This is a genomic window from Pseudomonas sp. RW409 (assembly GCF_003184125.1).
GTDB lineage: Bacteria > Pseudomonadota > Gammaproteobacteria > Pseudomonadales > Pseudomonadaceae > Aquipseudomonas > Aquipseudomonas chlororaphis_I.
In genome coordinates this window covers 1179197-1236867 of sequence record NZ_QHHP01000042.1, presented here as the reverse complement: position 1 = coordinate 1236867, position 57671 = coordinate 1179197, and the positions used below count along the sequence as shown (strand labels likewise).

48 protein-coding genes (1 of these 48 cut by a window edge) are annotated in these 57671 nt (G+C 63.6%); 18 read left to right on the top strand and 30 right to left on the bottom strand.

Annotation, left to right across the window (positions count from 1 at the left end; translation table 11 throughout):
- Together DK261_RS32735 and fba are read left to right on the top strand one after the other, a co-directional pair.
- Window positions 1-176, top strand: the 3' portion of a protein-coding gene (locus DK261_RS32735) for an MliC family protein (protein ID WP_007922315.1). It extends 154 nt beyond the left edge of the window; only the last 176 of its 330 coding nucleotides appear in the window; its start codon lies off the left edge, out of view; it ends in the stop codon at window positions 174-176.
- Window positions 177-431: 255 nt separating this feature from the next.
- Window positions 432-1496 carry a class II fructose-bisphosphate aldolase gene (gene fba / locus DK261_RS32730; RefSeq protein ID WP_003229012.1) on the top strand — a complete coding sequence of 355 codons (1065 nt, stop codon included), beginning with the start codon at window positions 432-434 and terminating at the stop codon, window positions 1494-1496.
- A gap of 166 nt (window positions 1497-1662) precedes the next feature.
- On the opposite strand, the gene DK261_RS32725 is transcribed toward fba, so the two are convergent.
- The gene (locus DK261_RS32725) at window positions 1663-2334 is read right to left on the bottom strand and encodes a polysaccharide lyase family 7 protein (protein WP_009051268.1); all 672 of its coding nucleotides are present in this window, start codon (window positions 2332-2334) and stop codon (window positions 1663-1665) included.
- A 319-nt stretch (window positions 2335-2653) separates the two neighbouring features.
- Here DK261_RS32725 and DK261_RS32720 point away from each other — a divergent pair, with 319 nt between their 5' ends.
- The 3 genes from DK261_RS32720 to DK261_RS32710 are packed head-to-tail and all read left to right on the top strand — an operon-like array spanning window position 2654 to window position 5649.
- Window positions 2654-4777, top strand: coding sequence for a bifunctional diguanylate cyclase/phosphodiesterase (locus DK261_RS32720; RefSeq protein ID WP_016704233.1), 2124 nt, complete (start codon window positions 2654-2656; stop codon window positions 4775-4777).
- Between the two features lie 42 nt (window positions 4778-4819).
- Entirely contained in the window at window positions 4820-5332 is a 513-nt protein-coding gene (locus tag DK261_RS32715; RefSeq protein WP_063433270.1) for a M48 family metallopeptidase, read from the top strand.
- 20 nt (window positions 5333-5352) lie between these two features.
- Window positions 5353-5649: a helix-turn-helix domain-containing protein gene (locus tag DK261_RS32710; RefSeq protein WP_016704231.1), complete on the top strand. Its 297-nt coding sequence runs from the start codon at window positions 5353-5355 to the stop codon at window positions 5647-5649.
- Between the two features lie 66 nt (window positions 5650-5715).
- Here DK261_RS32710 and DK261_RS32705 read toward each other — a convergent pair whose 3' ends face one another.
- Window positions 5716-6168 (bottom strand): GNAT family N-acetyltransferase, encoded by a 453-nt coding sequence (locus DK261_RS32705; protein ID WP_016704230.1) that lies wholly within the window; start codon window positions 6166-6168, stop codon window positions 5716-5718.
- 273 nt (window positions 6169-6441) lie between these two features.
- Between DK261_RS32705 and DK261_RS32700 the strand changes: the two genes are divergently transcribed.
- Window positions 6442-7179 carry an ABC transporter substrate-binding protein gene (locus DK261_RS32700; RefSeq protein WP_016704229.1) on the top strand — a complete coding sequence of 246 codons (738 nt, stop codon included), beginning with the start codon at window positions 6442-6444 and terminating at the stop codon, window positions 7177-7179.
- Between the two features lie 107 nt (window positions 7180-7286).
- Here DK261_RS32700 and yccS read toward each other — a convergent pair whose 3' ends face one another.
- The 9 genes from yccS to betI all read right to left on the bottom strand — a co-directional run bounded on the left by yccS (window position 7287) and on the right by betI (window position 21526).
- Window positions 7287-9479, bottom strand: coding sequence for a YccS family putative transporter (gene yccS / locus DK261_RS32695; protein WP_016704228.1), 2193 nt, complete (start codon window positions 9477-9479; stop codon window positions 7287-7289).
- 242 nt (window positions 9480-9721) lie between these two features.
- On the bottom strand, window positions 9722-10900 hold the full coding sequence (locus DK261_RS32690) for an NAD(P)/FAD-dependent oxidoreductase (protein WP_110177502.1): 1179 nt from the start codon (window positions 10898-10900) through the stop codon (window positions 9722-9724).
- 144 nt (window positions 10901-11044) lie between these two features.
- Window positions 11045-12382, bottom strand: coding sequence for an ATP-dependent RNA helicase DbpA (dbpA, locus tag DK261_RS32685; RefSeq protein ID WP_231999354.1), 1338 nt, complete (start codon window positions 12380-12382; stop codon window positions 11045-11047).
- A gap of 280 nt (window positions 12383-12662) precedes the next feature.
- The gene (gene mdtD, locus DK261_RS32680; RefSeq protein WP_110177500.1) at window positions 12663-14090 is read right to left on the bottom strand and encodes a multidrug transporter subunit MdtD; all 1428 of its coding nucleotides are present in this window, start codon (window positions 14088-14090) and stop codon (window positions 12663-12665) included.
- 209 nt (window positions 14091-14299) lie between these two features.
- The gene (locus DK261_RS32675; protein WP_103331615.1) at window positions 14300-15637 is read right to left on the bottom strand and encodes a TldD/PmbA family protein; all 1338 of its coding nucleotides are present in this window, start codon (window positions 15635-15637) and stop codon (window positions 14300-14302) included.
- The gene (locus DK261_RS32670) at window positions 15637-17079 is read right to left on the bottom strand and encodes a TldD/PmbA family protein (RefSeq protein WP_016704224.1); all 1443 of its coding nucleotides are present in this window, start codon (window positions 17077-17079) and stop codon (window positions 15637-15639) included. The genes DK261_RS32675 and DK261_RS32670 overlap by 1 nt, the downstream gene beginning before the upstream one ends.
- A 396-nt stretch (window positions 17080-17475) precedes the next feature.
- Window positions 17476-19179: a choline dehydrogenase gene (gene betA, locus DK261_RS32660; RefSeq protein ID WP_016704223.1), complete on the bottom strand. Its 1704-nt coding sequence runs from the start codon at window positions 19177-19179 to the stop codon at window positions 17476-17478.
- A 167-nt stretch (window positions 19180-19346) separates the two neighbouring features.
- Window positions 19347-20819 (bottom strand): betaine-aldehyde dehydrogenase, encoded by a 1473-nt coding sequence (betB, locus tag DK261_RS32655; RefSeq protein ID WP_007925976.1) that lies wholly within the window; start codon window positions 20817-20819, stop codon window positions 19347-19349.
- 113 nt (window positions 20820-20932) lie between these two features.
- Entirely contained in the window at window positions 20933-21526 is a 594-nt protein-coding gene (betI, locus tag DK261_RS32650; RefSeq protein WP_009051253.1) for a transcriptional regulator BetI, read from the bottom strand.
- Between the two features lie 424 nt (window positions 21527-21950).
- On the opposite strand from betI, the gene betT reads away from it, so the two are divergent.
- Window positions 21951-23948 (top strand): choline BCCT transporter BetT, encoded by a 1998-nt coding sequence (gene betT, locus DK261_RS32645; RefSeq protein ID WP_009051252.1) that lies wholly within the window; start codon window positions 21951-21953, stop codon window positions 23946-23948.
- A 288-nt stretch (window positions 23949-24236) separates the two neighbouring features.
- On the opposite strand, the gene choV is transcribed toward betT, so the two are convergent.
- From choV to DK261_RS32630, 3 genes are all read right to left on the bottom strand, one after another.
- Window positions 24237-25415: a choline ABC transporter ATP-binding protein gene (gene choV, locus DK261_RS32640; protein ID WP_110177498.1), complete on the bottom strand. Its 1179-nt coding sequence runs from the start codon at window positions 25413-25415 to the stop codon at window positions 24237-24239.
- Complete coding sequence (gene choW / locus DK261_RS32635; RefSeq protein ID WP_007925985.1) at window positions 25412-26257, bottom strand: choline ABC transporter permease subunit; 846 nt, start codon at window positions 26255-26257, stop codon at window positions 25412-25414. The genes choV and choW overlap by 4 nt, the downstream gene beginning before the upstream one ends.
- 70 nt (window positions 26258-26327) lie before the next feature.
- Window positions 26328-27284 (bottom strand): choline ABC transporter substrate-binding protein, encoded by a 957-nt coding sequence (locus tag DK261_RS32630; RefSeq protein ID WP_009051250.1) that lies wholly within the window; start codon window positions 27282-27284, stop codon window positions 26328-26330.
- A 426-nt stretch (window positions 27285-27710) separates the two neighbouring features.
- Here DK261_RS32630 and DK261_RS32625 point away from each other — a divergent pair, with 426 nt between their 5' ends.
- Both DK261_RS32625 and DK261_RS32620 read left to right on the top strand, forming a co-directional pair.
- A complete protein-coding gene (locus DK261_RS32625) occupies window positions 27711-29087 on the top strand; it encodes an L-serine ammonia-lyase (RefSeq protein ID WP_009051249.1) in 1377 nt (458 codons plus the stop codon).
- Window positions 29088-29658: 571 nt separating this feature from the next.
- Window positions 29659-30753, top strand: a complete 1095-nt coding sequence (locus tag DK261_RS32620) for a GlxA family transcriptional regulator (RefSeq protein WP_009045963.1) — start codon at window positions 29659-29661, stop codon at window positions 30751-30753.
- Here the strand turns inward: DK261_RS32620 and aac(6') are convergent, their stop codons facing one another.
- From aac(6') to choX, 7 genes are all read right to left on the bottom strand, one after another.
- Window positions 30754-31200: an aminoglycoside 6'-N-acetyltransferase gene (gene aac(6') / locus DK261_RS32615; protein ID WP_110177496.1), complete on the bottom strand. Its 447-nt coding sequence runs from the start codon at window positions 31198-31200 to the stop codon at window positions 30754-30756.
- A 62-nt stretch (window positions 31201-31262) separates the two neighbouring features.
- Window positions 31263-31523 carry a hypothetical protein gene (locus tag DK261_RS32610; RefSeq protein WP_007925996.1) on the bottom strand — a complete coding sequence of 87 codons (261 nt, stop codon included), beginning with the start codon at window positions 31521-31523 and terminating at the stop codon, window positions 31263-31265.
- A 359-nt stretch (window positions 31524-31882) separates the two neighbouring features.
- Window positions 31883-33046, bottom strand: a complete 1164-nt coding sequence (locus DK261_RS32605) for a gamma-butyrobetaine dioxygenase (RefSeq protein ID WP_110177494.1) — start codon at window positions 33044-33046, stop codon at window positions 31883-31885.
- A 165-nt stretch (window positions 33047-33211) separates the two neighbouring features.
- Entirely contained in the window at window positions 33212-33688 is a 477-nt protein-coding gene (locus DK261_RS32600) for a thioesterase family protein (protein ID WP_103331619.1), read from the bottom strand.
- A gap of 144 nt (window positions 33689-33832) precedes the next feature.
- Window positions 33833-34798, bottom strand: coding sequence for an L-carnitine dehydrogenase (locus DK261_RS32595; protein ID WP_110177492.1), 966 nt, complete (start codon window positions 34796-34798; stop codon window positions 33833-33835).
- Window positions 34799-34996: 198 nt separating this feature from the next.
- Window positions 34997-35884 (bottom strand): 3-keto-5-aminohexanoate cleavage protein, encoded by an 888-nt coding sequence (locus tag DK261_RS32590; protein ID WP_009051243.1) that lies wholly within the window; start codon window positions 35882-35884, stop codon window positions 34997-34999.
- Between the two features lie 73 nt (window positions 35885-35957).
- A complete protein-coding gene (gene choX, locus DK261_RS32585; RefSeq protein WP_101283795.1) occupies window positions 35958-36902 on the bottom strand; it encodes a choline ABC transporter substrate-binding protein in 945 nt (314 codons plus the stop codon).
- 193 nt (window positions 36903-37095) lie between these two features.
- Here choX and DK261_RS32580 point away from each other — a divergent pair, with 193 nt between their 5' ends.
- A complete protein-coding gene (locus DK261_RS32580; RefSeq protein ID WP_016704212.1) occupies window positions 37096-38043 on the top strand; it encodes a GlxA family transcriptional regulator in 948 nt (315 codons plus the stop codon).
- A 98-nt stretch (window positions 38044-38141) separates the two neighbouring features.
- Here DK261_RS32580 and DK261_RS32575 read toward each other — a convergent pair whose 3' ends face one another.
- The 4 genes from DK261_RS32575 to DK261_RS32560 form a co-directional block, all read right to left on the bottom strand.
- Window positions 38142-38558: a DUF3010 family protein gene (locus DK261_RS32575; protein ID WP_038636180.1), complete on the bottom strand. Its 417-nt coding sequence runs from the start codon at window positions 38556-38558 to the stop codon at window positions 38142-38144.
- A 33-nt stretch (window positions 38559-38591) separates the two neighbouring features.
- Entirely contained in the window at window positions 38592-38960 is a 369-nt protein-coding gene (locus DK261_RS32570) for a helix-turn-helix domain-containing protein (protein WP_110177490.1), read from the bottom strand.
- Entirely contained in the window at window positions 38899-39153 is a 255-nt protein-coding gene (locus DK261_RS32565; protein WP_009051238.1) for a type II toxin-antitoxin system RelE/ParE family toxin, read from the bottom strand. The genes DK261_RS32570 and DK261_RS32565 overlap by 62 nt, the downstream gene beginning before the upstream one ends.
- A gap of 230 nt (window positions 39154-39383) precedes the next feature.
- Window positions 39384-39785 (bottom strand): lysozyme inhibitor LprI family protein, encoded by a 402-nt coding sequence (locus DK261_RS32560; RefSeq protein ID WP_009051237.1) that lies wholly within the window; start codon window positions 39783-39785, stop codon window positions 39384-39386.
- A gap of 227 nt (window positions 39786-40012) precedes the next feature.
- Here DK261_RS32560 and DK261_RS32550 point away from each other — a divergent pair, with 227 nt between their 5' ends.
- From DK261_RS32550 to DK261_RS32525, 6 genes are all read left to right on the top strand, one after another.
- Window positions 40013-40990, top strand: a complete 978-nt coding sequence (locus DK261_RS32550) for a dipeptidase (protein WP_007926352.1) — start codon at window positions 40013-40015, stop codon at window positions 40988-40990.
- 162 nt (window positions 40991-41152) lie between these two features.
- The gene (locus DK261_RS32545; RefSeq protein WP_003228980.1) at window positions 41153-41683 is read left to right on the top strand and encodes a DUF5943 domain-containing protein; all 531 of its coding nucleotides are present in this window, start codon (window positions 41153-41155) and stop codon (window positions 41681-41683) included.
- Window positions 41684-41698: 15 nt separating this feature from the next.
- Entirely contained in the window at window positions 41699-43759 is a 2061-nt protein-coding gene (dgcA, locus tag DK261_RS32540; protein WP_038575195.1) for a dimethylglycine demethylation protein DgcA, read from the top strand.
- Between the two features lie 163 nt (window positions 43760-43922).
- Complete coding sequence (gene dgcB / locus DK261_RS32535; protein ID WP_016704210.1) at window positions 43923-45872, top strand: dimethylglycine demethylation protein DgcB; 1950 nt, start codon at window positions 43923-43925, stop codon at window positions 45870-45872.
- Window positions 45872-47092 carry an electron transfer flavoprotein subunit alpha/FixB family protein gene (locus DK261_RS32530; RefSeq protein WP_009051234.1) on the top strand — a complete coding sequence of 407 codons (1221 nt, stop codon included), beginning with the start codon at window positions 45872-45874 and terminating at the stop codon, window positions 47090-47092. Before dgcB ends, DK261_RS32530 begins: the two co-directional genes overlap by 1 nt.
- Before the next feature lie 15 nt (window positions 47093-47107).
- On the top strand, window positions 47108-47878 hold the full coding sequence (locus DK261_RS32525) for an electron transfer flavoprotein subunit beta (RefSeq protein ID WP_009051233.1): 771 nt from the start codon (window positions 47108-47110) through the stop codon (window positions 47876-47878).
- Between the two features lie 841 nt (window positions 47879-48719).
- Here the strand turns inward: DK261_RS32525 and gbcA are convergent.
- Window positions 48720-50015 carry a glycine-betaine demethylase subunit GbcA gene (gbcA, locus tag DK261_RS32520; RefSeq protein WP_009051232.1) on the bottom strand — a complete coding sequence of 432 codons (1296 nt, stop codon included), beginning with the start codon at window positions 50013-50015 and terminating at the stop codon, window positions 48720-48722.
- Window positions 50016-50298: 283 nt separating this feature from the next.
- On the opposite strand from gbcA, the gene gbcB reads away from it, so the two are divergent.
- Window positions 50299-51399, top strand: a complete 1101-nt coding sequence (gene gbcB, locus DK261_RS32510; protein ID WP_009051230.1) for a glycine-betaine demethylase subunit GbcB — start codon at window positions 50299-50301, stop codon at window positions 51397-51399.
- A 999-nt stretch (window positions 51400-52398) separates the two neighbouring features.
- Here the strand turns inward: gbcB and DK261_RS32505 are convergent.
- From DK261_RS32505 to DK261_RS32490, 4 genes are all read right to left on the bottom strand, one after another.
- Window positions 52399-53223 carry an NAD(P)-dependent oxidoreductase gene (locus DK261_RS32505; RefSeq protein ID WP_028684188.1) on the bottom strand — a complete coding sequence of 275 codons (825 nt, stop codon included), beginning with the start codon at window positions 53221-53223 and terminating at the stop codon, window positions 52399-52401.
- Between the two features lie 137 nt (window positions 53224-53360).
- Window positions 53361-54185: a nitrilase-related carbon-nitrogen hydrolase gene (locus DK261_RS32500; RefSeq protein ID WP_110177487.1), complete on the bottom strand. Its 825-nt coding sequence runs from the start codon at window positions 54183-54185 to the stop codon at window positions 53361-53363.
- On the bottom strand, window positions 54182-55627 hold the full coding sequence (locus DK261_RS32495) for a cytosine permease (RefSeq protein ID WP_110177485.1): 1446 nt from the start codon (window positions 55625-55627) through the stop codon (window positions 54182-54184). The genes DK261_RS32500 and DK261_RS32495 overlap by 4 nt, the downstream gene beginning before the upstream one ends.
- Window positions 55628-55794: 167 nt before the next feature.
- Window positions 55795-56835, bottom strand: a complete 1041-nt coding sequence (locus tag DK261_RS32490) for a low specificity L-threonine aldolase (RefSeq protein ID WP_110177483.1) — start codon at window positions 56833-56835, stop codon at window positions 55795-55797.
- A gap of 224 nt (window positions 56836-57059) precedes the next feature.
- On the opposite strand from DK261_RS32490, the gene DK261_RS32485 reads away from it, so the two are divergent.
- Window positions 57060-57671 (top strand): TraX family protein (locus DK261_RS32485; RefSeq protein WP_110177545.1); only part of this gene is annotated, 612 nt, incomplete at its 3' end.

Genomic DNA, 57671 nt, shown 5'->3' with positions numbered 1-57671 from the left:
AAGTCGATGTGCGGCTGGGCGGGGCCGACCAGGTCTATCGCCTGAAGCTGGAGCCGAGCGGTTCCGGTTCGCTGTACAGCAACGACATGCTGGCGTTTCACGAAAAAGGTGACGAAGGCCTGGTTTACTGGGTCGCCACCAACGATTTGATCGGCCGCGGCTGTAAAGCGCCGTAGGCCGGGAGCCGATGCTGAACCTGTAGGAGCGAAGCTTGCTCGCGATAGCGATCCAACCGTCAACAGAGATGTTGAATGTGATGACCCTGATCGCGAGCAAGCTTCGCTCCTACAGAGAGAGGCGCGACTCTTGAGATTGATGCAGTAACGAATCGGCAGGCCGGGCTGACCCCCGATCTGCAATCACTTGAATAGCAGCCGCCGCTACGGCAGGCTTGCACGATTAACGACCCTCGACCGGGAGAGATACACACAATGGCACTCATCAGCATGCGCCAGATGCTGGACCACGCAGCCGAATTCGGCTACGGCGTTCCAGCCTTCAACGTCAACAACCTTGAACAGATGCGCGCCATCATGGAAGCAGCTGACAAGACTGACTCTCCGGTGATCGTCCAGGCTTCGGCCGGTGCCCGCAAATACGCCGGCGCGCCTTTCCTGCGCCACCTGATCCTGGCGGCGATCGAAGAATTCCCGCACATCCCGGTGTGCATGCACCAGGACCACGGCACCAGCCCTGACGTCTGCCAGCGTTCGATCCAGCTGGGCTTCTCCTCGGTCATGATGGACGGCTCCCTCGGTGAAGACGGCAAGACCCCGACCGACTACGAGTACAACGTGCGCGTGACCCAGCAGACCGTGGCCATGGCTCACGCCTGCGGCGTTTCGGTAGAAGGCGAGCTGGGCTGCCTGGGTTCCCTGGAAACCGGCATGGCCGGTGAAGAAGACGGCATCGGCGCCGAAGGCGTGCTGGACCACAGCCAGATGCTGACCGACCCGGAAGAAGCCGCGGACTTCGTCAAGAAGACCCAGGTCGACGCCCTGGCCATCGCCATCGGTACCAGCCACGGTGCCTACAAGTTCACCAAGCCGCCTACCGGCGACGTGCTGGCGATCGACCGCATCAAAGAGATCCACAAGCGCATCCCCAACACCCACCTGGTGATGCACGGTTCGTCTTCGGTTCCGCAAGAGTGGCTGGCGATCATCAACCAGTACGGCGGCGACATCAAGGAAACCTACGGCGTGCCGGTTGAAGAAATCGTCGAAGGCATCAAGTACGGCGTGCGCAAGGTCAACATCGACACCGACCTGCGCCTGGCGTCCACCGGTGCGATGCGTCGCCTGATGGCCACCAACCCGAGCGAGTTCGACCCGCGCAAGTTCTTCGGCGCCACCGTAACCGCCATGCGCGACGTGTGCATTGCCCGTTACGAAGCCTTCGGCACCGCCGGCAACGCTTCGAAGATCAAGCCGATCTCCCTGGAAGCGATGTTCCAGCGTTACCTCAAAGGTGAGCTGAACGCCAAGGTCAACTAAGCCTTAGCGTTTCACGAAAAAGCCCGCAGCGATGCGGGCTTTTTTGTGCCTGTGGCAAACACCTCATCGTGCAGGAGCGAGGCTTGCCCGCGATAGCGGTCTGCCAGGCGACATCCATGGCGAATGTCAGGCCCTCATCGCGGGCAAGCCTCGCTCCTACGGAAGATCAGGTTTCGTTGTGATCGATATCCAGCTTGTAGAAGGTCACCTTGCCGCCTTCGGTGGTGTAGCCGGTGTTGTCCTGCACATACACCCCGGCCTTGAAGTACAGCGGCTTGTCGCGCCAGGTGCTGCTGATCTGGGTGTCCCATTGGTAGCCCGCGGCGCTGACGCCCAGCGCGCCCCCGGGGCTGAGGTGGATCAGGTAGGAGAACTCGCGGTCCAGCGGCACGTTCTCGGCGACGATGATCACCCGGCTATCGGCATCGTCCGGATGCATGCGGACCTTGGCGACGATGTTGCCGCTCTGGGTGGTGGTCTTGTACTGGTACTCGACCTTCACCAGCGGCTTGGTGCTGTTGTAGGCGTGGATCTGGCCGATGACGATCTTGCCCGTGGACGGCACCTGGTTCACCGCCAGGGTGGCGTAGAGCAGGTTGTCGGCTTCCGGGTAGGTCCAGTTCTTCAGGGTGCCGTTGGCGTAGGTTTCACGCAGCTCGCTGCGCGGGTAGATGGCGTTGGCGGTGCGGGAGCCGGTGACGGGCGACCAGAAGAACAGGGTGCCGGTGTCGGAATGGAAATACTGGTCCTTGAAGCCATCCACCAGTTTGGGGGTGTCGATGGTCGCCGGTGGACTGCCTTCGGGAATGCTCAGATTCCAGGTTGCGAGGTCGATCATAGTCAAAGCTTCCCGATTTGGTGCCGGATGAAAAGCCGACAAAGGCTTTAGCCTGCGCTTTTGAAGGCGGTCTTTATAAGCGTAGAAGCTGCTTTTGTTAATGCCCGTCCGGCGGATAATTGGCGTCAACCATCTGTCGAAAAAATGCCTCCACCGCTTTCAGCGCCTATGGGGTTGACCGTTAGTCGGGAGCCTGGGGCTTTGGTTAGATGATGGCGCTGTGACAGCTTCTGCTTTGCGGGTTCCGGGTCTAGAGTGAAGGCTCAGTTTTTGTCCGGTCTTCTTCGCAGGCCGGCCCTACACAGACAAGAGAAGCAGCATGGAATGCGCGCAAACTCGGCCAGGTGAAGCCAGCTCGGTCTTACTGATTGTTGATGATTACCCCGAAAACCTGCTCAGCATGCGCGCACTCCTGCAGCGCCACGACTGGCAGGTCATGACCGCCGCCTCGGGCGTCGAGGCCCTGGGTCTGTTACTGGAACACGACATCGATCTGGTGTTGCTGGATGTGCAGATGCCGGAAATGGACGGTTTCGAAGTCGCCCGCCTGATGCGCGGCAGCCAGCGAACCCGCCTGACCCCGATCATTTTCCTGACCGCCAACGAGCAGTCCAAGGACGCCGTGATCAAGGGCTACGCCAGCGGTGCGGTGGATTACCTGTTCAAGCCGTTCGACCCGCAGATCCTCAAGCCCAAGGTCCAGGCGTTGCTGGAGCAGCAGCGCAACCGCCGTGCGCTGCAGCGCCTGAGCCACGACCTGGAGAACGCCCGGGCCTTCAACGCCTCGGTGCTGGAAAACGCCGCGGAAGGGATTCTGGTGGTGGATGAAGGCGGGATCGTCCGTTTCGCCAACCCGGCGATCTCGCGTTTGCTCGACGCTCCGGTGAGCGAGCTGGAGGGCTCGGCGCTGCTCGACTATCTGCAAAAACCCCATGTGCCGCAGTGGGCCGAATCCGAGCTGTATGCCTGCTATCGCAAGGGCGAGACCTACCGCCTGCACGACGCCACGCTGCGTACCCTGCCGGGCCAGCAGGTGTCGGTGGCGTTGTCCTGCGCGCCGTTGCCGAGCGAACAGAAGGCGATGGTGGTGACCCTGCTCGACATGTCGGAAGTCCGCCACCTGCACCAGCAACTGGAATACCAGGCGGTGACCGATCCGCTGACTGGCCTGCTCAACCGGCGCGGCTTCTACCAGACCGTGGAAAGCGTGTTGCTGCGCAGCGAGCGCTCGGACAAGTCGCTGGTGCTGCTGTACCTGGACCTGGATGGTTTCAAGCGGGTCAACGATTCCCTGGGGCACGACGCGGGGGACCGGGTGCTGCGCTGGGTGTCCGAGCAGATGAAAGCCTGCCTGCGCTCCTTCGACATCCTGGCGCGCATGGGCGGCGACGAGTTCACCGCCTTGCTGGAACTGGAGTTTCCGGAACAGGCGGCGAAGATTTCCGAGAAGCTCATCGAACGGATATCCATCTGTCAGCAGATCGACGGCCTGGATGTCGCCCTGGGGGCCAGCATCGGCATCGCCATCTACCCCGATTGCGGCTCCAACCTGGATGGCCTGATGCGCGCGGCGGACATCGCCATGTACGAGTCCAAGCGTGCCGGGCGCCAGCAATACCGTTATTACGACCACGAAATGAATGGCCGTGCCCGTTCGCGACTGATGCTCGAGGAAAGTGTGCGCAGTGCGGTCGAGCGCAAGGAGTTCAACCTGGTGTACCAGCCCCAGGTGGCGATTGCCGACGGGCGCCTGCGCGGTTTCGAAGCCTTGTTGCGCTGGCGGCATCCGAGCGTCGGCGATGTGCCGCCGGGGTTGTTCCTGCCGCTGCTGGAGGAAGCGCGGCTGATCAGTCGCCTGGGCAGCTGGATCTACCAGCAGAGTACGAGCCAGCGGGCGTCCTGGAAAACCCTGTTCGCCGAGCAGACCGTGCTCGCCGTGAGCTTGAGCGGCACCCAGTTCGCCATGCCGAACCTGGCCACCGAACTGCGCCAGGTCCTGGAACGTCATGGCCTGGAGCCTTGGCAACTGGAAGTCGAGATTACGGAAAGCGCCTTGACCCAGAACCTCGATGAGTCGCGCAAGCAACTGCGCCTGTTACGCAGCCTCGGGGTGCGGGTGGCGCTGGACGACTTCGGTTCGGGCGACTGTTCGTTGGCTCATCTGCGGGACCTGGAGCTCGATACCCTCAAGCTCGACCGCCACCTGATCGCCAGGTTGCCGGATTCGACGCGGGATGCGGCGCTGGCGCGCTGCGTGATCGACCTGTGCAAGGCGTTCGGTGTGCTGGTGATCGCCGAAGGCGTGGAAACCCTGGAACAGTACCGCTGGCTGCAGGCCAACGGCTGCGAGTACGTGCAGGGTTTCCTGGTGGCACGGCCGTTGATCGCCGCGGATGCCGAACGCTTCGCCGAGCCCTTCGACTGGAGCGCTTTGCCGGGTTGAATTCGCTACACTGGCGGCCTTTCGTGATTGCGTTGCCGCCCCATGACCGCGTTGAAATACCTCCAGGCCTATCCCGCCACCCTGCAAGAACAAGTGCGCCAGCTGATCGCGCAAGGGCGGCTGGGCGACTACCTGAGCCAGCGTTACCCCGGCAAGCATGGGGTGCAGAGCGACAAGGCGCTGTACGGCTATGCCCTGGAGTTGAAGCAGGAGTACCTGCGCAATGCCCCGGCCATCGACAAGGTGCTGTTCGACAACCGCCTGGACCTGACGCACCGCGCCCTGGGCCTGCACACCACGATTTCGCGGGTCCAGGGCGGCAAGCTCAAGGCCAAGAAGGAAATCCGCATCGCCTCGCTGTTCAAGGAAGCGGCGCCGGAGTTCCTGCGCATGATCGTTGTCCACGAGCTGGCGCACTTCAAGGAAAGCGAGCACAACAAGGCCTTCTACAAGCTCTGCGAGCATATGCTGCCGGGCTATCACCAACTGGAATTCGACCTGCGGGTCTACCTGACCTGGCGCGACCTGCAAGCGCGCCCGGGCGGGGCCGAGTGACCCTGGGCAAGGAGCGGGCTATGGACGTGAGCAAGACCAAGAGCAGTTTTTACCGCCGGCTGTACGTGGCCTACCTGATCGACAGCGGCCTGGCCAGCAACGTCCCGGCCCTGACCGAGGCGACCGGCATGCCGCGGCGCACGGCGCAGGACACCATCGCCGCCCTGGCGGATCTGGACATCGTCTGTGAGTTCGAACAGCAGGACGGTGCGCGCAATCATGCCGGCAGCTATCGGATCAAAAACTGGGGCGCGATCGACAAGGGCTGGATCGAGGCGAATCTGTCGCGGATCAAGGCGGTGCTGGAGTATCCCTGAGGGAGCCCGGCAGCCCACTGGTGTGAATGCGAACCTGCTGGCGGCAGCAGGCTCGCGATCGCGGTATCAGCTGCGGCGCATGCCGATATGCGGGATATCGTCTTCCAGGTACTCCTCGCCCACGACGTTGAAGCCGTAGCGCCCGTAATACCCCTGCAAATGCGCCTGGGCCGACAGATAGATCGGCGTGTGCGGCCAGTGTTTCTGCGCCTGTTTCAGGGCGTGCTCCATCAGTTCATGGCCCAGCCCCTTGCCCCGGGCTTGCGGGGCAATCACTACGCGGCCGATGACCACGTCGCCACCCTGGGAGACCGGGTCGAGCAGGCGCAGGTAAGCCACCAACTGGTCATCGTCCCAGGCCATCAGGTGACAGGTGTCGCCTTCCAGGTCCTGGCCATCGACTTCCTGGTAAGCGCATTTCTGCTCGACCACGAAGACTTCGGTACGCAACCGCAGGATCGCGTACAACTGCTCCTTGCCCAGATCGGTGTGGTGTTTGCAGACCCATTCGATTGTCATCGTTTCATCCTTTGGAAAGCTGTGCCCGGATGTTAAGCGCCTGGCGGGTGGCTTGTCTTGCCTGGCGGCGCAGTGGCAATTCTGTGAGGCAGGTCAAAATGCCATCATCGCGTTGGTTCGTGGCTGGCTTCTTTGTGTAATCTGCGCTGAAGCGCCGTGCAGTGGCGCCCATAAGCTACTGTTAGGAGCTGGATCGCGGCCGTCCACCGGCCGGAGAACCTCGAGTCTGGGCAAAAACACGCAGGGCTGTCCGCCCGCTAAGGATCTTTTAGCATGCTGCGATTGCATCGAGCTTTTGCTTTGATCGGATTGCTGTTGCTGGGCCAGAGCGCTTATGCGGAAAAATTGCGATTGGTGGCCGACGCCTGGCCGCCCTTCACGGATGCGACGCTGGTCAACGGCGGGCTGGCCACCGACATCGTCAGCACCGCGCTGGCCCGGGCCGGTTACGCCAGCGAGTTCGAACAGGTGCCCTGGGCGCGGGCCCTGCTCGGCGTCGGCGAGGGCCGTTACGACGTGCTGGTGAATGCCTGGTTCAATGAGGCCCGCACCCAGCTGGGGCAGTTCTCCTCGGAGTACCTGGTCAATCGGGTGCGTTTCATCCGGCGCAAGGATACCCCCGTCGAATACACCAACCTCAAGCAATTGCACCAGTACCCCATCGCCGTGGTGCGTGGTTATGCCTACTCGCCCGATTTCGACAGCGATCCGGAGCTGCAGAAGGTCCTGGTGCACAACTTCGCGATGGCGGTGCGCATGCTGGCGGCCGACCGGGTCAAGCTGACCCTGGAAGACGAATACGTCGCCCGCTATTACCTGGCGCGGGAGTCGCCACGGGTACGCAATGCGGTGGAGTTTCTGCCCAATTCCCTGAGCGAGAACGGCCTGCATATCCTGGTCAGCCTGAAGAACCCCGCGCATGCGCAGATCGTGGCGAAGTTCGACCGGGAGATCGAGGCGATGAAAGCCGACGGCAGCTACGACCGCTTGCTGCGCCAGCACGGGATGTAAACGGCGCCATTAAAGCTATTGCGGCAAGCTGGGCGCCAAGGCTGAAACCTGCGGCGTGCTTGAAAGCTTGCGCCTCCTGCGGAGGCGATCGCAGCCTGCGGCAGCGGCTACGCGGCCTGTTCTTCGCCGGTGTCCTTGATCAGGTGCGCCGCCAGGGTCCGCAAGGGGCCCAGTTGGCGGCAGATCAGTGCCAGTTGGGTCTGCACCAGCCGTTGGCCTTCATCGATCTCGTCCGGCATCTGCTCCAGCTCGTTGGCCAGGGCTTCTTCGGTATCGCTCTGGATCGCCACCGGCTGCTTGCTTGCCAGGCCCTGGGCAATTTCATCGATGCTGCTGGCCAGGCTGACCCCGGCCCCATCGATCAGGTGCTCGCGGACTTCCGTCGGCAACTGGGTTTCCCGGTGCGCGCCGAGGCCGGAGAGGTAGCTGAGCAAGGTGTGCGACAGCACCAGGAAACGAAAGCCGACGTCCGCTTCCTTACGGAAGTGCCCAGGCTCCATCAGCATGTTGGCCAGGGTGGTGGACAGCGCCGCGTCGGCGTTATGGGCATTGCGCCGGGCCAGGCGGTACGCCAGGTCGTCGCTCTTGCCGGCCGCGTACTGCTGCATGATCTGCCGCAGGTAGATGCTGTTGCAGGTCAGGGTATTGGCCAGCACCTTGTTCAGGCGTCGGCCCTGCCAGTCCGGCAGGAACAGGAACACCGCCAGGCCGGCGATCAGGCTGCCCAGCAGGGTATCGAACAGGCGCGGAAGCAACAGCCCGTAGCCGTCGCCCACCTGGTTGAAACAGAACAACACCATGATGGTGATGGCGGCGGTGGCCAGGGTGTAGCGGGTGGTGCGGTTGGTAAAGAACACCACCCCGGCAGCGATGGCGAACAGCGACTGCACCAGCGGGCTGGGGAACAGGTCGAACAGCGCCCAGGCGACCACCAGGCCGATGGCGGTGCCGATGATCCGCTGGCCCAGCTTGCGCCGCGTGGCGCCGTAGTTCGGCTGGCAGACGAACAGGGTGGTGAGGATGATCCAGTAACCCTGGGACGGGTGGATCAGGTGCACCATGCCATAGCCGATGCTCAGGGCCAGGGGCAGGCGCAGGGCGTGGCGAAACAGCAGCGATGTCGGGGTCAGCTGGGTGCGCAGGCGGGTCCAGACGTCCTTGAGGTTGCGCGGCGAACGGTCCAGCAGGCTGCTGTCGGTGGCGTCGGCCAGGGCGTCGGGGTTGCTGGCGTCGCTGAGCAGGCGGTCGAGGGTGCCGAGGTTGGCGGCCAGCGCCCGCAGCGAACGCAGCAGGCCGCGCCAGGCCGGGTTGCTCTGGATGCGCAGGTGTTCCAGGGAGGCGTGCAGGTCGCTCAGGGCCTCGGCGAAGCTGGCGTCGTAGACGAAGGGCTGGCGCAGCTGGATGGATTCGCCCAGGGCCCGGCAGGCCTTGCCTTGCTGACGCAGCAGGCGCTGGCAGCGGAACAGCACGTCGCTGTGGAAGAACGCATCGGCCAGGGCGTTGTAGGGGTAGTGGGACGAGCTGGCGCGTTCGTGGATGTCCTGGGCGAGGAAGTACAGCTTCAGGTAGCGGCTGACTTTCGAGCCCGGCCGGCCGTTGCCGACCCGGTGCAGGATGATTTCCTTGGCGGCGTTCAGGGCCGCCACCACCCGGCCGTTCTGCTGCGCCAGCTCCAGCCGGCGCGCTTCCACGTCCAGTTGGCGAATCGGTTCGAACAGCGACGACTTGAGCTTGAGGTAATAGCCCAGCTCGCGGAACAGGCGCGCCAGGCTCTGCTGCACCGGCTGGTTGGAAAACATCGCCTGCCACAGCACCGACAGCAGGCCGTACCAGGCAGCGCCGGCCACCAGCAGCAGCGGTTCGTGCCAGAAGTCGGTGACGGCGCCGCCGCGCTGGTCCACGCCGATCATGGTGTAGACCGACAGGATCAGGGTCGCCGAGGCGATCGCCCCGTAACGTTCGCCCAGGGCGCCGAGCATGGTCAGGCCAAAGCTGGCCAGCGCCAGGGCGATCACGAAGATCCAGGGGTAGGGGAACAACAGTTCGACGGAAAGGGCGGCGACGCTGAAGCACACCAGGGTCACGGCCAGGGCATTGATCCGGCCTTGCCAGCTGTCGTCGGTCTCGGCCAGGGCGCTGGCGATAATCCCCAGGAACAACGGGATCAGCAAAGCCATTTCGTCCTGGTACCAGCACAGCGCCATGCTCCCGGTCAGAGCGATGAACACCCGCACGCTGTAGCTGAATTTATCCAGCGCCCAAAGGCGCCGCAGTGACTGACGAAAGCTGGTCGATGACATGAAGTGAGAAAGCCTTCCGGGGCGATGCCGCTAAATTGAGCCAGTATTGACGCCCGCGCAATGGGGTCGTCACATCCGCCAGCAAATTCTGTTCCTGCTGATGTTCATCGGTACCTGTAGCCGCTGCCGAAGGCTGCGATCGACCCGAAGGGGCGCAGCGATCTGGCGTCCTCCGAGGTCCTGCGGACCTATCGCAGCCTGCGGCAGCGGCTACAGGGATCGGGTGAGCGCCAGGAAGCGGATCAGACGTACTGCGCGGCCGCGTAACCCGAGGCCCAGGCCCACTGGAAGTTGAAGCCGCCCAGGTGGCCGGTGACATCCAATACCTCACCGATGAAATACAGCCCCGGGCTTTTCAGCGATTCCATGGTCTTGGACGACACCTCGCGGGTGTCGACGCCGCCCAGGGTCACCTCGGCGGTGCGATAACCCTCGGTGCCGGCGGGCACCAGTTGCCAGTTCGCCAGCTTGCTGGCGATGTCCGCCAGCTCGGCGTGGGTGTACTGCTTCATCGGCTTGGAGACGAACCAATTGTCGGCCAGCAGGCCGGCCATCTTCTTGGTGAAGATCTCGCCGAGCAGGGTCTTGAGCTCGCTGTTGGGACGCTCGGCCTGCTGCTGTTGCAGCCAGCCCGGTACGTCGTGGTCCGGCAGCAGGTTGATCTCCAGCGTGTCGCCGGGTTGCCAGTACGAGGAAATCTGCAGGATCGCCGGGCCGCTCAGGCCGCGGTGGGTGAACAGGATGTTCTCGCGGAAACTCATGTCGTTGCAGCTCACCAGGCAGTCCACCGAGGTGCCGGACAGCTCGCCGCACAGCTCCTTGAGCTGGTCGGTGATGGTGAACGGCACCAGGCCCGCGCGGGTCGGCAGCAGCTCGTGGCCGAACTGCTTGGCGACCTGATAACCGAAGCCGGTGGCGCCCAGGGTCGGAATCGACAGGCCGCCGGTGGCGATCACCAGGGATTCGCACTGGAGCTGGCCGAGGGTGGTTTCCAGCAGGTAGCCGGTGTCGAGCTTCTCGATCTGCTGGATCGAGGTGTCCAGGTGCAGCTGCACGCCGACCTGGTCGCACTCGTCGAGCAGCATGCCGAGGATGTCGCTGGACTTGTTGTCGCAGAACAGCTGGCCGAGCTTTTTCTCGTGGTACGGCACGCCGTGCTTGGCCACCAGGCCGATGAAATCCCATTGGGTGTAGCGGGCCAGGGCCGACTTGCAGAAGTGCGGGTTCTGCGAGAGGAAGTTGCCGGGCTCGGTGTACATGTTGGTGAAGTTGCAGCGCCCACCGCCGGACATGAGGATCTTCTTGCCGGCCTTGTTGGCATGGTCCAGCAGCATCACCTGGCGGCCACGACCGGCCGCGGTCAGCGCGCACATCAACCCTGCGGCGCCAGCGCCAATGATCACGACTTCGGTAGAGCGCAAAACGGTGTCCTCAATAGGGGCGAACGATCCTGTAGCCGCTGCCGCAGGCTGCGATAAGGCCGAAGGCCTTCAGCGATCTCAAGATCCCGCGCCCCTTCGGGGCGATCGCAGCCTGCGGCAGCGGCTACAGGTTAAGCGGTGGTATTACAGGATGCGCACGCGCAGCGAGCGGCCCTTGATCTTGCCGCTGTTCAGGCGTTGCAGGGCCTGCTTGGCGATGCCGCGGTCCACGGCGACATAAGCCTGGAAGTCGAAGATCGCGATCTTGCCGACCTGGGTGCCGGGGATGCCGGCTTCACCGGTCAGGGCGCCGAGGATGTCGCCCGGACGCACTTTGTCCTTGCGCCCGGCACCGATGCACAGGGTGCTCATGGCCGGCAGCAGCGGGCCGCCGCCCTGGGATTTCAGGCTGTCGATCTGTTCCCAGTTCAAGGGCGACTTCTGCAACTGCTCGATGGCCTGGGCGCGGTGCGCTTCGGACGGCGCCACCAGGCTGACCGCCAGGCCCTTCTCACCGGCGCGGCCGGTGCGGCCGACGCGGTGGATGTGAATCTCCGAATCCCGCGCCAGCTCGACGTTGATCACCATGTCCAGGGCATCGATGTCCAGGCCGCGGGCGGCCACATCGGTGGCCACCAGCACCGAGGTGCTGCGGTTGGCGAACATCGCCAATACCTGGTCGCGGTCGCGCTGTTCCAGGTCGCCGTGCAGGCCCACCGCGGACATGCCCTTGGCGGTCAGGTGGTCGACGGTTTCCTGGACCTGCTGCTTGGTGAAGCAGAAGGCCACGCAGGATTGCGGGCGGAAGTGGTTCAGCACCTTGACCACCGCGTCGATGCGCTCTTCCGGCGAGATCTCGTAGAAGCGCTGCTCGATCTGGCTGTCGGCGTGCAGGGCTTCGGCCTTCACCTGCTGCGGGTCGCGCATGAACTTCGAGGCCAGCTGCTTGATGCCCACCGGGTAAGTGGCGGAGAACAGCAGGGTCTGCCGGCGCTCGGGGGTGTAGGCGATGATTTCTTCGATCGGGTCGTAGAAGCCCATGTCCAGCATGCGGTCGGCTTCGTCGAGGACCAGGGTGTTGAGACCGTCGAGTTTCAGCGAACCCTTGCGCAGGTGCTGGGACAGGCGGCCCGGGGTGCCGACGATGATGTGCGCGCCGTGCTCCAGCGAGGCGATCTGCGGGCCGAAGGACACGCCGCCGCAAAGGGTCAGGACCTTGATGTTGTCTTCGGCGCGGGCCAGGCGACGGATTTCCTTGGCCACCTGGTCGGCCAGCTCGCGGGTCGGGCAGATCACCAGGGCCTGGCAACCGAAGTAGCGCGGATTGATCGGGTTCAGCAGGCCGATGCCGAACGCGGCGGTCTTGCCGCTGCCGGTCTTGGCCTGGGCGATCAGGTCCATCCCCTTGAGGATCACCGGCAAGCTTTGCGCCTGGACCGGCGTCATCTGGGCATAACCGAGTGAGTCGAGGTTAGCCAGCATGGCGGCGGACAGCGGCAAAGTATTAAAAGCGGTGGCAATGGTGGTCACGGGACGGGCCTGCAAAACAAAATGTCGCGCAGTGTATCAGTCCCGCTCCCTTTACCTGCAATTTCTGGACGAAAAGTAGCCAGAACTCCCACAGGTCCCACGAATCCTGTAGGAGCGAGCTTGCTCGCGAAAAAAACTCCAGGGTAGCGCGAGGTACCTGACCTAGCGCGTTGCCTTGACGCTCATCGCGAGCAATCGAACGTCGACCGGCTGCTCCTACCGAAGAGGGAGATCAGTGCTCGATATGCTCCTGGACCTTCTTCGCCCGCCGGCCGTCCTTGGGCGACAGCTGCAGGAAGATCGCCGCCGCCAGCATCGCCATGATCCCCACCGTGAGGAAGGTCAGCTGGAAGGCGCCGAGCACGGTGTTCACGCCATCGTTGCCGACTTCGGCGGTGAAGCCGCCGAGCAGCGCGCCGGCGCAGGCCACCCCCAGGCTCAGGGACAGTTGCGCCACCACCGACAGCAGGCTGTTGCCGCTGCTGGCGGAGGCGTCGTCGAGGTCGATCAGGGTCACGGTGTTCATCGCCGTGAACTGCAGCGAGTTGATCGCCCCCAGCACCGCCAGCATGCCCAGCAGCAGCGGGTAGGGCGTCTGTTCCGTGACCAGGCCCATGCTGGCGAGCATGATCCCCAGCGCCAGGGTGTTGCCGGTGAGGACGATGCGGTAGCCCAGGTGTTCGATCAGCGGACGGGCGATGGACTTGGCCAGCATCGCCGCGGCGGCCAGCGGCAGCATGCTCATCCCGGCCTGGGACGGTGAATAACCGAGGGCCACTTGCAGCAGCAGCGGCACCAGGAACGGCAGGGCACCGCTGCCGAGGCGGGCGAACAGGTTGCCGAGGATGCCCACGGCGAAGGTCCGCACCTTGAACAGCGAAGGCGCGAACAGCGGATTGTCGACGTGCCCGGCCCGCAGCCAGTACGCCGCGAGGCAGGCCAGGCCGCCGAACAGCAGCAACATCACCCGCAGGTGCGGCAGGTGCAGTTCGCCCAGGCCTTCCATGGCGATGGTGATCAGCACCATCGCCGCGCCGAACAGCAAAAAGCCCAGGCCGTCGAAACGCGTGCGTTCGCTGCCGCGCAGGTCGGGAATGAACTTCCAGACGGCATAACAGCCGATCACGCCCACCGGCAGGTTGATCAGGAAGATCCAGTGCCAGGTCAGGTACTGCACCATCCAGCCGCCCATGGTCGGGCCGATCAGCGGGCCAAGCAGCCCGGGAATGGTGATGAAGCCCATGATCCGCACCAGTTCCGAACGCGGGTAGGCGCGCAGCACCACCAATCGGCCGACGGGCAGCATCAGGGCGCCGCCCAGGCCCTGGATTACCCGGGCGCCGACCAGCAGGCTCAGGGAGTTGGACAGGGCACAGAGCAGCGAGCCGATGCTGAACAACAGGATGGCGCCGAAGAAAATCTTGCGGGTGCCGAAGCGGTCGGCGATCCAGCCGGAGGCCGGGATCAGCAGCGCCACGGTGAGCATGTAGGCGATGACTACGCCCTGCATGCGCAATGGGTCTTCCGCCAGGTCGCGGGCCATGGCCGGCAGGGCGGTGTTGAGGATGGTCCCGTCGAGGGATTGCATGAAGAAGGCGATGGCCACCACCCAGGGCAGCCAGCGGGCGGTGTTGGCGTCAAGCTCGGCACGGTTGGGCATGGGACCTCTTTCTTGTTGTGAGCACGCCCCCTGTAGGAGCGAAGCTTGCTCGCGATAGCGGTGTGACATTCAACATCGATGCCGAAGACCAACCGTTATCGTGAGCAATCGAGCATCGGCCGGTTACCCCAGCGACCGCATCGCGGGCAAGCCTCGCTCCTACAGAGGCATGGTTCTCCTGCTGGGGCGAAGTTTGCCCGCGACAGCGGTTACAAGGTCAGCGTCAGCCGGCTCACCAGTGCGCCCGGCAGTTGCGCCGAGGCGGTCTGGCGCTGGCTGTAGGTACTGGCCGACAGCAGCAGCTCGCGCTCCTGGGTCAGGCCTTCCAGGTGCGAACCCAGCAGGCTGTAGACGCTGTCATCGAAACGCATGGTGCTGACTGGCGCCTGGATCTCGCCGTTCTCCACCCAGAAGGTGGCGAAGCGGGTCATGCCGGTCAGGCGCGCCGCCGGCTGGTCCGAGTAGTTCAGGTACCACAGGTTGCTGATGTACAGGCCGGTGCCCAGTTGCTGGAGAATGTCCTGCTGCGACAACTGCCCGGGCGCCATGTTCAATGCGCTGGGGTATTCGCCGCTGCCGGCGCCGTTGGTGGCCAGGCTGTATTCGGCGGCGCTGCGCGAGTTGATCAACTGCCCTTGGGCGACGCCGCCGGCGATCAGCGACAGGTCGCTGCGCGGGTAGCCTTCATCGGAAAACGCCGGGCTCAACGAGCCGGTGACCTGCTCGTCCAGCGACACCAGGGGGCTCAGGCGGGCATCGCCGGCATAGAGCTTTTGCAGCGGGCTGTGCTTGCTGGCGATGGATTGGGCGGAAAACCCGCCCCAGCTCAGCATGCCCATGATTTCCTCCAGGGCCGCCGGTGCCAGGTAGGCGCGATACTGCCCGGGCGCCAGGGTGCGCAGCGGTCGGCCGAGAAACGCCAGCTGTTCCCGGGCCTGCTGGAAGCGCTGGGCGAAGCCCTGGCTGCTCCATTCGTGCCCGGCGTAGCTGGCTTTGACGGCCTGGCCATTCTCGTGGAACAGGCTGAAATCGAAGTTGAAGCTGTTGGCCTGATGCCAGCCAAAGGCTCCCGAGGAGCTGGCAAAACCCCGGCTGATCGGGCCGGCCGCGTAGAACCCCACCAGGTCCAGCCCGGCGGCGGCCTGGCCGATTTCGGCCACCACCTGCTCGCTGCTGGGCAGTGGGTGCTCCTGCACATTGTGGGTGTTCCAGGCGTCGTGGTTGAGCAGCAGGTACGGGTCCTGGGGCAGCAGCGGCAGGGTCTCGCGCAACTGTTGCAGGCCTTCGGCCAGGCGCTGGATGTCGACCTGCGGGTCGCCGGCGAGGGTGATGCTGAGGTCGGCATGGCGCCCGTCGTCGATCAGCTTGAAGCCGAGGCTGGCCTGCTGCACTTGCCCGGCCTGGCGCACCTTGGCGTGGTTGAAGCGGATGAACTGCGAAGACTCGGCGGCGTAGCTCAGGGTGAACTGCTCAGGCTCGCGCACGGCGTCGCGCAGCCAGTCCACCAGGGCCTTGAACTGCTCGGCCTGATTCAGGGACGTACTCATCAGGCGTCTCCTCCAAATACATCGACATTGCTGAAAACACAGGCCGGCGAGGCATGGCCGACGCGGATCACCTGGTTCGGTTCGCCCTTGCCGCAGTTCGGCGTGCCCAGGACCTTGAAAGTGCTGGCGTCGCCGACGGCGCTGAGGCTCTTCCAGAAGTGCGCGGAAATCGCCCGGTAGTTGGGGTTTTTCACCACGCCCTTGAGTTCGCCGTTCTCGATCAACTGGCCCCATTCGCAGCCGAACTGGAACTTGTTGCGCGCATCGTCGATGGACCAGGAACGGTTGGTGGACATCAGGATGCCGTTCTCGATGCCGCCGATCAGTTGCGCCAGCGGCTGGTCGCCGGGCTCGATGTTGAGGTTGGCCATGCGGTCGATGGGCGGGCGGTTCCAGCTGCAGGCGCGGCTGTTGGCGACACCGTCGAGGCCGGCGCGAAATTGCGAGAGCGCGCCGCCCAGTGGGCGCAACAGCAGGCCCTGCTTGATCAGGAACTGCTTGCTGGCGGCCGTGCCGTCGTCGTCATGGCCGTAGCTGGCCAACTGCTCGGGAATGTCCGGGTCGAAGGTCACGTTGAGCAGGCTGGAGCCATATTGCAGGCTGCCGAAATCGCTGCTTTTCACGAAGCTGGTGCCGGCGTAATTGCGCTCGTCGCCGAGGATGCGGTCCAGCTCCAGCGGGTGGCCGATGGACTCGTGGATCTGCAGCATCATCTGGTCTGGCATCAGCAACAGGTCGCGTGGGCCTTGCGGCGTATTGGGCGCCAGCAGCAGTTGCAGCGCCTGGTCGGCGACCTGGGCGCCGGCACCGATCAGGCCGCAGCGGCTGATCACGTCGGCGCCGCCCTGCTGGCCGAAGTTCTCGCGGCCCAGGCTGCGGGTCTGGCTGTCATTGCCGTCGTAGGCGGTGACGTCCATGCCCGGGTAGACGAAACGCTGGGCCTGACGCAGTTCGGCGCCGGCGCTGTTGAGGTAGATCTGCTCGACGTGGGTGAGGCCGAGGCTGACCTGCCAGTTCACCAGGCGCTCGTCCTTGGGCACGGCCGCGGACTCGTCGCCGAGCAGCTGGTAGCAGTCGCTCAGGGACGGGAAGGGCTGCTCGAGGTTAGGCGAGAAGTAATCGGCGCGGTCGCTGGACACCGCCTGTTCGCGCAGGTCGAGCAGGGCGTGGGCGGCGATCAGCCGGGCTTGCTGCTCGGCCCGTTGCAGGGCGGCCTGCAGGCCGTTTTGCGACAGGTCGTTGGTGGCGGCGTAGGCCTCGACGCCATTGACCCGCACGGTGAGCATCGCACCTTCGTCGCGGCTCAGGCTCGGCGGCTCCGCGACGTTCTTGCGCACCGACAGGTACTGGCCGGATTCGCGCACGTAACGCAGGGAAAAGAATTCGGCGCCCGTGCGCAAGGCAGCGAAGCGCTGCTTGAGCTGGGGGTGGAAATCGAACATGTGAGGAACCTCCATGTGAACAGTCCGGCTGTTGCAGGCCTTATCGAGAGCAAGCGAGCGTCGGGCCAGGGTTTTTCTGTAGGAGCAGCCGGTCGACGCTCGATTGCTCGCGATAAAGCCCGAAGGGCTTTGAAGCCAGGTCGGAAAAGGTGCTGGGGAATGCTGCGAGCGCCTAGATTAGGCCGGTGCGGTGGGCGGTATCAAGCGGGGAGGCGCAGGGAAATGTTGGAGAACTGTAGTCGTTGCTAAGGTCTGTGATTCGGCAATCGGGTTCTTGCCTGGTGAATCGGGGTGGCTGGTTTACGTCGGCTGCGCCGCCGATCGCAGCCTGCGGCAGCGGCTACAGGCCGGATACAGCAAAACGGCGCCGATCGTTGCGATCGGCGCCGTTCGACGTTACTGCGCGGTAGCGCTCACTTCACGTACCGGCTTGCCACGTACCGGGGCATCGCCCGCCACGTAGTAGGCCGCCTTGCTGCGTGGCAGAGGCTGACGGCCACGGATCTTGTCGGCGATTTTCTCGGCCATCATGATCGTCGGCGCGTTCAGGTTGCCGGTGGTGATGATCGGCATGATCGAGGCATCGACCACTCGCAGACCCTGCATGCCATGCACGCGACCCTGGCCATCGACCACGGCCATTTCGTCGGTGCCCATCTTGCACGAGCAGGATGGGTGGAACGCGGTTTCGGCGTGCTCGCGGATGAATTTATCCAGCTGCTCGTCGGTCTGCACTTCGATGCCCGGGCTGATTTCGCGGCCGCGGAAGGCGTCCAGTGCCGGCTGTTGCATGATTTCCCGGGTCAGGCGGATGCCGTCGCGGAATTCCTGCCAGTCCTGCTCGGTGGCCATGTAGTTGAACAGGATGCTCGGGTAGTCGCGTGGGTTCTTCGACTTGAGCTGGATCCGGCCGCGGCTTGGCGAACGCATGGATCCCATGTGTGCCTGGAAGCCGTGTTCCTGTACGCCGTTGCTGCCGTTGTAGTTAATCGCCACCGGCAGGAAGTGGTACTGGATGTTCGGCCATTCGAACTCTTCGCGAGTGCGGATGAAACCGCCCGCTTCGAACTGGTTGCTGGCGCCGATGCCGGTGCCATTGAACAGCCATTCGGCACCGATGGCCGGCTGGTTGTACCAGAGCAGCGACGGGTACAGCGAGACCGGCTGGGTGCAGGCGTACTGCAGGTACAGCTCCAGGTGGTCTTGCAGGTTTTCGCCGACGCCCGGCAGGTCGTGGACCACCGGGATGTCCAGGCTTTCCAGCAGCTTGGCCGGGCCGACGCCGGAGCGTTGCAGGATCTGTGGCGAGGCGATGGCGCCGGAGCACAGCAGCACTTCCTTGCGGGCACGGGCTTCGACGCGCTCTTCGGCGGAGCCGACCAGGTAACGCACGCCAACGGCACGCTTGCCTTCGAACAGGATCTTGTCGGTCAGGGCGTGGGTGACGATGCTCAGGGTCGAACGCTTTTTCGCCACGTCGAGGTAGCCGCGGGCGGTGCTGGCGCGACGGCCTTTAGGCGTCACGGTGCGGTCCATCGGACCGAAACCTTCCTGCTGGTAGCCGTTGAGGTCTTCGGTACGCGGGTAACCGGCCTGCACGCCGGCTTCGACCATGGCGTGGAACAGCGGGTTGTTGCCGGCTTTCGGCGTGGTCACGCTGACCGGGCCGTCGCCACCGTGGTAGTCGTTCGGGCCGATGTCGCGGGTTTCCGCCTTGCGGAAATACGGCAGGCAGTCCAGGTAGGTCCAGTCTTCCAGGCCTGGCAGTTTTGCCCAGCCGTCGTAGTCCATGGCGTTGCCGCGGATGTAGCACATGCCGTTGATCAACGAGGAACCGCCCAGGCCCTTGCCGCGGCCGCATTCCATCCGGCGACCGTTCATGTGTGGCTCTGGATCGGTCTCGTAGGCCCAGTTGTAGCGACGGCCTTGCAGCGGGAATGCCAACGCCGCAGGCATCTGCGTGCGGAAGTCGAAGCGGTAGTCCGGGCCGCCGGCTTCGAGCAGCAGCACGGTGACGCCTTCGTCTTCAGTCAGACGGGTCGCCAGGGTGTTACCGGCGGAGCCGGCACCGATGATGATGTAATCGTATTCTTGGGACATTGAATGCACCCTCTTTGGAGTTGGTCAGGTCTGGCCATGGCGAGTGCTGCGCACTCGATCGCGGGCAAGCTCCGCTCCTACAGGAGATTTGCGTGCTTCTGTAGGAGCAGGGGGGACGCCTAGTTCTTGCCCGCGAAGGCGGCCTCGCAGGCGAAGCGAGTTTCGCCTTAGAACACCGAGGCGTAGTCGCCCAGCTCGACCTGTACCGATTTGATGCGGGTGAAGTTGTTCAGCGAGCTGATGCCGTTCTCACGGCCAACACCCGACTGCTTGTAGCCACCGACCGGCATCTTGGCGTCGGATTCGCCCCAGGCGTTGATCCAGCAGATACCGGCTTCGAGCTGATGAATCACGCGGTGCGCGCGGTTCAGGTCGCGGGTTACCACACCGGCGGCCAGGCCGAAGTCGGTGTCGTTGGCGCGACGGATCACTTCTTCTTCGGTTTCGTAGGTCAGGATGCTCATCACCGGGCCGAAGATTTCTTCGCGAACGATGGTCATCTCGTCGGTGCAGTCGGTGAACACGGTCGGTGCCACGAATGCGCCTTTGGCGAATGCGCCGTCGGTCAGGCGTTCGCCGCCGCACAGCAGGCGGGCGCCTTCTTCCTTACCTTTGGCGATATAGCCCAGCACGCTTTCCATGTGGGCGAAGCTGACCAGCGGGCCGAAGTTGGTGTTTTCGTCTTCCGGGTTGCCAACGCGAATGCGCGCGACGCGCTCGACGATCTTGGCTTCGAAAGCGGCTTTCAGGTGGCTCGGTACGAAGACACGGGTACCGTTGGTGCAGACCTGGCCGGAGCTGTAGAAGTTGGCCATCATCGCGGTGTCGGCGGCGCGATCCAGATCGGCGTCGTCGAAGATGATCAGCGGCGACTTGCCGCCCAGTTCCATGGTCACGTCTTTCAGCGAGGAGCTGGAAGCGCTGGCCATGACCTTCTTGCCGGTGTCGGTGCCGCCGGTGAAGGAGACTTTCTCGATGCGCGGGTGTTCGGTCAGCCAGGTGCCGACTTCGCGACCGCTACCGGTCAGGACGTTGAACACGCCAGCCGGAACGCCGGCTTCGGTGTAGATCTCGGCCAGTTTCAGGGTGGTCAGCGAGGTGACTTCGCTTGGCTTGAAGATCATCGCGTTACCGGCCGCCAGGGCTGGCGCGGATTTCCACAGGGCGATCTGGATCGGGTAGTTCCACGCGCCGATACCAGCCACGACGCCCAGCGGCTCGCGACGGGTGTAGACGAACGAAGTGGTGCGCAGCGGGATCTGCTCGCCTTCGATGGCCGGTACCAGGCCCGCGTAGTATTCCAGCACGTCGGCGCCGGTGACGATGTCGACATACTTGGTTTCGGAGTAGGCCTTGCCGGTGTCCAGGGTTTCCAGGGCAGCCAGTTCATCGTTGCGCTCGCGCAGGATGTCCACGGCGCGACGCAGGATGCGCGAACGCTCCATGGCGGTCATCGCGGCCCAGATCTTCTGGCCTTTCTCGGCGCTGACGACAGCGCGCTCGACGTCTTCCTTGGTCGCACGTTGCACTTGAGCGAGGACTTCACCGTTGGCCGGGTTGATGGCGTCGAAGGTGGCGTCGCTGCCGGCGTCGGTGTAGCCGCCGTCAATGTAGAGTTTTTGCAGTTCGAAACGGGCCATGTTGATAGTCCTCGCAAGTGCATAAGTGGTTGGCGTTCACCACTGGGCGTGCCGTGTAGCCTGGGCGCGCTGGTCAGTGGCAGTTCAGGGGGCCGAGCGTCTTGTAATGTGCTCTAGCGCTCCTGCTTAGCCAGTTGGAAATCCATGTATTCGTAAGCGATCCGGTGCGCCTGCTCGGTGTCGAAAGAGTCTCCCGACAGCGCGCCGCGCAACCACAAACCGTCGATCAGGGCTGCCAGGCCTCGCGCTGCGCTGCGTGCATCATCCAGCGGCAGGACGCGGCGGAACTGGCAGCACAGGTTGGAATACAGGCGGTGATCGTTGATCCGCTGCAACCTGTGCAAAGACGGGTGGTGCATGCTGGTGGCCCAGAAGGCCAGCCAGGTTTTCATTGCCGGGCCATTGACCTGGCTGGCGTCGAAGTTGCCTTCGATGATCACCTGGAGGTGCGCCCGCGGGCTCTTGTCCTCCAGCGCCTGACGGCGCGCGGTGACGTTCTCGCTGAGGACACTCATCAGATACTGCGCCGTGGCGGCGATCAGGCCGTTCTTGTCCTGAAAGTAGTGACTGATGATGCCGTTCGAGACACCGGCCAAACGGGCGATCAGCGCAATGCTGGCGTCCCCCATCCCGACCTGATCGACCGCCAGCAACGTGGCTTCGATCAACTGCTGGCGGCGGATGGGTTGCATACCGACCTTGGGCATCTTGCACATCTCCTTAGGCCTGCTGGCAGTCGTAAAACGGCTACCGGCGTGAGGGCCAGTCTATTTTGTTTTGATTGAACGTTCAATCAACAAAGAATAAGATCTGCGACAAATCGTCGCTGCCTCCAGGTCCTTCCTGCGTGTAGATGGCGGAAAAGCGACCTCCGAAAAAGCCTGAAACCCAAGCAGGGCATAGCGTGAGCCAGCGAGGACGGATGTGTTGAATGGGCAAGACGCTTAAGGCCAGGTGACGAACTGCACGTTTGCACTCGGCCTTCGACGCTGGTTCTCAACGCAACTCCTGCAGGTTCGGGCTTTTTCGGGGTGTCTTTATATCACCCGTCGGTCGGCTGCCAACTAACCGATTGGTCGGGTGCCGTGTTGCCTTGTGTTCTTCTCTCGCACTGCCTGGAGCATCTGTGCCATGAGTTCTGCCTCTCTTATAAAGACCCCACCGGAAAAGGTGCGGGTCAACGGTTGGGTGTTCTACACCTCTACCGCGCTGATCCTGTTGCTGACCGCCATTCTGATCATCGCCCCGCAAGAGGCCGGCAGACTGCTTGGCATTGCCCAGGCCTGGTTGTCCCGCAGCTTCGGCTGGTACTACATGGTGGTGATCGCCGCCTACCTGGTATTCGTCGTCGGCCTGGCGTTTTCCTCCTACGGCAAGCTCAAGCTGGGGACCAAGCAAGACACCCCGGATTTCAGCTATGGCGCCTGGGCCGGCATGCTGTTCTCGTCCGGTATCGGTATCTCGCTGCTGTACTTCGGCGCTTCCGAACCGCTGGACCATTACTTCAACCCGCCTGAAGGCGTAGCGGGCAGCAACCAGGCCGCGCGCCAGGCGCTGCAGCTGACCTTCCTGCACTGGGGCCTGCACGGCTGGGCGATCTACGCCCTGGTCGGCCTGGCCGTGGCCTACTTTGCCTACCGCCATAACCAGCCGCTGGCGCTGCGTTCGGCGCTGTACCCGCTGGTGGGCGAGCGCTGGGTCAAGGGCGCGGCCGGCCACGCGGTGGACGGTTTCGGCATGTTCGTGACCCTGCTGGGCCTGGTGACCAACCTGGGCATCGGCTCGATGCAGGTGTCTTCCGGCCTGGAAAACCTGTTCGGCATGGAGCACAGCAACACCAACCTGCTGATCGTGATCATCGTCATGAGCACCGTGGCCACCATCGCCGCGGTATCGGGCGTGGAAAACGGCATCCGCCGCCTGTCCAACCTGAACATCGTGCTGTTCAGCGGCCTGCTGATCTTCGTGCTGCTGTTTGGTCCGACCCTGCACCTGCTCAACGGTTTCGTGCAAAACGTCGGCGATTACCTCAACGGTGTGGTGCTCAAGACCTTCGACCTCTATGTGTACGAAGGCGACAGCGCCAAGTCCGACCGCTGGCTGGGCCTGTGGACCCTGTTCTACTGGGCGTGGTGGATTTCCTGGGCGCCATTCGTCGGCATGTTCATCGCGCGTATTTCCCGTGGCCGTACCGTGCGCGAGCTGGTGGCGGGCGTGCTGCTGATTCCGCTGGGCTTCACCCTGGCCTGGCTGTCGGTGTTCGGTAACTCGGCCCTGGACCTGGTGATGAACCACGGTGCGGTGGAGCTCGGCAAGACGGCGCTGGAACAGCCGTCCATGGCGATCTACCAGCTGCTGGACCACTACCCGGCGTCGAAGATTGTCATCGGCGTGTCGATTTTCGTCGGCTTCGTGCTGTTCCTGACCCCGGCCGACTCCGGCGCGGTGATGATGGCCAACCTGTCCTGCAAGGGCGGCAACGTCGACGAAGACGCCCCGCACTGGCTGCGGATCTTCTGGTCGGTGGTGATCACCCTGGTGACCGTCGGCCTGCTGTTCGCCGGTAACTTCGAAGCCATGCAGACCATGGTGGTGCTGGCCGGCCTGCCGTTCTCGGTGGTACTGGTGTGCTTCATGTTCGGCCTGCACAAGGCCATGCGCCAGGACACGCAGATCGAACAGGAGCAAGCGGAACTGGCGGCCCGTGGTCGTCGTGGTTTCAGCGAGCGCCTGACCCAGCTGGACCTGCAGCCGACCCAGGCGGTGGTCCAGCGTTTCATGGACAAGCACGTGACGCCGGCACTGGAAGAGGCCGCTACCCAGCTGCGTAACCAGGGCCTGGATGTGCAAACCCTGCTGGGCAAGTCCAAGCGCTGCATGGGCGTGCGGATCGAGATGGAAGAGGGCAACCCTTTCGTCTATGAAGTGAGCCTGGACGGCTATCTGGCGGCGCCGAGCGAATCGGCCGATGCGTCCGAGGAGCGTGCGCGCTACTACCGCGCCGAGGTCTACCTGCACAACGGCAGTCAGGAATACGACTTGATGGGCTTCACTCAGGAGCAGATCACCCGTGACGTGCTCGATCAGTTCGAAAGCCATCGGCAGCTCCTTGGCCGGGTCTACAGCTAAGAGGTGAAAGGCGCGGTGTAGCCCTGTTACACCGCGTCGCCTTCATCGCGGGCAGTCGAGCGTCGACCGGCCGCTCCTACAGAAGACGCACGCGCATGCCTCTGTAGGAGCGAGCGGGCGGCGATCCGACTTGCCCGCGAAGCGATGTACCTGGTTCCCCGCAATATCAGCAACGCCCCCATCGCCAGCAAGCTGGCCCCTGCAACAGGGGGCAATCTGCCGAAGCCTTACCCGATAAAACAAAAACGCCGCGATCGATGTCGCGGCGTTTTTGTTTACGTGTCGCTGTTACCCCAGGTTCTTGCCGAGCAGCGCGTGGTAGAGCTCGCTGTCGCCAAGGATCCCCACCACCTTGTTGTTGTCGTGCAGCACCAGCTTGTTGCCGGTCTGGTAGCGGATCTGCAGCGCGTCACGCATGCCGATGTTGGAGTCGACCAGGGTCGGCTTGCGGCCCAGGCCTTCCACCGCCTGGCCCGGGATCCAGTTCTGCAGGTCGAGGCTGGCGCCGTTCTGGCGTGCGCCCTTGATGGTGTTGCCTTCGGCCAGGTCGAGCCAGGAGTCGCCACCCGGATCCAGGCACACGGAGCCGTTGATGCGCTTGCAGTTGTCCAGGGTGCGCATCAGGCTGCGACCGCAGAGCACGTTGAGCGGGTTGGTATGGGCGACGAAGGTGCGCACATAGTCGTCCGCCGGGTTCAGCACGATCTCTTCCGGCTTGCTGTACTGGATGATCCGGCCGTCTTTCATGATGGCGATGCGGCTGCCCAGTTTCAGGGCTTCGTCGAGGTCATGGCTGACGAACACGATGGTCTTGCTCAGCTTGCGTTGCAGTTCCAGCAGTTCGTCCTGCAGGCCCTGGCGGATCAGCGGATCGAGGGCGGAGAAAGGTTCATCCATCAGCAGGATGTCGGCGTCCATCGCCAGGGCGCGGGCCAGGCCGACACGCTGCTGCATACCGCCGGACAATTCGTCGGGCTTCTTGTTGCGCCACTGGGTCAGTCCCACCAGCTCGAGTTTCTCGTCCACCAGCTTGCGCCGTTCCTTTTCCGGCCGGCCCTGCATCTCCAGGCCGAAGCTGATGTTCTCGCGAACGGTCAGCCAGGGCATCAGGGCGAACTTCTGGAACACCATGGCGATGCGCTTGGTGCGCATCATCTTCAGTTCCGCCGGGGTGCAGGAAGCGATGTCGATCTGCCTGCCGTCATGCTCGACGAACAGCTTGCCGCGGCTGACGGTGTTGAGGCCGTTGATGCAGCGCAGCAGGCTCGACTTGCCGGAACCGGAGAGGCCCATCAGCACGCAGATTTCGCCTTTCTCGATGTCCAGGCTGGCCTTTTCCACACCGACGATCTGGCCGGTCTTTTTCAGGATCTCGTTGCGGCTCATGCCCTGATCCAGCAGCTTGAGCGCCTCGCGTGGATCCTTGGAGAAGATAACGTCGACGTTATCGAAGCGGATTATGCTCATGCGTCACCCCCTACTTTGGCTTCGGGTTGTTTGCAGATACGGTCGAGCATGATCGCCAGCAGTACGATTGCCAGGCCTGCTTCGAAGCCCAGGGCGATATCGGCGGTGTTCAGTGCGTTGACCACGGGTTTGCCCAGGCCGTCGGCGCCCACCAGGGCTGCGATCACCACCATCGACAACGACAGCATGATGCACTGGGTGATGCCGGCAGCGATGCTCGGCATGGCGTGGGGCAGCTCGATACGCGACAACAGTTGACGGCGCGAGCAGCCAAAGGCCTTGCCGGCGTCCATCAACTCTTGTGGTACATCGCGGATGCCCAGGTAGGTCAGGCGGATCGGCGCGGCAATGGCGAACACCACCGTGGAGATCAGGCCCGGCACAACGCCCAGACCGAACAGGGTCAGGGTAGGAATGAGGTAAACGAAGGTCGGTACGGTCTGCATCAGATCGAGCACCGGACGCATCATGGTGTAGAACATCGGCTTGTGCGCGGCGACGATGCCCAACGGCACGCCAATGAGCACGCAGACCAGGGTGGCGAACAGCACCTGGGCCAGGGTTTCCATGGTTTCCTGCCAGTAACCCAGATTGAGAATCAGCAGGAAGGACAGCACGACAAAGGCCGTCAGGCCCCATTTGCGTTGAATGATGTGCGCCAGCAAGGCAATCAGGCCGATCAAGGCCAGCGGGTTGAACCAGGTCAGCGCAAACGTCACGCCGTGGATCATCGTTTCCAGGGTCGATGCGATCGCATCGAATGTGTTGGCGCCGTGTTGCGTCAACCATTCAACGAAGGCAGCGATGTACTGGCCTAAAGGGATTTTCTGATCAATGAGCATGGTATTGAACGTCCGCATGCAAGGAATAAACAGCCCGGGCGGGCGAACCCACCCGGCGTAAGCGACCTACTTAATTAGCAGCTTGCGCAAGCTTGGCTTTCACGGCCTCCAGGCCTGGTTTTCCGTCAATGGTGGTCACGCCAGCGAGCCAGGTATCGAGTACCTCGGGGTTTTTCTTCAGCCAGGCCTTGGCGGCCGCCTCGGGCTTCATCTTGTCGTCCAGGACGTTACCCATCAGGGTGCTTTCCATATTCAGGGTGAACGACAGATTCTTCAGCAACTGACCAACGTTGCTGCATTCCTCGGCGTAGCCCTTGCGGGTGTTGGTGTAGATGGTCGCCTGGCCGTAGTTGGGGCCGAAGAACTCGTCGCCGCCGGTCAGGTACTTCATCTTGAAACGGGTGTTCATCGGGTGCGGTTCCCAGCCCAGGAACACCACCGCGGTGCTGCGCCGTTGCGCGCGCTCGACCTGGGACAGCATGCCCGCCTCGCTGGACTCGACCACCTTGAAGCCGGCGTCTTTCAGGCCGAAGGCGTTCTTGTCGATCATGCTCTGGATCATGCGGTTGCCGTCGTTACCCGGCTCGATACCGTAGATCTTGCCGTCCAGTTCTTTCTTGAACTTGGCGATGTCGGCGAAATCCTTCAGGCCCTTGTTGTACAGCTCTTCCGGGACCGCCAGGGTGTACTTGGCGTTCTCCAGGTTGGCGCGGATGGTTTCCACAGTGCCGGCATCGCGATAGGGCTTGATGTCGTTTTCCATGGTCGGCATCCAGTTGCCGAGGAACACGTCCATGTTCTTGCCGTCGGCCAGGGACTTGTAGGTCACCGGCACGGAAATCATCGTGGTCTTGGTCTTGTAGCCAAGTGCCTCGAGAACCACGCTGGTGGTCGCGGTGGTGACGGTGATGTCGGTCCAGCCGACATCGGAGAAGTTTACGGTGCTGCATTGCGCCGGTTCTGCGGCGTGCGCCAGAAGCGGCAGACTCAGCATGGCGGCCAACAACAACGACGGGGAACCTTTCATGGGATGGACTCCTGGGTGTTTTCTGGCGGTGTGTCTGACCGCACTTATAAGTGTTGCGGTTGGGGCGAGTGGGACAGCTCTACCACAGTGCCTTGCAATCGAGTCGAGACTGATCATGTACCAGTGAAAATCTGACGCCTACAGGGTGCGTCGTATCCAGTACAGGGAGGGTCGCATCCAGTGTCGGTAAGGTCGCTTACAGCTTTTTTCAGCACTTTTTGCCCATCTGAACCGCAAAAAAACGGCCAGAACCGGAGGTCGGCGGGCCACGGCGTTGGTGGGCATGAGTGAGTCGGTGTGAGACGTCGAACGACACTGCAAAAGCCTGATGATGCGCGTATCTCGGCGGATTACTGCTTGAGCGTAGCAGCTTCGCCACCGGGCGTTTGGGCGCCCGGCGTGTGCTCATCGAGGAGTTTCGCAGTAATGGCTATCAGTGTTTTCGACCTGTTCAAAATCGGCATCGGCCCCTCCAGTTCCCACACCGTCGGGCCCATGCGCGCCGCGGTGCTGTTCGTCCAGGCGCTGCGGGAAAAAGACCTGCTGGAGCAGGTGCGCCGCATCGAGGTAAGGCTCTACGGTTCGCTGTCGGCCACCGGCATCGGGCACGGCAGCGACAACGCGGTAATCATGGGGCTGATGGGCGAATGGCCGGATGCGATCGATCCGTCGCAGATCGGCGGTCGCATCGAGACCCTGCGCGAAACCAATACCCTGCTGCTCGACAACCGCCTGCCGATCCCCTTCGTCTGGGCGCGCGACATGCTGCTGCTCGACGAGAACCTGCCGTTCCACCCCAACGCCATGACCCTGGTGGCCGAAGGCGAGTCCGGGGAGCTGCACCGCGATACCTATTATTCCGTGGGCGGCGGTTTTGTCGTCGACGAGGCCCAGGCCAGCAGCGGCGTGGTGGACCTGGATCGCACCGAATTGCCTTACGACTTCTCCAGCGCCGTGGAGCTGCTGAGCCTGTGCCAGAAGCACAACCTGCGGGTGGCCGAACTGATGATGGCCAACGAGAAGGTCTGGCGTTCGGAGGAGGAGATCCGCGCGGGCCTGATGAAGCTCTGGCAGGCCATGCAGGATTGCGTCGAGCAGGGCCTCAAGCATGAAGGCATCCTGCCCGGCGGGCTCAATGTGCGACGCCGCGCGGCCAAGCTGCACCGCAGCCTGCAGGAATTGAACAAACCCAATGTGATCGGCTCGACCCTGAGCGCCATGGAGTGGGTCAACCTGTATGCCCTGGCGGTCAATGAAGAGAACGCCGCCGGCGGGCGCATGGTGACGGCGCCGACCAACGGCGCGGCGGGGATCATTCCGGCGGTGCTGCATTATTTCATGCGCTTCAGCGAGGATGTCACCGACGCCAACGTGGTGGACTTTTTCCTCGGCGCGGCGGCGGTGGGGATCCTTTGCAAGAAGAACGCCTCGATCTCCGGTGCCGAAGTCGGTTGCCAGGGCGAGGTGGGTTCTGCCTGCGCCATGGCTGCCGCCGGTCTGGCGGAGATTCTCGGGGCGTCGCCGGAGCAGCTGTGCAACGCCGCGGAAATCGGCCTGGAGCATAACCTCGGCCTGACCTGCGACCCGGTCGGCGGCCTGGTGCAGGTGCCGTGCATCGAGCGCAACGCGATTGCCGCGGTGAAGGCTATCAATGCCGCGCAAATGGCCCTGCGCGGCGACGGCCAGCACTTCATTTCCCTGGACCGGGTGATCCGCACCATGCGCGATACCGGCGCCGATATGCATGACAAATACAAGGAGACATCGCGCGGCGGGTTGGCGGTCAGCGCTGTGGAGTGTTGAGGGCTTAAACAGTGGGGCCGCTGCGCGGTCCATCGCGAGCAAGCTCGCTCCTACAAGGTGCCGCGTTCTCCTGTAGGAGCGAGCTTGCTCGCGATGACGCCCGGTATTTCACCACCATCCACAAGCAGAATTCACCCACCTCAATGGCAATGTTCTGCTCATAAATTGAACACCCCGCGACGCCCTCGCCACCTTTTGGAGCGTCGCAAACAGGTAAGTCCAAGGGCTCATCGGTCAGGTTTTTCACTCACCTCGGCTGAGCGCCCGCCTGTGCTTGCGGTGACACTCTTTTCCCGGGACGTTTCTCGCCGTTCCCACAAGTGCTACCGATTTGCTCACAGCCACCGGCCCAGGGCCCTCCACGGCCGATTCGGCACTGATAACCCGCACATTGCGCACGGCTTATATAGACGCATCGCGACGTCGTTTTCAGGAGTTATTGAATGGCCATTCAATTTTAGGCATGGCAATTGCTCTGTCATCACAAAGCCCGTCTCCCACGTGAGAATGATGGCAATAACAAGAGCCTCCGCCTGAGGCCATCACCTGCTTTGTGTGAGGAGATACCGCGATGACGACGTTCAACTCCGGGGCTCAACCCCAGAACCGTGCGCCTCAATCCATCGGCTTTTTGCTGCTGGACAATTTCACGCTGATTTCCCTGGCCTCCGCGGTCGAGCCGCTGCGCATGGCCAACCAGTTGTCCGGTCGCGAGCTGTATCGCTGGACCACCCTCAGCGTCGACGGCGGCCAGGTCTGGGCCAGTGATGGCCTGCAGATCACCCCCGACGCCTCCATGCACAAAGCCCCCGCCCTGGACACTGTGATCGTCTGCGGCGGCATCGGCATCCAGCGCACCGTGACCCGCGAGCATGTGTCCTGGCTGCAAAGCCAGGCGCGCCAGTCCCGCCGTCTCGGCGCGGTCTGCACCGGCAGTTGGGCCCTGGCCTGCGCCGGCCTGCTCGACGGTTTCGATTGCAGCGTGCACTGGGAATGCCTGGCCTCGATGCAGGAAGCTTTCCCGCGGGTGGCCATGAGCACTCGCTTGTTCACCCTCGACCGCAACCGCTTCACCAGCTCCGGCGGCACCGCGCCGCTGGACATGATGCTGCACCTGATCAGCCGCGATCACGGCCGTGAACTGTCGGCGGCGATCTCGGAAATGTTCGTCTACGAACGCATCCGCAACGAGCAGGATCACCAGCGCGTGCCGCTCAAGCACATGCTCGGCACCAACCAGCCGAAGTTGCAGGAAATCGTCGCGCTGATGGAAGCCAACCTGGAAGAGCCGATCGACCTCGACGAACTGGCGGTCTATGTCTCGGTATCGCGGCGCCAGCTGGAGCGGCTGTTCCAGAAATACCTGCACTGCTCGCCATCGCGCTACTACCTGAAGCTGCGGCTGATCCGCGCCCGCCAGCTGCTCAAGCAGACGCCGATGTCGATCATCGAAGTGGCCTCGGTCTGCGGTTTCGTCTCCACGCCGCACTTCTCCAAGTGCTACCGCGAGTACTTCGGCATTCCACCGCGTGACGAACGCGTAGGATCCAACACCGCTCAACAGGTGGCGATGATGCCGATTCCGCAGGCGCTGGTGCTGGCTGGCCCGATGTCCTCGCTGAGCCAGGCGCGCAACGAATCGACCTTCGCCAGCGTCAGGCTGTAATCACAGGCTTTTCCTGAAGTACACGACGCGCTCGGTTTCCTCGAAACCGAGCGCCTTGTGCACGGTCTGGCTCAACAGGTTTTCCAGGCCGGTATCCGAAGCCATTTCCACGCAGCCCTGGTCCCGTCCCCATTGGGCGACGGCTTCTATCAGTTGTTCGGCAATGCCCTGGCGCCGCTGTTCGGCGCTGACGTACAACCCCTCCAGAAACACCACCGGCGAATGCTCGGTGCCGTTGACGTAGTCGCGCCGCAACGAAGCTTCGGCCAATCCCACTGGCTGGCCCTCGGCGGTATAAGCGAGCAGGTTGATATAGCGCTGCGGGTCGTCCAGCAAGCTGGCGATTTCCTCCAGGTGTTCCTCGGCCGGGCAGTCGGGCCACAGCGCCTGGCGCAATGACAGCCAGCCCGATCGATGGGCTGACTGGCAGGGTTCGATTCGAATCATGGGGGCGGTTCCTTGGTGTGCAAGTACCGCACTCTACGCCGCGATCCGCTCCCGGCGAAGGCTCAGGCGCGGCTGTTCTGGAACTGGGCCAGGGCCGGCAACAGCTGTTTGTCGATGGCCTGGCGCACGGCCGGCAGGATGGTCGCATTGCCGGTGAGCATCTGCTCGACCATGCCCTTGAGGGCCTTGGCCCGGGCATCGCTCAAGCCGCGCACCGCGCACTCGCAGGCCTGGTCGGCCGTGGCGCCGGCTGGCATTTCAAAACCCAGGGCCCTCAGTTGGCCGAGCAGGTCGTCCTGGTCAATCAGATCCGCGTGCATCATGACTCTTATCCTTGTTCAGGGAGCGTGGTCGTGAGCCGATTCTGGTAGCCGTCCGGACAGTCGGCAAGGGCGAATTGTCGCAATGGCCGGGATGCCTATGAACAGGTCGTTTTCGGCTAACTTGGCTTGAGGGCGACTGGGCACACTGGATTCCAGCTCGGTCATCGAAGGTTTGGTCACCCTCGTGTCGGCTCCTCAGAAAACCTCCTCTGCCCCGATCCTGTCACGGCTTGATCGGGGTCTTTTTTTGTCTGGAAAAAATGCGCCGCCTGGGAGATTTTTTCGCGAGCAAGCTCGCTCCTACAGGAAACTGCGCGTACCTGTAGGAGCGAGCTTGCTCGCGATAGAACCGACGCGGTCTAGCGCTGCAACACCAGGATTCGCGACAGCAACTCGTCGCGATCGATGTAGCACCCCTGGAAATGTCGCGCGCCGCTGGCGGGGTCGAAGGCGTTGCGCGCGTGCAGGGTGCGGCGGTTGTCGAAGCACCACAGTTCGCCGGGGTTGAGGCGCTGGATCAGGCGAAAGCGCGGCTCGCGGGTCATGGCGATAAAACGTCGATAGGCGCGGTACAGCCGGGGCATCTCGTCCACCGAGGCTTCGAACGGCCCGCGCAGGAAGTTGGCCATGCGGATCTCCGCGACGTCGCCCACTGCATCCAGGGCGATCACTGGCGCCAGGCAGCGGTAGTCGCTGTGGCGGTCCTTGTTGCGAAACTCCACGGGGATCTCGCACAACGCGCGAAATGCCTCGGGGTCTTCGCGGCGCAAGGCGTCGGCGATGGCAAAACCATCGACAAAAATGCTTTCGCCACCTTCGGCGTTGTTCACCAGGCAATGCAGGAACTGCAGGCCCGGTTGCAGCTCGCGGGTCGGCAGGTCGGTGTGCAGCGGCAGGTTGAAGGCGGTGTAGGCGTTGCTGTCGGCGTCGGCCTTGGACTGTACGTTGAACAGCACGCCGAAATTGCTCTCGCGGATAAAGGCAATACGCTTGGCGACCTGGGCCAGCGACCCCGGTTCGGTGGGCACGCCGCGGACCTGCGTCAGGCCGATATCGCGCACCGCCAGCAGCCATTGCAGCAGCGCCTGCGGGTCCTCCATCAGCGCCTGGTATTCGAATACCGGCAGTTGCAGCCGGCTGTCCCACAGCTGGCTTTGCGGCCGGCGCGCACGGCGCTCGGCGCGGCTTTCATCGTCGTAGGCGTGGGCCCGCAGCCAGCCCGGGTCGAAGCGGCTGAGGTGGCCGTCCTGCCAGGCGATGCTCAGGCAGCCCTGGGCGTCGATCCTGCTGGACGCCGGGGCCAGGTCTTCGGCGACGTCGACTATCTCCAGCACCTGCTCGCGGGTGACGCTGTAGACGCAGTGCGGGCAGGGGCAGTTGTCGCGCAGCCACTGATGATGAAAGGGGCTCGAGCGACCGTCGGCCCACTGCACCTGAACACGGTCCGCCAGGGCTTGTACGGCGGTCAACGCGCTGATCAACGGGTAACTGCGGAAGTCGGCAAAAGCGGTGGAGGTATTCACGGTGCAGTCCTTTTTTAGGCTCTGTACGAAAAGTGGCTGCGCTCGGTCATGCTGCGTTAAAAACAGGCTCGGAATGCTCATGTAGGCCCCTACACTCCGCTTCCTCGCCTGTTTTTGCCTTGCCTGACCTTCGCTCGCCGACTTTTCGTACAGACCCAGGGGTGGTTATTTTTCCGGCGGCAAGGCAATCACCCGGCCGATCCAGGCAGGGGCGGGCAGGTCGGCCTGCTCGGCGGCGATGGCTCGCAACCTGTTCAGCACCGGCTCGCTGAACGGCGCCGAACGCGGGCCGGCGAGGTCGACGTGGAGCAGCATCTGCTCGTTGCCGGCCAGTTCCAGGTCGCCACCGACCTTGTGCAGGCTGTGGTACAGGTGCAGGCGCTTGCGGTCGTGGCCGATGATTTGGGTGCGCACTTCGACCTCGGTATCGAGCTTCACTTCATGCAGGTAATTGAGGTGCAGCTCCAGGGTGAACAGCGAGTTGCCGCTGGCTTCGCGGTGGTTGCTGTCCATGCCCAGCTGGTCCATCAGGGCGTCGGTGGCGTAGCTGAAAATCAGCAGGTAGAAGGCGTCCCGCAGGTGGCCGTTGTAATCGACCCAGTCGGGGCTGATGCGGGTGGTGTAGGTGGTGAGTGCAGGCATGTCATGGGCTCACGAAAATGGCGGGCTGAACCTGTAGCCGCTGCCGCAGGCTGCGATAAGGCTCGAAGAGCCTTCCGAGGGCCGCATGAGCGCGTCTCCTTCGGAGCCGATCGCAGCCTGCGGCAGCGGCTACAGGGATGGGGGTTATTCGCTGAAGCTCATGCCGTGCTTGGCCTTGGTGGTTTTCACCGCGTCGAGCACGGCGAGCAGGCAGTCATCACGATAGCGCTCCAGCGCCGAAATGCTGTGTGTGCCGAGCTGCTCGGCAGTGCCTTCGACCACGTCGTCGATCAGCTTGTCGGTCAGTTCCGGGGCCGGCAGGTAGGTCCACGGCAGCTGCAGGGCCGGGCCGAACTGGGCCATGAAGTGCCGCATGCCGGCATCGCCCCCGGCCAGGGTGTAGGTCAGGAAGGTACCCATGAACGACCAGCGCAGGCCGGCGCCGAAGCGGATCGCGTCGTCGATTTCGCCGGTGGTGGCGACGCCGTCGTTGACCAGGTGCAGGGCCTCGCGCCACAGCGCCTCCAAAAGACGGTCGGCGATAAAACCCGGGACTTCCTTGCGTACATGCAGCGGGCGCATGCCGAGGGATTCATAGATCTTAATCGCCGCCTGCACGGCTTCTGGCGCGGTGTTCTTGCCGCCGACCACTTCCACCAGCGGCAGCAGGTACACCGGGTTGAACGGGTGGCCGACCACGCAGCGTTGCGGGTGGGTGGAACTCTCGTAGAACTCGCTCGGCAGCAGGCCGGAGGTGCTGGAGCCGATCAGCGCATCGGGCTTGGCCGCGGCGCTGATCCTGGCGTGCAGCTCGAGTTTCAGTTCCAGGCGTTCCGGGGCGCTTTCCTGGATGAAGTCGGCGTCTTTCACGCACTCCTCGATGGTCGCGACAAAGCGCAGGCGATCCTGCGAAGCGCCCGGTGCCAGGCCCTGTTTTTCCAGGGCACCCCAGGCATTGGCCACGCGCTTGCGCAGGGCCGCCTCGGCGCCGGGCGCCGGATCCCAGGCCACCACGTCCAGGCCGTGGGCGAGGGCGCGCGCTACCCAGCCGCTGCCGATGACACCGCTGCCCAGGGCAGCGAAGGTTTTGATCTCGGTGATAAAGCTCATGACAGGTTTCCTGAAAGTCAAAAGTGAACATATCTGTAGCCGCTGCCGAGCAACGCGAGGCTGCGTGCGGCTGCGCAGCAGTCGTAAGGCCGGTCGGCGCGGTGGATCAGGTAACTCGTGGTCGCCCTTGTGGCGGCTGCGTTGCAGCCGTGCGCAGCCTCGCGGGCTCGGCAGCGGCTACAGGCAACCGCCTTCGGGTCAGCCGCGCTTGCTCAGGCCCATCTTGGCCCGGCCCTCGGCCGGGGTCAGGACGCGGGCGCCGAGGCGGCTGAGGATCTCGCTGGCGCGTTCCACCAACTGGCCGTTGGTCGCCAGCACGCCCTTGTCCAGCCACAGGTTGTCCTCCAGGCCGACCCGCACGTTGCCGCCCAGCAGCACCGCCTGCGCGGCCATCGGCATCTGCATGCGGCCGATACCGAAACCGGCCCAGACCGCGCCCGCCGGCAGGTTGTCGACCATGGCCTTCATGGTGGTGGTGTCGGCCGGCGCGCCCCAGGGAATGCCCAGGCACAGCTGGAACAGCGGGTCGTCCAGCAGGCCTTCCTTGATCATCTGCTTGGCGAACCACAGGTGGCCGGTGTCGAAGATTTCCAGCTCGGCCTTCACCCCCAGCTCCTGGATGCGCTTGGCGCCGGCGCGCAGTTGCGCCGGGGTGGACACGTAAATGGTGTCGCCGTCGCCGAAGTTCAGGGTGCCGCAGTCCAGGGTGCAGATTTCCGGCAGCAGCTCCTCGACGTGGGCCAGGCGGGTCAGCGGGCCGACCAGGTCGGTATTGGGGCCGAACTCCATCGGGTTTTCGCCGGCGCCGATCTCCAGGTCGCCGCCCATGCCGGCGGTGAGGTTGACGATGATGTCGACGTCCGCTTCGCGGATACGCTCCATCACCTCCCGGTACAGCGCGACGTCGCGGCTGAACTTGCCGGTTTGCGGGTTGCGCACGTGGCAGTGGACCACGGTGGCGCCGGCCTTGGCCGCTTCCACCGCGGCGGCGGCAATCTGTTTCGGGGTGACCGGCACGTGGGGGCTCTTGGCGGTCGTGTCGCCAGCACCGGTGAGTGCGCAGGTGATGATGACGTCGTGGTTCATGGTGCGGGTTCCTTACAGGCGTGGTGAGTCGCTGCGCAGCCGTTTGGCGCTGCGCAGAGGGAGTTCGGGGTGGTTATTGGCTGGTCAGTTTCAGGTTGCCGGCGGCCGGCTTGCCATCGAAGGTGGTGACCCCTTCGAGCCAGCGCGCCTTGTCCTGCGGATGGTCGGCCAGCCATTGCCTGGCCGACTCCAGGGCGTCCTTGTGGTCGAGCAGAGGCTGCATCATGCGGCTCTCGTCCTCGGCGCTGAACGTCAGGTTGCTCAGCAGCCGGCTGACGTTCGGGCACTGTTCGGCATAGGCCGGCGCGGTAACGGTCCACACCGTGGCCATGCCTTCGTTCGGGCCCAGGGCATCGTCGCTGCCGGTGAGGTAGGTCATCTGCACGTTGACGTTCATCGGGTGCGGCGCCCAGCCGAAGAACACCACGGCTTCCTTGCGTCGTACCGCGCGATCCACCGCCGCCAGCATGCCGGCCTCGCTGGATTCGACCAGCTGGAATTTGCCCAGGCCGAACTGGTTCTTGGTGATCATCGCCTTGATCTGGGTATTGGCGCCCGAGCCGGGCTCGATGCCGTAGATCTTGCCGCCCAGCTCTTTCTCGAACTTGGCGATGTCGGCGAAGGTCTTCAGGCCCTTGTCCGCCAGGTAGGTGGGCACGGCGAGGGTGGCGCGGGCGTCCTTGAGGCTGGGCTCGGCCAGCACCTTGACCTGCTTGGCGTCGACGAACGGGGTGATGGTCTGGGTCATCAGCGGGTTCCAGTAGCCGAGGAACAGGTCCAGGCGCTGGTCGCGGATGCCGGCGAAAATGATCTGCTGCGAGGCGCTGGTCTGCTTGGTCTTGTAGCCGAGGCCGTCGAGCAGAACCTGGGCCATGGCGCTGGTGGCGATCACGTCGGTCCAGTTGACCACGCCGAGGCGCACGTTCTGGCAGCTGGCGGCGTCGGCGGCCATGGCGCCGGAGCTGAGAAAGACGGTACCGCTGAGTGCAAGGACGCAACTGCTGATCAGTCGTTTCATGAAGGTTTCCTCGGCAGGTCGTTATTGTCGGTCCCGGCGTCTATGTGCGCCGGTGATGCCACGTTACGCAGCCGGCGGGCGCTGAAAACGCACAGCGGCGACCGGCTCTTGCACTGCAGCGACCTTCGTCTTGAACCCGGCGTGGAAACGGCGTATCACAGTGGCCACGCTGCCCGTCATCCGAGTGCGTTCCATGTCCCAGGATTTCTATTTCTTGCTGATGCCGGGCTTCTCGGCCATCGGGTTCATCTCGGCCATTGAGCCGCTGCGGGTGGCCAATCGCTTTCGCGGCGAGCTGTATCGCTGGCATGTGCTGAGCGCCGATGGCGGCGCGGTATTGGCGAGCAACGGCATGTCGGTCAACGCCGATGCGGCGCTGGAGCCGTTGAAGAAGGGCGCGACCCTGTTGGTGGTGGCTGGCTTCGAGCCACTGAAGTTCGTCACCCCGGCGCTGGTGCACTGGTTGCGCCGCCTGGATGTGGAGGGCGTGACCCTGGGCGGCATCGACACCGGCAGCGTGGTCCTGGCCGAAGCCGGGCTGCTCGAAGGCCACCGCGTGACCCTGCACTGGGAAGCGATCGAGGCGTTCAAGGAGTCCTATCCGCAGCTCAGCGTGACCCAGGAGTTGTTCGAGATCGACCGGCGGCGCATCACTTCGGCCGGCGGCACCGCGTCCATCGACATGATGCTCGACCTGATCGGCCAGGCCCACGGCCCGGAGCTGGCGATCCAGGTCAGCGAACAGTTCGTGCTCGGGCGCATCCGCCCGCGCAAGGACCACCAGCGCATGGAAGTCGCCACCCGCTACGGTATCCGCAACAAGAAACTGGTGCAGGTGATCGGCGAGATGGAGCAACACAGCGAGCCGCCCCTGAGCACCCTGCAACTGGCCGAGTCGATCAAGGTCACCCGACGCCAGCTCGAACGCTTGTTCCGCCTGCACCTGAACGACACCCCGAGCAACTTCTACCTGGGGCTGCGCCTGGAAAAGGCCCGGCAACTGCTGCGCCAGACCGACATGAGCGTGCTGGAAGTCAGCATCGCCTGCGGCTTCGAGTCACCCTCGTATTTCACCCGCAGCTATCGCGCGCGTTTTGCCCAGTGCCCGCGGGAAGACCGGCGCCAAAGCCTGAAGGCCTGAGCGACCTGATCCTGTAGGAGCGAAGCTTGCTCGCGATGCAGGCAACGCGCAGCGTCAGACAAACCGCCATCGCGGGCAAGCCTCGCTCCTACGCAGGGTTATTTTTTCAGCAGCGCCGCACACGCGGTCTTGTACGCCTCATGCTGATACTTGTTCAGCGTCGCCGGCAGGTCGAAGTTGTGCTTTTTGTTCTGCGCATTGATGGTCTGCGGCGATAGCAGGGTCACCTCGCAGTTGTCCAGCAGCTGGAACACGCCTTCGATCTTGAAGGTGGTCGGGCCGCCGGCGAATTCGCCTTTTTTACTGCGTTTCTTGATGGCAATGCGGCTGATGCCGTTGTCGCGGACGAAGGCAGCGACCTGGGTGGCGAAGGCTTTGACGTTGGTGGCCTCGTCATCGTCGTCCAGGGCGATTTTCTTGCAGGCGTTGGCCAGGTGCTGCACCGTGCCGTCTTGCAGGGTGGCCATGGCGAAGATGGCTTCGCTGCCTTTGATTTCGATGCCGCAGATGCTCATGGAAAGACCTTTTCTCGGTGAATGGCGTGCAGCTTACAGTTCCAGCTGGTCGGCGCGAATGCCAAAGGCCGCGGCGATCTTCTCGCGGGTGGCGCGCCGGGGCTTGGCGACGCTTTCCTGCTGGGCGAAGGCCGACTGGGAAATGCCCAGGCGCCTGGCGACCTCGTCCTGGGTCAGGTGCAGGTGTTCGCGCCAGGCGCGGATCGGCGTGGCGCCGTCAACGATGCGGCTGACCACGTCATGGGGGATCAGGTCCGGCTCCTGCTGTTGCGCCACATAGTGCGCATAAGGGATCACCACGAACGCCGGCTTGCCGTCCGTGCCATTGATGATCTGGATGTCAGTAGGTGCGTTCGTCACGTTTCTTGACCTCTTGGATACTGACCACTCGGATAGCGCCATCCCAGTCGAACAGGATTCGATAGTTGCCCACTCGCAGGCGGTAGGCATAGGTGTGGCCGCTGAGTGCCTTGACGTTGCCGGTATCGGGCATGTCGCCGAGCAAGGTCACCGCATCGCGGATCTGTACCTGATGGGCGCTGTGCAATCGCAGCAGTTGTTTGACGGCCTTACGGGTCCACAGGATGCTGTTCATGAACGAATATAAGCCTTTTATAAGATTAAGCAATCTTTGCTTATATTCGCCTGCGGGCCAAGGCGAGAACCTTGTCCAGGTATTGCTCATGGCTTGTTACAGCTGGGGGGAGGGGAAGGTCAGGGGATTTTCGCGAGCAAGCTCGCTCCTACAGGCGTTGCGCCATACCTTTAGGAGCGAGCTTGCTCGCGATGACGTCATGACGGTTGCCGCAGAGGCATCGGTCGGGCCTATTCCTGCCCGATCGACTCCAGAAACTCCGACCGCTCATCGCTCATGCGCGCCAGGCAATCGGCCTGGGCAATGGCGTAGGCCTTGCTGCCGGGTTTGGCGGGGAAGGTGTCGATGGCGCAGTCGGCGTCGCGCTGTTTCTGCCACAGCTGCTGGGCGTTCTGGACCTTGGCGGTGATGTCGGCCAGCTGCGCCTTGTCGCTGCCGTATTGCGTGCCCAGGCGTTCGAGCAGGCCCTGCAGGTTGTCGCTCAGCAGTTGCTCGGCGGTGGTTTTGTTGAAAGTGGCGCATTCCAGAGTCTGTTGGTCCTGTTCGACGCTGTCGCACGGGGAGTTGTCGGCTTCTTCAGCCGCCTGTGCGCCAGTCGCCAGCAGTGCCAAAGCCAGGAAGATCGATTTCATTGCGTCGCAGCCCCCTCTAATCCAGTGATGCGGCGGATTCTGGCCCATGCGCATGACAAAGAACAGATGGGGCAAGGGACGCCTGGCAGACCCTTTGTCGCGGATTGACGCTTTCGGCAATTCCCCTGTCGTTTTTGCACCCGGCTGCCCGGGCACCGAGGCATATGCTGACCCCAAAGCGCCGGCAGACGATTCGGCGCATGAATTGCCAATAAGGGGACTGCCTGATGAGCCCAGCCGAATTGCACGCCGACAGCATCGTTATCGACGGGCTGATCATTGCCAAGTGGAACCGTGAGCTGTTCGAAGACATGCGCAAGGGCGGCCTGACCGCGGCCAACTGCACCGTGTCGGTGTGGGAGGGCTTCCAGGCCACGGTCAACAACATTGCCTCCAGCCAGAAGCTGATCCGCGAGAACAGCGACCTGGTGATGCCGGTGCGCACCACCGCCGACATCCGCAAGGCCAAGGAGCTGGGCAAGACCGGCATCCTTTTCGGCTTCCAGAATGCCCACGCCTACGAGGACCAGATCGGCTACGTCGAGGTGTTCAAGCAGCTGGGCGTGGGTATCGTGCAGATGTGCTACAACACCCAGAACCTGGTGGGCACCGGCTGCTACGAGCGCGACGGCGGCCTGTCGGGCTTCGGTCGCGAGATCGTCGCCGAGATGAACCGCGTCGGCGTCATGTGCGACCTGTCCCACGTCGGCTCCAAGACCAGCGAGGAAGTCATCCTCGAATCGAAGAAACCGGTCTGCTACTCCCACTGCCTGCCGTCGGGCCTCAAGGAGCACCCGCGCAATAAGTCCGATGAAGAGCTGAAGTTCATCGCCGACCACGGCGGTTTCGTCGGCGTGACCATGTTCGCGCCGTTCCTGGCCAAGGGTATCGATTCGACCATCGACGACTACGCCGAGGCCATCGAATACACCATGAACATCGTCGGCGAAGACGCCATCGGCATTGGCACCGACTTCACCCAGGGCCATGGCCAGGACTTCTTCGAATACCTGACCCACGACAAGGGCTACGCCCGTCGCCTGACCAACTTCGGCAAGATCATCAACCCGCTGGGCATCCGCACCGTGGGCGAGTTCCCCAACCTCACCGAGACCCTGCTCAAGCGCGGTCACTCCGAGCGTGTGGTGCGCAAGATCATGGGCGAGAACTGGGTCAACGTCCTCAAGGACGTCTGGGGCGAATAACGCCAACCTTCCACTGCACACACCTGTAGCCGCTGCCGAAGGCTGCGATCGGCTCCGAAGGAGACGCGTTCTTGCGGTCCTCGGAAGGCTCTTCGAGCCTTATCGCAGCCTTCGGCAGCGGCTACAGATGCACCAATCCAAAGAATTCTGGAGTTTTTACCCATGGCCAAGATCGCCCCGCAACTGCCCATCGAAGTCGACAGCGAAACCGGTGTCTGGACCTCCGACGCCCTGCCGATGCTGTACGTGCCGCGTCACTTCTTCGTCAACAACCACATGGGCATCGAGGAAGTGCTGGGCGCCGAGGCCTATGCCGAGATCCTCTACAAGGCCGGCTACAAGTCCGCCTGGCACTGGTGCGAAAAAGAAGCCGAATGCCACGGCCTGGAAGGCGTCGCGGTGTTCGAGCACTACATGAAGCGCCTGTCGCAGCGCGGCTGGGGCCTGTTCAAGATCCAGGACATCGACCTCGACAAGGGCACCGCCAGCGTCAAGCTCGAACACTCGGCCTTCGTCTATGTGTACGGCAAGGTCGGACGCAAGGTCGACTACATGTTCACCGGCTGGTTCGCCGGCGCCATGGACCAGATTCTGGCCGCCCGCGGTAGCAAGATCCGCACCGTCGCCGAACAGGTCTACGGCGGTTCCGAAGAAGGCCACGACGATGGCCTGTTCACCGTCAAGCCGTTGTAAGCGGAGTTAAGAAAAATGGCTTTCGAAGCGATGTTCCAGCCGATCCAGATCGGCAAACTGACCATCCGCAACCGGGTGCTCAGCACCGCGCACGCCGAGGTCTACGCCACCGACGGCGGCATGACCACCGACCGCTACGTGAAGTATTACGAAGAGAAAGCCAAGGGCGGTATCGGCCTGGCGATCTGTGGCGGCTCGTCCGTGGTGGCCATCGACAGCCCGCAGGAATGGTGGAGCTCGGTGAACCTGTCCACCGACCGCATCATTCCGCACTTCCAGAACCTGGCCGACGCCATGCACAAGCATGGTGCCAAGATCATGATCCAGATTACCCACATGGGCCGCCGCTCGCGCTGGGACGGTTTCAACTGGCCGACCCTGATGTCGCCGTCGGGCATCCGTGAACCGGTGCATCGCGCCACCTGCAAGACCATCGAGCCGGAAGAGATCTGGCGGGTGATCGGCAACTACGCCCAGGCCGCGCGCCGGGCCAAGGCCGGCGGCCTGGACGGCGTCGAGCTGTCCGCCGTGCACCAGCACATGATCGACCAGTTCTGGAGCCCGCGGGTCAACAAGCGGACCGACGAATGGGGCGGCAGCTTCGAAGGCCGGATGAAGTTCGGCCTGGAAGTGCTCAAGGCAGTGCGCGCCGAAGTCGGCGACGATTTCTGCGTGGGCATGCGTATCTGCGGTGACGAGTTCCACCCGGACGGCCTGTCCCATGAGGACATGAAGCAGATCGCCAAGTATTACGACGACACCGGCATGCTCGATTTCATCGGCGTCGTGGGTTCGGGTTGCGACACCCACAACACCCTGGCCAACGTGATTCCGAACATGAGTTATCCACCGGAGCCGTTCCTGCACCTGGCCGCCGGGATCAAGGAAGTGGTCAAGGTTCCGGTGCTGCATGCGCAGAACATCAAGGACCCGAACCAGGCTACCCGTATCCTGGAAGGCGGCTATGTCGACATGGTCGGCATGACCCGCGCGCACATCGCCGACCCGCACCTGATCGCCAAGATCAAGATGGGCCAGATCGACCAGATCAAGCAGTGCGTGGGCGCCAACTACTGCATCGACCGCCAGTACCAGGGCCTGGACGTGCTGTGCATCCAGAACGCCGCGACCTCCCGTGAGTACCTGGGCGTGCCGCACATCATCGAGAAATCCACCGGGCCGAAACGCAAGGTGGTGGTGGTCGGTGCCGGCCCTGCCGGCATGGAATCGGCACGGGTGGCGGCCGAACGGGGCCACGACGTGACCCTGTTCGAGAAGAAAGAGGCCATCGGCGGGCAGATCACCACCGCCGCGAAAGCGCCGCAACGCGACCAGATCGCCGGTATCACCCGCTGGTACCAGCTGGAGCTGGCACGGCTGAAGGTCGACCTGCGCCTGGGCACCGCAGCCGATGCCGAGACCATCCTCGACCTGCGTCCGGACATCGTGGTGCTGGCCGTCGGCGGGCATCCGTTCCTCGAGCAGAACGAGCACTGGGGCGCCGCCGAAGGGCTGGTGGTCAGCAGCTGGGACGTGCTCGACGGCAAGGTTGCGCCGGGCAAGAACGTGCTGGTCTACGACACCATCTGCGAGTTCACCGGCATGTCGGTGGCCGACTTCCTCGCCGACAAGGGCAGCCAGGTCGAGATCGTCACCGACGACATCAAGCCGGGCGTGGCCATCGGCGGTACGTCCTTCCCGACCTACTACCGCAGTATGTACCCCAAAGAAGTGATCATGACCGGCGACATGATGCTGGAAAAGGTCTACCGCGAAGGCGACAAGTTGGTGGCGGTGCTGGAGAACGAATACACCGGCGCCAAAGAGGAGCGGGTGGTCGACCAGGTGGTGGTGGAAAACGGCGTGCGGCCTGACGAAGCGATCTACTACGCGCTCAAGGAAGGTTCGCGCAACAAGGGCCAGGTCGACGTCGAAGCGCTGTTCGCGATCAAGCCGCAGCCTTCGTTGAGCCAGGCGGGCGACGGTTATCTGCTGTTCCGCATCGGTGACTGTGTGGCGCAGCGCAACACCCACGCGGCCATCTATGACGCCCTGCGGATCTGCAAGGATTTCTAAGCGCTTGTGGATAACCCTGTAGGAGCGAGGCTTGCCCGCGAAAGCAATGGATCTGCCGACATCCACGGTGAATGTCAGCACGTCTTCGCGGGCAAGCCTCGCTCCTACAGAGGACGAGCAAGTCATCCAGGTAGTTAAGCCCGAGGTCTTTGGGAGCTCCACCATGTTGAACACCCTTCTTCCCATCCTGCTGTTCGCAGCCATCGGCCTGGCTGTCCTGGGCGCGTTGCGGCGGGTGGCCATGTGGCGCCGGGGCCGTGCGTCCAAGGTCGACCTGATCGGCGGCCTGCTGGCCATGCCCAAGCGCTACATGGTCGACCTGCACCATGTGGTGGCGCGGGACAAATACATCGCCAACACCCACGTGGCCACGGCCGGTGGCGCGGTGGCGTCCATCGTGCTGGCGATTCTGGTGCACGGTTTCGGCCTGCATAACCGCATCCTCGGCTACGCCTTGCTGCTGATGTCGGCGGTGATGTTCGTCGGCGCGATCTTCGTCTACCTGCGCCGCCGCAACCCGCCGGCGCGCCTGTCGAAAGGCCCGTGGATGCGCCTGCCGAAAAGCCTGCTGGCGTTCTCGGCGTCGTTCTTCCTGGTGACCCTGCCGGTGGCCGGGATCCTCCCGGAAAACTTCGGTGGCTGGGTACTGGCGGTGATCCTCGGCATCGGCGTGCTGTGGGGCGTGTCCGAGCTGTTTTTCGGCATGACCTGGGGCGGCCCGATGAAGCACGCCTTCGCCGGTGCCCTGCACCTGGCCTGGCACCGCCGCGCCGAGCGCTTTGGCGGCGGCCGTTCCACCGGCCTCAAGCCGCTGGACCTGGAAGACCCGAACGCGCCGCTGGGCGTGGAAAAACCCAAGGATTTCACCTGGAACCAACTGCTGGGCTTCGACGCCTGCGTGCAGTGCGGTAAATGCGAAGCCGCGTGCCCGGCCTTTGCCGCCGGCCAGCCGCTGAACCCGAAAAAGCTGATCCAGGACATGGTGGTTGGCCTGGCGGGCGGTACCGATGCCAAGTTCGCTGGCAGCCCGTATCCGGGTAAACCGATTGGCGAACACAGCGGCAATCCGCACCAGCCGATCGTCAACGGCCTGGTGGACGCCGAGACCCTGTGGTCCTGCACCACTTGCCGCGCTTGCGTCGAGGAATGCCCGATGATGATCGAGCACGTCGATGCCATCGTCGACATGCGTCGTCACCTGACCCTGGAGAAGGGCGCCACCCCGAACAAGGGCGCCGAAGTCCTGGAAAACCTGATCGCCACCGACAACCCGGGCGGTTTTGCCCCGGGCGGGCGGATGAACTGGGCGGCGGACCTCAACCTGGCGCTGCTGGGCGAGAAGAAGACCACCGACGTGCTGTTCTGGGTTGGCGACGGTGCGTTCGACATGCGCAACCAGCGCACCCTGCGCGCCTTCGTCAAAGTGCTGAAAGCGGCCAAGGTCGACTTCGCGGTACTCGGCCTGGAAGAGCGCGACAGCGGCGACGTGGCCCGGCGCCTGGGCGACGAGGCGACCTTCCAGCTGCTGGCCAAGCGCAATATCCAGACCCTGGCCAAGTACAGCTTCAAGCGCATCGTCACCTGCGACCCCCACAGTTTCCATGTGCTGAAAAACGAATACGGCGCCCTCGGTGGCGACTACGTGGTGCAGCACCACAGCACCTACATGGCCGAGCTGATTACCGCTGGTGCCCTGAATCTGGGCCAGCACAAAGGCAACAGCGTGACCTATCACGACCCGTGCTACCTGGGCCGCTACAACGGCGAGTACGAGGCGCCGCGGGAAGTGCTGCGGGCGCTGGGGATCGAGGTCAAGGAAATGCAACGTTCCGGTTTCCGCTCGCGCTGCTGCGGCGGTGGCGGCGGCGCGCCGATCACCGACATCCCGGGCAAGCAGCGGATCCCCGACATGCGCATGGACGACATCCGCGAAACCGGCGCCGAGCTGGTGGCCGTGGGTTGTCCACAATGCACCGCGATGCTCGAAGGCGTGGTCGAACCACGACCGCTGATCAAGGACATTGCCGAACTGGTGGCCGACGCCTTGCTGGAAGACGCCGCGCCCGGCAAGCCGGCGACCCCGGCCAAACGTGAACCTGCGGAGGCCCACTGATGAGCGACATTATCCGCCGCGACCCGCGGGCCGAATGGATCGCCCGTAACCGCCTGCACCCGCTGCACGCGGCCATGCAGCCGGCGCAGCACAGCTGGATGGGGCCCAACGGCATCATCCGCAAGAACCCCCACGGGGTCGGTTTCATCGGCCCCAACGGCATCAAGCGCATCGACCGCAGCGGCGCCCAGCAGGGCGGGGCGGTCAAGCGCAGTGCTGCGGTCGAAGTCCAGCTGCCGTTGCATCAGGTGGCGCAGCCGGCGTTCTACATCAGCGTGGTGCCGGACATGGTCGGCGGCCGCCTGAGCAGCCACGACCGCGACCTGCTGGGCCTGGCCCATCAGTTGGCCGGCAAGGACGGCGCGGTGCTGGCGGTGGTGTTCGGCGAGCACAAGGAAAACGCCTTCGCCACGGCCGGCGTCGACCGCCTGCTGGTGCTGGAAGGCAACGAATTCAGCGGTTATGCACCGGAACAACGGGTCCAGGGCCTGCGGGCTGTGGATAACCAGTTCAGCCCGCGCCACTGGCTGCTGCCCGACAGCCGCACCGGTGGCGGCGAACTGGGCCGACGCTTTGCCGCGGCCCTGGGCGAACGCCCGGCCACGCGGGTCTGGCAGGTCAAGGACGAGCAGTGCATCGGCCGCGCCGGTGCCGGCTTGCAGGACCTGGCCCGGCCGCTGGCACGCTTGATCCTGGCCGCCGCCGAATGCGCGGAACCGGTCAGCGAAACCCGCCACGAAGCCCTGCCGGTGGAGTTATCCACAACGGTGGCGCGCAGCCTGGCGCGGATCGAAGACCTGGGCGCGGTGGCGGTGGACCCGGCGGCGATTCCCATGGCCGAGGCCGAATTCATTTTCTCCGGCGGCAACGGGGTCAAGGACTGGGAGCTTTTCCACAGGACCGCCGCGGCCCTGGGCGCCACCGAAGGCGCGTCGCGGGTGGCGGTGGACGACGGTTTCATGGCCCGCGACCGTCAGGTCGGCGCCTCGGGCACCTGGGTTACCGCCCGGGTGTACGTGGCGGTGGGGATTTCCGGGGCGATCCAGCACCTGCAGGGCATCGGTGCCTGCGACAAGGTGGTGGCGATCAACCTCGATCCGGGCTGCGACATGATCAAACGCGCCGACCTGTCGGTGATTGGCGAAAGCGCCGAGCTTCTTCAAGCCTTGATCGCGGCGGTAGAGGCCTACCGCAACGGCGCCAAGCGCGATGCGGCTTAAGGGAAGGATAGGGTTATGAGTACTAATGTGATCAGCCTGGTGTCCATCGGCGCCCACCCGACTTCCGGCCGGCCACGGCGTGCCGAGCAGGATGCGCGGGCGGTCGAGCTGGGGCTGCAACTGGCCGGGGACAGGCTGCAGGTGCTGCATGCCGGCGATATCGCCGAACCGGCCCTGCGCGCGTACCTGGGCATGGGCCTGGAACAGATGCACGTGCTGGAGCAGTCGGCCGGTGCCGATGCGCTGCCGGCGCTGACCGATTATCTGCGCGATGCCGGGGCGCAAGTGGTGCTCACCGGCAGCCAGGCGGAAACCGGCGAAGGTTCGGGCATGCTGCCGTTCCTGCTGGCGGAAAACCTCGGCTGGCCGCTGGTGGTGGGCCTGGCCCAGGTGGAATCCATCGACAGTGGCGTGGCCCTGGTGCTGCAAGCCCTGCCGCGTGGCCAGCGCCGTCGGCTGAAGGTGCGCCTGCCGTTCCTCGCCACTGTGGATAACGCCGCGCCCAAGCCACGGCAGAGTGCCTACGGCCCGGCCCGACGCGGGGTGCTGCAGGCGCGGCAGGTGGAAGTGCTCGACGATGAGTTGTTCACCAGCGCCACCCTGCAACCGGCCAAACCCCGGCCCAAGCGCCTGAAAGTGATCAAGGCCAAGAGCGGCGCCGACCGCATGAAAGCCGCGACTGCCAAGGCCAGCGGCGGTGGTGGCCAGGTGCTCAAGGGCGTCAGCGCCGAAGCCGGGGCCGAGGCCATCCTCAAGCTGTTGATCGAAGAAGGCGTGGTCCGTTAGGGCCAGGCCTGTCGCTCCACCGTTATCGCGAGCAAGCTTCGCTCCTATAGGGGCGCGGCTTGCTTGTGACTGATTCCCCTCCTGCATCCACGGTTACCCACAATCCCTGTGCGCGCCTCTGTGGATAAGATGTTCGTCCCTCTCTGCAAGCCTCGCCAATCAAGCGCTGCAGCGCGTTGTACGAAAAATGATCAAGCTAAGTCGAGGTTTTTCCGAAGGTTTTTCTGTGGATAAGGAATTCCCTCGCTCCTCTGCTGCTGCCGACTTGCCCCCAAAGTCTGTTGGCCTCTTTGTGGATAAGATGTTCGCTGTCCGCTGAGAGCCATATAAACAGCGGTCTGCAAGGGGTTGGTCAAAAAATAGGCAAATCCGGGGTTTTGCCTTGCCGGCGTACTGAAGCCTCGATATTTCGCGCTATTCGGCGGTTTTCCACAGCCCGATGCCTTTCACTGCGAAGTTGCCCCCAAAGTCTGTTGGCGCTTCTGTGGATAAGGTGTTCGCCTTCGTCTATGGCCCTTTAAATACGTGGCTTACAGGCTGATGATCAAAAAACGATCAAAGCTGTATGGAAAAGGCCTTTCTGGATAAGTCACGGATTTTCTTCAGGTTCTGACAATGAATCAGCTGGCTGAAAGCCGAGTTGCCCACATTTGCTGTGGGTGGAGATGTGGATAACTTGTTCGCGGAAGGCTGGGGGCCTTGTCGGCCATGGCCGGGAAGGGGGTAGATCAGATTTTGTACAGCGACTTCGTCCTGGTAGGAGCGAAGCTTGCTCGCGATGAACGATAACCCGGTGTGGCAGATGCACCGTGTCGCGGTCATCGCGAGCAAGGACTCGGGGTCAGCCGTGAACCGGCACGCCCTTGAGGTACGGAGCCGGTTCGGCGCCGAGGTTGCTCAGCATGCGCTCGCTGTACCAGTCCACGAAGTTGACCACGCCGAACTCGTAGGTCTTGGAGTACGGGCCTGGCTGGTAGGCCGTGGAGTTGATGCCACGCTGGTTCTCTTCGGCCAGGCGACGGTCCTGGTCGTTGGTGGCGTCCCACACCTGGCGCATACGCTCGACGTCGTAGTCCACGCCTTCGACCGCGTCCTTGTGCACCAGCCACTTGGTGGTGACCATGGTTTCCTGGGCGCTGATCGGCCACACGGTGAACACGATGATGTGGTCGCCCATGCAGTGGTTCCACGAGTGCGGCAGGTGCAGGATGCGCATCGAGCCCAGGTCCGGGTTCTTGATCCGGCCCATCAGCTTGGCGCAGCCCTGCTTGCCGTCCATGGTCATGGACACGGTGCCCTTGAGCAGCGGCATGCGCACGATGCGGTTACGCAGGCCGAAGCTGGCGTGGGCGTAAGGGATCTTCTCGGCTTCCCAGGCGGTGGCGCAGGCGCTCACGTGGTCCTTGAACGCCTGGTCGGCGCGCGGGTCGGTGACGTCGTCCCACTCCAGCAGGGTTTTCAGCAACTCCGGGTGCGAACCGCCGCAGTGGTAGCACTCGCGGTTGTTCTCCAGCACCAGCTTCCAGTTGGCCTTTTCCATCAAGGTGGTTTGCACCGCCACCTTGGTGTTCTCCATGTCGTAGGGTTCCATGTAGTGCGTCAGGGTCGCCAGGAAGTCATCGATGGCCGGCGGGTTTTCCGCGAGGCTGATGAAGATGTAGCCACCGGCGGTCTTCACGTTCACCGGCTTGAGGCCGTACTGCTTCATGTCGAAGTCGGCGCCCATCTCGGTGCCGGCGAACAGCAGGCGGCCGTCCAGCTCGTAGGTCCACTGGTGGTAGTGGCAGACCAGCTTGGCGACCTTGCCCTTATCGCTGGTGCACAGGCGCGAACCGCGGTGGCGGCAGACGTTGTGGAAGGCATGGACTACGCCGTCGGCGCCACGGATCACGATGATCGGGTTCTTGCCGACCTGCAGGGTCATGTAGTTGCCCTTGGTCGGAATCTCGCAGGTCATGCCGGCGATCAGCCATTCCTTCTGGAAGATCTCCTGCATGTCGATATCGAACAGGCGCTCGTCGCAATAGAACGGCTGCGGCAGGGAAAAGGTCCGCTCGCGTTCTTGGAGCATTTGTGCGGTGGCCTTGCGTGCGGGTTCCAGCGGATCGCCCAGGCTCAGGGTTGCGGTGACGTCCATCGTTTTGGTCCTCATGGCCATCTGTGTGGCCGGCGAAAGTGACTACGGTTGCTACGCAAGGCTGAAAGAAAATCAGCGGTTATCAGTTGAGGCGAGTGTGGGGCCGGCGCGGTCCAGAACCTTATCCATGGGCGACATGGCCCAATCTGTTCCCGACGCGCAAGCCCCGGTGGTTGGGGGCTGGTCGCGATAAGTATGTGAATGTCGCAGATAGGTAAATGGGTGTTTATGGGCCTGCGCACAATCGCCACATAAAGGCCGGCAGTCGGCCGTGGAGATCAGCATGTCCAACAACTTCCTGAACCCGGTAACCACCCAGACCTGGGCCAATGGCCGACACATCGTCCGTTGCGTCAAAGTCATCCAGGAAACCTGGGACGTGCGCACCTTCTGTTTCATGGCCGACCAGCCGATCATGTTCTTCTTCAAGCCGGGGCAGTTCGTCACCCTGGAGCTGGAGATCGAAGGCCAGCCGATCATGCGTTCCTACACCATTTCCAGCTCGCCCTCGGTGCCCTACAGCTTCTCGGTGACCATCAAGCGCGTCCCTGGCGGCAAGGTGTCCAACTGGCTGCACGACACCCTGCACGAAGGCCAGGAGCTGGCGGTGCACGGGCCGGTGGGGCTGTTCAACGCCATCGACTTCCCGAGCCCGAAAGTCCTCTACCTCAGCGGCGGCGTCGGCATCACCCCGGTGATGTCCATGGCGCGCTGGTTCTACGACACCAACGGCAATGTCGACATGGTGTTTATCCACAGCGCGCGCTCGCCGAAGGACATCATTTATCACCGCGAGCTGGAGCACATGGCGTCGCGGATCGACAACTTCAGCCTGCACCTGATCTGCGAGAAACATGGCCTGGGCGAGCCCTGGGCCGGTTATCGCGGCTACCTGAACCACAAGATGCTGGAGCTGATGGCGCCGGACTTCCTCGAGCGCGAGGTGTTCTGCTGCGGCCCGACCCCTTACATGAACGCGGTCAAGCGCCTGCTCGAGGCCAGTGGCTTCGACATGTCGCGCTACCACGAGGAATCCTTCGGCGCGACGCCACCGGAAGCCCGTGCCGACGCCGTGGAACAGGCCGAACAGGCCGCCGAGGCGCCGGAAATCGACGTCGCCGACCTGCACCAGGTGGAGTTCACCGCTTCCGGCAAGAGCATCCGCGTGGCGCCGGGCGAGACTGTCCATGCCGCCGCGGCCAAGCTTGGCCTGATGATCCCCAAGGCCTGCGGCATGGGCATCTGCGGCACCTGCAAGGTGCTCAAGCTGGGCGGTGAAGTGGAGATGGACCACAACGGTGGCATCACCGAGGAAGACGAAGCCGAAGGCTACATCCTGTCCTGCTGCAGCGTGCCGAAGGGGGATGTGCGGGTCGAGTATTGATCGAGGGTTTGCGATCCCGGGCCTGGCCTGGGGTCGACCGTGAAATAACACCCGTGCCGCAATGGCTACTTGAGCGAATTGCAGAAAATCGTGACGCAGGTAACCGAACTTCTGGCGTGAACGACAACGGTGGCCCGCACCGATAAAGCCGGCCCGGCTTATGTAAGCCTGCGCAGAGGCGTCTGTGCCGGAGTGCCGTCTCTAGTTCTCCTGGCAGTGAGTCTTGAGGAATAAGTGGCCGCTTCGGGCATCTTTGTTTTAAAGGCAGGTGGGCGAGTGAAGAGTATGTAAGACGGTGAAGAGACGCTGGCGTTATAGGATGGGCCCCTGAAATTTCAGGAGGGCAATATAAAGCTTCCCAATCGATGAGTGTGCAATGTTTGGGAGGTAAAACATCGAGCCGCTATCTAAAGCCGCCCGATGTTTATAACGCAAAGGATTAAGGGAAGATGCCAACATCCCCAGCGTCTATGCACTGGCCGCTAGGGAAGCAAATGCACTTAGGCTCGCCGTATTCACAGGGGTTTTTCCCCGCGTATGCCATGCTGTTGATCGATAGGAGTGATAAAGCCAAGATCAGGTATTTCATTATTGCCTCTCTTTGAGTAGTGGTTAATAGGGTTCAGGAGAAGGAACTGAAGTCTGGCGCAGGGGGAGGGACCCTATCCATAGGACGAGTACTAAGTTCGTGCTGTTGTTAGCTATGTAGTTAATGATTCGAATCGGAGGGTGTCTCCAGACAGGCTGGCGAAGTACTGACTCAAGTTGCTGAAATTGGAGCGAATGGAACACTTGAGTTGAGTGCCGAGTATTGATCAGGCGTATTCGCCTTTGGGCAGGCTTGGGATCGGACGGATGTTCATGGCAAGCCCCCGTTTCTGCGGGGCAGGTGAAACCTCCACAAACACCTCTTTCACGGTCTGTCAGGCAAAGGTGTCGGACGGTTCGCGACGGCTGCGCCGGAATGCCATTCATCCCGGCTATCCGACCGATACCCGCTCAATCGATAAACAGATCCGTCATCAGCGCTTCGCTGCTGTCGGGATCGAAGCGGTAATGGGCGAAATCGCTCACCCCCTGTTCGCGCAGTATTTCCTCGTCGATCAGCAAGCGCCCGGTGATGCGGCGCTGGCTGCTGGAGAGGATCGCATGAGCCGCGTCGGCCATGATCGCAGGCGTGCGCGCATGCTTGAACGACTCGCGTGAACCCAGCTGGAACTCGATGGCGGCGGTGGCGATCATGGTCTGCGGCCACAGCGAGTTGACGCTGATGCCGTAGTTCTTGAATTCCTCGCTCATGCCCAGGGTCAGCATGCTCATGCCGTATTTGGTCACGGTGTAGGGGCTGTACTGGGCGAACCATTTGCTCGCCAGGTTCAGCGGCGGCGACAGGTTGAGAATGTGGCCGCCGCTGCTTTTCAGGTAGGGCAGGGCCGCCTGGCTGCACAGCAGCACGGCGCGGGTGTTGATCTGGTGCATCAGGTCGAAGCGCTTGAGCTCGATGTGTTGCACCCCGGTCAGCTTGATTGCCCCCGCATTGTTGACCAGCGCATCGATGCCGCCGAACTGCTCGGCGGCCTTGGCCAGGGCCTGGCGCACCACCTCTTCGTCACGCACGTCCACTTGCAGGGCCAGGGCCTTGCCCCCCAGCGCCTCGACCTCGCGGGCCACGCTGAAGATGGTGCCGGGCAGCTTGGGATGAGGGTCGGCGCTTTTCGCCGCGATCACGATATTGGCCCCGTCCCGCGCCGCCCGCAGGGCGATCTCGCGGCCGATGCCACGACTGGCGCCGGTGATGAACAGGGTCTTGCCTTGTAAGGACATGGAGACGCTCCTGATTATTGTCGTTATCCGAGCGGGTACAGCGGCTCGCCAGTCAATCTAGTTCATGTCTGGCGCGTGTGCGGGGCGGGGGCGAAAAGGCGCTGGGCCGCGGGCCTTGCCCGCGGCAGGGGGAGGACTCAGTACAGCGCCGGACGGCGATCCAGGTGCACGTGGTTATGGGCGCTGATGTGTTTGTGCCGGGCGTCCGCCAGGGGCAGCTCCGCCAGCAGCAGTTGCTGCTGGGGATGACGGGCGCTGCCGGCCAGCGGATAACCGTCGGCGTCGACGATCAGCGAGCCGCCGACCCAGGCCACGCCACGCTCGTCGCCGCAGCGGTCGCAGGCGGCGATGAACATGCGGTTGACCGCGGCGTTGGCCTGGACCCGGACCATTTCCGCCGGGCGCTCGCCCAGGGGGCGCGGCCCGTCCGGCCAGTTGACCGGGGCACAGAGCAGGGCGGCGCCGGCCAGCGCGGGCAGGCGCACCCATTCCGGGAACTCCAGGTCGTAGCAGATCAGCATCGCGATCGCGCCAAAACGGGTCTCGACCACCGGTGGCGGCTGGTCGCCGACCGTGAATACCAGCTTCTCCCGGTCCCACAGATGGGCCTTGCGATACACCGTCACCCGCCCTTCGGGCTCGACCAGCGCGGCGCTGTTGGCCACTTGCCCGGCATTCAGGCGCTCGCAGAAGCCGCCGACGATCACCACCTGCAGTTCCGCAGCCAGGGCCTTCCACAGGGTCAATGTCGGCCCGTCGAGGGGCTCGGACAGCGCCAGCGCCTCTTGCCGGTCGGCGAACACATAGCCGCTTTGCACCAGTTCCGGCAGCACCACCACCTGGGCGCCCTCGGCGGCGGCCTCGCGAATGGCCCGTTGGCCCAGGTCACGGTTGTAGTCGAGCTCGCCCACCCGCGGGGCGAGCTGTAGGCAGGCGACTTTCAGGGTATGCGGTCCAGTCATTGGCCGACTCCTTCCAGTTGGCGTTCGCTGGCCTGGATCGCCAGGCGCTCGACATCCAGGTCCAGGCCACGGGTCAGCGCCCAGTAAGCCACGCCGGCCACGGCCAGGCCGATGACAAAGGCAATGTCCGCGCCCTCCAGCGCCCGGGAAACCGGGCCCTGGTAGAAGCTCAGGGACATGAACGGAATCATTGCGATCAGGCCGAGGAAATAGGCGACCAGCCCAGGCATGGCCCAGCGGCCATAAATGCCGGCCGGGTTGAAAATGTCGCTGATGGCGTAGTGACCTTTGCGCACCACGTAGAAGTCCGCCAGGTTGACCGCGGTCCAGGGCACCAGGAAATACAGCATCAGCAGCACGAAGGTGTTGAAGCTCGCCAGGTAGCTGTCGGGGATGTTCATGGCGATCAGGAAAATCACCACCGCCACCAGGGCAATGCCCACCACCCGGCTCTTGAGGTTCGGCTGGATCTGCAGGAAACCGTCGATGGCACTGATGCCGGTGAGCATCGCGCCGTAGCAGTTGACCGCCATGATGCCGACCAGGGCGGGCACGGCGATCAGCACGGTGAAGGTGCCGAAGCCCGGGATCATCTGGTTGCCGACTTCGCGGACGCTGCCGATGGCGTCCGGGGACGGCAGGGCGGACGCCAGGAAGGCGCCCAGGGACATCAGCCACAGCGCCGAACCCGCGGCGCCCAGGTAGGTCCAGAAAATCACCTGGCGCGACGAGGTCTTGTGCGGCAGGTAGCGCGAGTAATCCGAGACATACACCGAGTAGCTGATCTGGTAGCCGGCGGCCGCCGACAGCTGGATCAGGAAGGCCGACCAGGAAAAATGCGCGTCGGCCACGGCGGCATCGGCCTGCAGGGTCATCAGCGCGCTGACGGTCAGTACGCTGAACACGCTGATCATGATGTAGGTCAGCCAGCGCTGCACGGCGTGCAGCAGGTCATGGCCGACCACGGCGATGATCACCGCGAGGATGATCATCAGGCTGTACCAGGGCGCCCGCGCGCCGGGTACCACAGTGTTGATCGCATCGGTGGCGAGGATCACGTTGAACACATTGAAGCCGATGTAGACGAAGACCACGGCGGTGAACGGCACGATGGCGCCGCGCAGGCCGAATTGCGCCCGCGACTGGATCATCTGCGGCAGGCCCATGCGGGGTCCCTGGTTGGCGTGGAAGGCCATGCAGAAGGTGCCCAGGCAGACGCCGAGGACGATGGCCAGGATCGAGTAGTGCAGGCTCAGGCCGAGGGCGGCGCCGGTGAAGCCGGTGACCATGGTGGTCAGGACAAAGTTACCGGTGAACCAGAACGGTCCCTGGTGCCAGACCTTGCCGTGGCGCTCGTGGCGCGGCACGTAGTCGATGGAACGGGTTTCGATCTTGAGGCTGGGTGACGGGGCTTTTTCCGTTGCCGCGGGCAGGCTGGTCATGGGGTATTGCCTTGTTTTTATAAATTGACCCCGGAGTCTCGGATATACGCCTGTGATGTTGAATCAGTGGCGGGAAATAATCAGTTCAGGAATCTGTGAACTGATGTCACGCAGCGCCGGCCCGCCGCTCCTGGTCGCGACAGGAAGCAGCGGGCCGGCGAAGGCGCTTAGCCGGCCATGACCTGGCGAATGTCCGCGGCCAGTTCGCGGACCCGCGCTTCTTCGGTGTCCCACGAGCACATGAAGCGCGCGCCGCCTTTACCGATGAAGGTGTAGAAGCGCCAGCCCCGGGTGGTCAGTGCAGCGATGGCCGGTTCCGAGAGTTGCAGGAACACGCCGTTGGCCTGCACCGGGAACATCAGCTCCACCCCAGGAATGTCCGCCACCAGCTCGGCCAGCAACTGCGCGCAATGGTTGGCGTGGCGGGCGTATTTGAGCCAGGCGTCGTTTTCCAGCAGGCCGACCCAGGGCGCCGACAGAAAACGCATCTTCGAGGCCAACTGGCCGGCCTGTTTGCAGCGGTAGTCGAAGTCTTCGGCCAGCTTGTGGTTGAAGAACAGGATCGCCTCGCCCACCGCCATGCCGTTTTTCGTGCCGCCGAAGCACAGCACGTCGACCCCGGCTTTCCAGGTCAGGTCGGCGGGCGAGCAGCCGAGGAAGGCGCAGGCGTTGGAGAAGCGCGCGCCGTCCATGTGCAGGTTCAGCCCCAGTTCCTTGCAGGTGGCGCTGATGGCGCGGATTTCTTCCGGGGTGTAGACGCTGCCGACTTCGGTGGCCTGGGTCAGGGTCACCACCCGTGGCTTGGGATAGTGGATGTCCTGGCGCTTGAGGGCGATGTCGCGGATCGAGTCCGGGGTCAGCTTGCCGTTCTCGGTGCCGGCGATCAGCAGCTTGGAGCCGTTGGAGAAGAATTCCGGGGCGCCGCATTCGTCGGTTTCGACGTGGGCGGTTTCCGAGCAGATGACGCTGTGGTAACTCTGGCACAGCGACGACAGGGCCAGGGAGTTGGCGGCGGTGCCGTTGAAAGCGAAGAACACCTCGCAGTCGGTCTCGAACAGTTTGCGGAAATAATCGGCGGCGCGTGCGGTCCACTGGTCGTCGCCGTAGGCGCGTTCGTGGCCGCGATTGGCCTGTTCCATGGCCGCCCAGGCCTCGGGGCAAATGCCGGAATAGTTGTCGCTGGCGAATTGTTGGCTCTTGTCGGTCATGGCCGTCTTCCGTGCTAAGGGTCCGAAAGGGGAGTCCTTCGATAAAGGGCTCCGGATAAGGCGCTCCTGGGTAAGGAGCCCTTGGGTAAAGCGTTTGCAACGAGGTCTGGGCCAGCAGGACAGCGCAGGCCTCGCAGAGATCGGTGGAGCGCCACTTTACCCAAGATTGACGGGGGAGCACACGCTCTGTTTATGGGTGAAAAATGCACAGGCCATGAGGATATATGCCAGACCCGATGCTGACCCCGCTGGCCGCCCGGCGCGATGGCGCCCTGGACCTGCTCAAGTGGCTGGCGCTGCTTTGCATGGTGCTCGATCACCTGCGCTACGTCGGCTGGAACCTCGATCTGCTGTATGTGCCCGGGCGCCTGGCGTTTCCCTGGTTCTGCCTGGCGCTGGCGGCCAATGTGGCGCGGGCCGGCGCGGTGGAGCGCGAGGGTGCGGGGCAATGGCGTTACCTGGGCTGGCTGCTGCTGTTCAGCCTGCTCAGCGAAGTGCCGTACCGGCTGTACATTCCCGACCCCGACACCCTGAATGTGCTGCCGACCCTGGCCCTGGGCCTGCTGGTGGCCCGTGCCTGGCAGCGCCGCGGTGGCCTGGCGCTGTGGCTGGGGATCGTCGCGGCCTTGCTGGGCGGGCTGTTCGACCGCTACCTGATGTTCGGCCTGTTTGGCGTATTGCTGCCGCTGGCGCTGTTAATAGTGCTGCAGCGCCGCTGGTACTGGGCGCTGCTGCCGGGGTTGCTGTGCCTGGCGGCCAATCAGTGGGAAAGCCTGCTGCCGGCGGCGCGCCAGGGCAACCAGGTGGCGGCCTGGGCCTTGGTCACCTGCGTATTG

Bases quoted from the DNA above. Each gene is read 5' to 3' on its own strand.
- fba (WP_003229012.1), top strand. From the start codon at position 432: ATGGCACTCATCAGCATGCGCCAGATGCTGGACCACGCAGCCGAATTC.
- DK261_RS32725 (WP_009051268.1), bottom strand. From the start codon at position 2,334: ATGATCGACCTCGCAACCTGGAATCTGAGCATTCCCGAAGGCAGTCCA.
- DK261_RS32720 (WP_016704233.1), top strand. From the start codon at position 2,654: ATGGAATGCGCGCAAACTCGGCCAGGTGAAGCCAGCTCGGTCTTACTG.
- DK261_RS32715 (WP_063433270.1), top strand. From the start codon at position 4,820: ATGACCGCGTTGAAATACCTCCAGGCCTATCCCGCCACCCTGCAAGAA.
- DK261_RS32710 (WP_016704231.1), top strand. From the start codon at position 5,353: ATGGACGTGAGCAAGACCAAGAGCAGTTTTTACCGCCGGCTGTACGTG.
- DK261_RS32705 (WP_016704230.1), bottom strand. From the start codon at position 6,168: ATGACAATCGAATGGGTCTGCAAACACCACACCGATCTGGGCAAGGAG.
- DK261_RS32700 (WP_016704229.1), top strand. From the start codon at position 6,442: ATGCTGCGATTGCATCGAGCTTTTGCTTTGATCGGATTGCTGTTGCTG.
- yccS (WP_016704228.1), bottom strand. From the start codon at position 9,479: ATGTCATCGACCAGCTTTCGTCAGTCACTGCGGCGCCTTTGGGCGCTG.
- dbpA (WP_231999354.1), bottom strand. From the start codon at position 12,382: ATGCTGGCTAACCTCGACTCACTCGGTTATGCCCAGATGACGCCGGTC.
- mdtD (WP_110177500.1), bottom strand. From the start codon at position 14,090: ATGCCCAACCGTGCCGAGCTTGACGCCAACACCGCCCGCTGGCTGCCC.
- DK261_RS32675 (WP_103331615.1), bottom strand. From the start codon at position 15,637: ATGAGTACGTCCCTGAATCAGGCCGAGCAGTTCAAGGCCCTGGTGGAC.
- DK261_RS32670 (WP_016704224.1), bottom strand. From the start codon at position 17,079: ATGTTCGATTTCCACCCCCAGCTCAAGCAGCGCTTCGCTGCCTTGCGC.
- betA (WP_016704223.1), bottom strand. From the start codon at position 19,179: ATGTCCCAAGAATACGATTACATCATCATCGGTGCCGGCTCCGCCGGT.
- betB (WP_007925976.1), bottom strand. From the start codon at position 20,819: ATGGCCCGTTTCGAACTGCAAAAACTCTACATTGACGGCGGCTACACC.
- betI (WP_009051253.1), bottom strand. From the start codon at position 21,526: ATGCCCAAGGTCGGTATGCAACCCATCCGCCGCCAGCAGTTGATCGAA.
- betT (WP_009051252.1), top strand. From the start codon at position 21,951: ATGAGTTCTGCCTCTCTTATAAAGACCCCACCGGAAAAGGTGCGGGTC.
- choV (WP_110177498.1), bottom strand. From the start codon at position 25,415: ATGAGCATAATCCGCTTCGATAACGTCGACGTTATCTTCTCCAAGGAT.
- choW (WP_007925985.1), bottom strand. From the start codon at position 26,257: ATGCTCATTGATCAGAAAATCCCTTTAGGCCAGTACATCGCTGCCTTC.
- DK261_RS32630 (WP_009051250.1), bottom strand. From the start codon at position 27,284: ATGAAAGGTTCCCCGTCGTTGTTGTTGGCCGCCATGCTGAGTCTGCCG.
- DK261_RS32625 (WP_009051249.1), top strand. From the start codon at position 27,711: ATGGCTATCAGTGTTTTCGACCTGTTCAAAATCGGCATCGGCCCCTCC.
- DK261_RS32620 (WP_009045963.1), top strand. From the start codon at position 29,659: ATGACGACGTTCAACTCCGGGGCTCAACCCCAGAACCGTGCGCCTCAA.
- DK261_RS32610 (WP_007925996.1), bottom strand. From the start codon at position 31,523: ATGATGCACGCGGATCTGATTGACCAGGACGACCTGCTCGGCCAACTG.
- DK261_RS32600 (WP_103331619.1), bottom strand. From the start codon at position 33,688: ATGCCTGCACTCACCACCTACACCACCCGCATCAGCCCCGACTGGGTC.
- DK261_RS32595 (WP_110177492.1), bottom strand. From the start codon at position 34,798: ATGAGCTTTATCACCGAGATCAAAACCTTCGCTGCCCTGGGCAGCGGT.
- DK261_RS32590 (WP_009051243.1), bottom strand. From the start codon at position 35,884: ATGAACCACGACGTCATCATCACCTGCGCACTCACCGGTGCTGGCGAC.
- choX (WP_101283795.1), bottom strand. From the start codon at position 36,902: ATGAAACGACTGATCAGCAGTTGCGTCCTTGCACTCAGCGGTACCGTC.
- DK261_RS32580 (WP_016704212.1), top strand. From the start codon at position 37,096: ATGTCCCAGGATTTCTATTTCTTGCTGATGCCGGGCTTCTCGGCCATC.
- DK261_RS32575 (WP_038636180.1), bottom strand. From the start codon at position 38,558: ATGAGCATCTGCGGCATCGAAATCAAAGGCAGCGAAGCCATCTTCGCC.
- DK261_RS32570 (WP_110177490.1), bottom strand. From the start codon at position 38,960: ATGGCGCTATCCGAGTGGTCAGTATCCAAGAGGTCAAGAAACGTGACG.
- DK261_RS32565 (WP_009051238.1), bottom strand. From the start codon at position 39,153: ATGAACAGCATCCTGTGGACCCGTAAGGCCGTCAAACAACTGCTGCGA.
- DK261_RS32560 (WP_009051237.1), bottom strand. From the start codon at position 39,785: ATGAAATCGATCTTCCTGGCTTTGGCACTGCTGGCGACTGGCGCACAG.
- DK261_RS32550 (WP_007926352.1), top strand. From the start codon at position 40,013: ATGAGCCCAGCCGAATTGCACGCCGACAGCATCGTTATCGACGGGCTG.
- DK261_RS32545 (WP_003228980.1), top strand. From the start codon at position 41,153: ATGGCCAAGATCGCCCCGCAACTGCCCATCGAAGTCGACAGCGAAACC.
- dgcA (WP_038575195.1), top strand. From the start codon at position 41,699: ATGGCTTTCGAAGCGATGTTCCAGCCGATCCAGATCGGCAAACTGACC.
- dgcB (WP_016704210.1), top strand. From the start codon at position 43,923: ATGTTGAACACCCTTCTTCCCATCCTGCTGTTCGCAGCCATCGGCCTG.
- DK261_RS32530 (WP_009051234.1), top strand. From the start codon at position 45,872: ATGAGCGACATTATCCGCCGCGACCCGCGGGCCGAATGGATCGCCCGT.
- DK261_RS32525 (WP_009051233.1), top strand. From the start codon at position 47,108: ATGAGTACTAATGTGATCAGCCTGGTGTCCATCGGCGCCCACCCGACT.
- gbcA (WP_009051232.1), bottom strand. From the start codon at position 50,015: ATGGACGTCACCGCAACCCTGAGCCTGGGCGATCCGCTGGAACCCGCA.
- gbcB (WP_009051230.1), top strand. From the start codon at position 50,299: ATGTCCAACAACTTCCTGAACCCGGTAACCACCCAGACCTGGGCCAAT.
- DK261_RS32505 (WP_028684188.1), bottom strand. From the start codon at position 53,223: ATGTCCTTACAAGGCAAGACCCTGTTCATCACCGGCGCCAGTCGTGGC.
- DK261_RS32500 (WP_110177487.1), bottom strand. From the start codon at position 54,185: ATGACTGGACCGCATACCCTGAAAGTCGCCTGCCTACAGCTCGCCCCG.
- DK261_RS32495 (WP_110177485.1), bottom strand. From the start codon at position 55,627: ATGACCAGCCTGCCCGCGGCAACGGAAAAAGCCCCGTCACCCAGCCTC.
- DK261_RS32490 (WP_110177483.1), bottom strand. From the start codon at position 56,835: ATGACCGACAAGAGCCAACAATTCGCCAGCGACAACTATTCCGGCATT.